Raw genomic sequence first — 56,442 nt, 5'->3', positions numbered from 1 at the left:
TAATCTCCCTCCTCCATTCTCCACCCCGGTGGCCGGACCGGCCGCTGGGTTTCGCCCAAGGAAGTATCGATGCTGCGATTCCCCGTTCTGCTGGCCGGCGCCCTGCTGTCCGTCAATGCCTTCGCCCTGTCCCTCTCCGACCTCAGCCAGAGCGACGCCACCGGCGGCCTGAAGGATGCGCTGACTCAGGGTGCACAAGTGGCCGTGAAACAGCTCAGCCAGCCCGGCGGTTTCAGCAATGACCCGGCCGTGCGCATCGAACTGCCCGGCAAACTGGGCAAGGCCGCCAAGACCATGAAGCAGTTCGGCATGGGTGCCCAGGTCGACCAACTCGAAGCGAGCATGAACAAGGCGGCCGAGGCGGCCATGCCACAAGCGCAGGTACTGCTGGTGGATGCAGTGAAAAAGATGAGCGTGACCGATGCCAAGGGCATCCTCCAGGGCGGCGACCACTCCGCCACGGATTACCTGAACCGCAGCAGTCGCGAGCAACTGCGCGCCAAGTTCCTGCCGATCATCAAGCAGGCCACCGACCAGGTTGGCGTAGCCAAGCAGTACAACGCCTTCGCCAGCCAGGCCGCTGCCTTCGGCGTGGTCGATGCGAAGAATGCCAACATCGAGAACTACGTGACCGAGGAAGCACTGGACGGCCTGTTCAAGCTCATCGCCGAGCAGGAGAAGACCATTCGCCGGAACCCCACTGCCGCGGCCACTGGCCTGGCGAAGAAGGTGTTCGGAGTGCTTTGATCGGCTATGTGCCGAGAGCGGCGTAGCGTTCGCGAGCTCGTTCCTACCAGTAAAAGAAAAAGCCCGGCAGATGCCGGGCTTTTTCATGGACTCACGTCACCGCAGCTAGGCCTCTTTCTTCACCCTGAACCAAGCTGCATAGAGCGCAGGCAGGAACAGCAGGGTCAGCGCGGTGGCGACGATCAGGCCGCCCATGATCGCCACCGCCATCGGCCCGAAGAATACGCTGCGCGACAGCGGGATCATCGCCAGCACGGCGGCCAGGGCGGTGAGCACGATGGGGCGGAAGCGTCGCACCGTGGCCTCGATGATGGCGTGCCAGGTGTCCAGGCCCTGGGCGCGGTCCTGTTCGATCTGGTCCACGAGGATCACCGAGTTACGCATGATCATCCCCGCCAGCGCGATGGTGCCGAGCATGGCGACGAAGCCGAACGGCTTCTGGAACACCAGCAGGAACAGGGTCACGCCGATCAGCCCCAGCGGCGCGGTGAGGAACACCATGATCATCCGCGAGAAGCTGCGCAGCTGGATCATCAGCAGGCTGAGCACCACCACGATGAACAGCGGCACACCAGCATTCACCGAGTTCTGGCCCTTGGCAGAATCCTCCACGGTGCCGCCGACGTCCAGCAGGTAGCCGTCGGGCAGTTCGGCGCGAATCGGGTCAAGTGTCGGTGAAATCTGCTTCACCAGGGTCGCTGGTAGCGAGTCATCGTAGATATCGGCACGCACGGTCACCGTGGGCAGGCGGTTGCGCCGCCAGATGATGCCTTCTTCGAAGCCGTATTCCAGCGTCGCCACTTGCGACAGTGCCACGCTGCGGCCGCTGCTGGTCTGCATCGACAGGCTGGGCAACTGCGACAAGTCATGCCGGCCGCGCTCGTCGCCGCGCAGGAGGATTTCGATCAGCTCGTTGTCCTCGCGGTAGTAGCTGACGGTGGAGCCGGTCAGCGAGCTCTGCAGGAACTGCGAGATGTCCGAGGTACTCACGCCCAGGGCACGGGCGCGCTCCTGGTCGATGTCGAGGAAGATCGCCTTGCTCGGCTCCTCCCAGTCCAGGTGCACGTTCACCACGTGGGGGTTTTCGCGCATCTTTTCCGCGACCTTGCGCGCCAGCTCGCGGACCTCCGGGATGTGCTCGCCAGAGACGCGGAACTGCACCGGGTAGCCCACCGGCGGACCGTTCTCCAGGCGGCTGATACGGGTGCGCAGGGTCGGGAAGTCTTCGTTCATGTGCTTGATCAGCCACTGACGAATTTCCTCGCGCGATTCGAGACTCTTCGCCAGCACCACGAATTGCGCGAAGCTCGCTGCGGGCAGTTGTTGGTCCAGCGGCAGGTAGAAGCGCGGCGATCCGGTGCCGACATAGGCCACGTAGTTGTCGATGCCCGGATGCTCGGCGAGCATTTTCTCCAGGCGATTGACCTGCTCGGTGGTGGCGGTGAGCGAGTCGCCCTCAGCCAGCTTCAGGTCCACCAGCAATTCCAGGCGCGCCGACGGCGGGAAGAACTGCTGCGGCACCAGGCGGAACAGCATGATCGAGCCGATGAAGGCGGCTACGGTCAGCAGGATCACCGTCTTGCGGTAACGCACGCACCACTCCACCACGCGCCGGAAGCGCTGGTAGAAGGCGGTGGAATATGGGTCATGGCCTTTGTCGCTGCCGCCGTGCTTTTCCGCATGACGCTTGGCGAGATCCGGCAGCAGCTTTTCACCCAGGTAGGGCACGAAGACCACGGCGGCGATCCACGACACCAGCAGTGCGATGGTCACCACCTGGAACAGCGAGCGGGTGTATTCGCCGGTGCCGGACTGCGCGGTGGCGATCGGCAGGAAGCCGGCGGCCGTGACCAACGTGCCCGTGAGCATCGGGAAGGCCGTACTGGTCCAGGCGTAACTCGCTGCCTTGAGCCGGTCGTAGCCCTGCTCCATCTTCACCGCCATCATTTCCACGGCGATGATCGCGTCGTCCACCAGCAGCCCCAGCGCCAGCACCAGTGCGCCGAGGGAAATCTTGTGCAGGCCGATGCCGAAGTAGTACATGCAGGCGAAGGTCATCGCCAGCACCAGCGGGATCGACAGCGCTACCACCAGGCCGGTGCGCAGGCCGAGAGAGAAGAAGCTCACCAGCAGTACGATGATCAGCGCCTCGGCCAGCACGCGGACGAACTCGCCAACGCCCTCACGCACCGCCGCCGGCTGGTCGGACACCTTGCGCAGCTCCATGCCCGCCGGCAGCGTCTGCTGCAGGCGCTCGAACTCGGCGTCGAGCTTCTTGCCCAGCACGAGGATGTCGCCGCCGTCCTTCATGGCCACGGCGATGCCGATGGCGTCCTCGCCCATGAAGCGCATACGCGGCGCGGGCGGATCGTTGAAGCCACGGTGCACGTCGGCTACATCGCCGATGCGGAAGGTGCGGTCGCCGACGCGGATCGGGAAGGAGCGGATGTCCTCCACCGAATCGAAGCGCCCGGACACGCGCAGTTGCACGCGGTCTGTCGCGGTCTCGAAGAAGCCGGTGGCGGTCACCGCGTTCTGCTCTTCCAGCGCCTTCTGTACCGCCGCCAACGGCAGGCCGAGGGTGGCGAGCTTGGTGTTGGACAGATCAATCCAGATCTTCTCGTCCTGCAGGCCGACCAGTTCGACCTTGCCCACGTCCTTGATCCGCTGCAGTTGCAGCTGCAGGCGGTCGGCGTAGTCCTTGAGCACCGCGTAGTCGAAGCCCTTGCCCGACAACGCGTAGATGTTGCCGAAGGTGGTGCCGAACTCGTCGTTGAAGAACGGCCCCTGGATGCCCTGCGGCAAGGTGTAGCGGATGTCGTTGACCTTCTTGCGGATCTGGTACCAGAGCTCGGGAATATCGCGGGAATGGAAGTCCTCGCGGGCGACGAAGGTCACCTGGGATTCACCGGGGCGGGAGAAGGAAACGATGCGGTCGAAATCACCGGTCTCCATCAGCTTCTTCTCGATGCGCTCGGTGACCTGGCGCGAGACTTCCTCGGCGGTCGCGCCCGGCCAATTGGTCTTCACCACCATGGCCTTGAAGGTGAACGGCGGGTCCTCGCTCTGCCCCAGCTTCGTGTAGGACAGCGTACCGACGATGCCCAGCAGGAGCATGAGGTACAGGACGATGGAGCGGTTCTGCAGCGCCCAGGCGGAAAGGTTGAATTGCATCGGGCGTTACTCCTTCGCCACCAGCTTGACCGACCGGTTCTCCCGGTCGACAGGCCGTACCTCCTGCCCTTCACGCAGCACCTGCACACCGGCCGCCACCACCCAGTCACCATCCTTCAGACCTTCAAGCACCGGCACGCGGTCTTCAGCATAGGGGCCAACGCGCACCAGACGACGGTGCAGGGTGGACGTCTTCGGATCGACCACCCAGACAAATGGCTGGCCGGCTTCCGAGGTCAGTGCGGCGAGCGGTACCGCCAGCGGCACGGCACCTTCGGCATGGATATAGACGCGGGCGCTCTGGCCCAGCTCCGCCGGCACCTTGGCGTCGTCGAAGGCGACGCGCGCGGCAAAGGTGCGCGACTGCGGATCGGCCGCCGGCGACAGTTCGCGAATCTTGCCGCTGAAGCGTTTGTCACGCTGCGACCAGAGTTCGACGCTCACCGCCTCGCCGACGCGGAAGCGCTCGAAGGCGTGCTCGGGGAAGCTGATCAGCACTTCGCGGTCGCCGTCGGCGGCCAGGGTGAAGACGGTCTGCCCGGCAGCAACCACCTGTCCGACTTCCACTCGGCGGGTGGCGATCACGCCATCCTGCGGCGAGCGCAGCACCGCGTAGCCAGCCTGGTTGCTGGCCACGTCGTATTCGGCGCGAATCTGTTTCACCCGCGCCTCGCCGGCACGGTAGGTGTTCTCGATGTTGTCGAACTGCGACTGGCTGACCAGCTGTCGCTCCAGCAAGGTCTTGTAGCGAGTGTATTCGGAGCGCACCGTCTGCAGGTTGGCTTCGGCAGCAGCCACCTGGGCGCGCGTGGCTTCGAGTTGCAGGCGCACGTCCTCAGGATCGAGCTCCGCGAGCGGCTGGTCCTTCTTCACCCGTTCGCCGGTTTCCACCAGACGCTTGCTGACTTTTCCGCCGATGCGGAAGGCCAGTTCTGGCTCATGTCGGGCGTGCACTTCACCGGGATAAGCCTCGGTGATGTCCCGCGCCGGAAGCGGCTGCACCACGATGGCCGGGCGCACAGCGGGCTTGGGTGGCTCGCCGTTACCGCAAGCAGAAAGGGAAAGGATGAAGGCAGCAGGCAGCGCGACAGACAGAGCATGGCGGAACATGATGTGTGACCTTTCGCAAAACGCGGTTGGAATTCTTATACTCCCCGGTATAGTAAAAATACAGAACCCATCAGTCCAGTATTAGAAATGTAAAGACATGTCACCATCGAACTCATCGAACGGACCGGGTCGCCCCAAGGACCCGGCCAAGCGCAAGGCCATTCTTGAGGCCGCCAAGGAGCTGTTCGTCCGCTACGGCTACGACGGCAGCAGCATGGAGGCCATCGCCGCCGAGGCCGGGGTGTCCAAGCTCACGGTGTACAGCCACTTCACGGACAAGGAGACGCTGTTCGTCGAGGCGGTGCAGGCCAAGTGCGCGGAAAACCTGCCCGAGCTGTTCGCCGAGCCGCCGGCCGATGCGCCGCTGGAAAGCCTGCTGCTGACCCTGGCGCGTGGCTTCAACCAACTGATCAACAGCCCGGAGGCCATCGCCCTAAGCCGGCTGATGATTGCCCAGGGCGGGCAGAACCCTCACTTGTCCCAGCTGTTCTTCGATGCCGGCCCGCAGCGGGTGCTGGATCAGATGGAGCGCCTGCTGGAACAGGCGCGCCAGCAGGGCAAGCTGGCGATGGACAGCCCACGCCGGGCTGCCGAGCATTTCCTGATGCTGGTGCAGGGTTGCGTGCACTTCCGCTTGATGATCGGTTGCGTGGAGCCGCCGACCGAAGCGGAAACCGAAGCGCACGCTCAGGAAGTCGTGGCGCTGTTCCTCAAGGCTTTCAGGCCCTGACTCACGCCGGAGTGCCTAGGGAAGCAGTAGGAGCGAGCTTGCTCGCGAACAGGACTTCCTGGCCACTCCAGCGCTGGGCGGGTTCGCGAGCAAGCTCGCTCCTACAAGAGCAAAGCTGCGGCGACATGTTCTGTAGGAGCGGACTCTGTCCGCGATGGGTTCGAATCACGCTGGAAGTCATCGCGGACGAAGTCCGCTCCTACGCCAATCCTCGGAACCTCGAGCAGGCCGTCAGCCCTTCAGGCTCTTGAGCGGATAAATGTCATACCGGCTGGACTTGCCTTCCAGGCTGTATCTGGGCTTTGTGCCCTCGATGATCGGCGCCTTGCGCGGGCGCTTGACCACCACGCGGTGGCTGGCCAGCTTCAGTGCGGCCTCTAGCAGCGCCGGGGCGTCCAGGTCGTCGCCCACCAGCGGACGGAACAAGCGCATTTCCTTCTTCACCAATGCGCTCTTGTCGCGGTGCGGGAACATCGGGTCGAGGTAGATAACCTGCGGCGCTTCCCCCTCCCAGGCGGCCATGCGCTCGATGGCATTGCCCTGCAGCAGGCGCATGCGCGCAACAATGGCGCCCACCTCGAAATCCCCCGCCGCACGGGCCAGGCCGTCCTCCAGCAGCGCGGCGATGATCGGCTGGCGCTCGGTCAGATCCATCTGGCAGCCCAGGGTCGCCAGCACGAAGGCGTCCTTGCCCAGGCCGGCAGTGGCGTCCAGCACATGCGGGCGTACGCCCTGCTGGACGCCCACAGCCTTGGCGATCATCTGCCCGGTGCCGCCGCCGAACTGGCGGCGATGTGCGGTGGCACCCTCGAGGAAGTCCACGCGAACCGGACCGGGAGAGTCGGGGCCCAGTTGCAACAGTTGCAGACCTTCATCGCCCAGTTGCAGGGAAAAGTCCGCATCGCCCTCGCCCAGCGGCAGACCGAGCCGCTGCGCCCACTGCTCGGCAGCAGCCTGCCAGGCAGGAGCCAGTGCCTGGACGACGATGCGCGGCGGGGTGAGGACTTCAGTCATGGTGGGGCGATCCTGGAAAAAACCGCGATTCTACCGCAGCACGCCCTCGGCGGGCTCAACGGCAGACCTGCCAACCGCCCAGGTCGAGGTGGAAATGGTCGCGATGCGCGCGGTTATAGTCCGGCCCGAGCACGCCGTCGAAGTTGTGGCAGGCGCCGTCGCGCACCGCACGCAGGAAGCGCGCCGCATCGCCCTCCCCGCTCCAGTCCTTCGCCACCACGATGCGCCGGCCGTCAGCGAGGCGGAAGGCCGCGATGTCCAGCGCATTGGCGGTAGCGTGCTGGCTGCGCCGGGCATCGGCGCGCCCATAGATATTGCGGCAGGCGAAGCTGCCCAGGTGCTCCACGCCTGTCACCGGGTGGCCGTAGATTTCCCGCGCGGCGGGTTGCAGGGAATGGCGCTCGAACAGCGCAAAACTCACCGCCAACGGGCAACTGGCGAGGAAACTGCTGCTCAGCTTCACCTCGGCGGCCTGCACCTGCCATACGTGCTGCAGCGGACAGCCGGCCACCGGTTCGCTGTCCGCCATGGGCTGCGCCTTGAGCCCGGAGGTTTGCAGCGCCAGCCGGCAAAGCTGCACATCGTCACGCAGGCGCCAGAGCTTGTAGCGAGTCAGCAGGTTCGGCTCATCGCGCACGTCCAGCGGTGCCCAGGGGTTCCAGCGACCGGGCAGGGTCACCCATTGCTGCTGAACCGCCAGCACGAAGCCGGCGCACGCGAGGACCGACCCGAGCAGCCACCAGCGCAAGCGTCAGCCTCGGAACAACCCGTTGATACGATCGAACGGCATGGCACCATGCATGGGGGTCAGGTCGCCCTTGGCCAATGCCTCGGAAGCGCTGAAGAACGCCCCGTACGCCGCCCGCGCCAACGTCGAGCCGACACTGACGCGTTTCACGCCCAGCTCCGCCAGTTCTCCCAGGCTCAATTGCACGGCGGGTGAACCCACCAGCACATTGACCGGTCGCGGCGCCACGGCGCTGACCACCGCGGCAATTTCCTCGCGGGTCTTCAGGCCCGGCGCATAGAGCACATCGGCGCCAGCTTCGGCGAAGGCCACCAGGCGGCGGATGGTGTCGTCCAGGTCGACGCGACCGTGCAGGAAGTTCTCCGCCCGCGCCGCCAGGGTGAAAGTGAACGGCAGCGCACGGGCGGCCTGCACCGCGGCAGCAACGCGCTCGACCGCCAGCTCCAGCGGGTAGATCGGCGTATCCGGGCGACCGGTGGCGTCTTCGATGGAGCCGCCGACCAAGCCGCAGGCGGCGGCCAGGCGAATAGTCTCGACGCAGTCTTCTGGAGTATCGCCGTAGCCGTTCTCCAGATCGGCGGCGACCGGCAGCGGCGTGGCTTCAACTATCTCGCGCGCATTAGCCAAGGCCTCGTCGCGGCTTACCGCGCCTTCGGCGTCACGTCGGCCGAGGGCAAAGGCCAGTCCGGCGCTGGTGGTGGCCAGCGCTTCGAAGCCCAGGTGGGCAAGCATCTTCGCCGAGCCGGCATCCCAGGGGTTGGGCAGGACGAACACGCCGTCGCGCTGGTGCAGCGCGCGGAAGGCTTCGCCGCGTTGCTGTTGAGTGCTTTTGTGCTGGGAAGACATGGCTATCTCCTTGCCGAGCGGGGAAGGAGCAGGTTAGCCCCGTCACCCGCCGGGCGCCATGCACAGTTGCGAGCTCAGAGCAGGCCTAGCTGCTCCACCTCGGGCTTATGCTCGAACAGCGGCGGCAGCCCCGGCAGGCGTTCGCGCAACAGGGCGTGGAAGCGCTGCGCCTGTTCGGCGGCGCGGTGGTTGTCCGGGGTGTGGAGAAAGACATAGGGCGTCAGGCCCTGCTCGATCCATTCCGCGACCTTGCCGATCCAGGGCGTGAGGTGCACGAGATTGGCGTCCAGATCCGGCCCGCCGATGAAGCGTACCTGCGGGCTGGTGCTGAAGGCCGCCGGACGAACCGGCACCTTGGGTTTCTTCGACTGGGCATGCAGCACCGCCGGATCGTCGGACTGCACGGCGAACAGCGCTCGCGAATCCAGGCAGATGCGCTCGACGCCGCGCTCCAGCAGCAGGCGGTTCAATGCCCGCTCCTCCTCGCCCTTGGCGAAGAAGGCCGGGTGGCGAACTTCCACCGCAATACGTCGCTCGGCAAATGCGTCCAGCCAGGCAGCCAGCTCGTCCAGGCGATCGGGGCCGAAGCTGGCGGACACTTGCAACCACAGCGGCGCAACGCGCGCACCAAGCGGCGCCAGCAGGTCGAGGAAGTCCCGGGTGTTCTCCAACTGGCCGCGCAGGTCGCCTTCATGACTGATGTCGCGGGGCAGCTTGGCGCAGAAGCGGAATGTCTCCGGCATGGTCTTCGCCCAACGCGCGACGGTGTCGGCACTGGGACGGGCATAGAAGGTCGTATTGCCTTCCACTGCGTTGAACACCTGGGAGTAGAAACCCAGGGTATCGGCGGGGCGCAGGTCAGCAGGATAGAAAGTGCCGCGCCAGGCCGGCTCGTTCCACGAAGGGCAGCCGAGGAAATACGGCAACTGCATCAGGCGTAGAGGTCGAGACCGAGGACTTCCTGGCCTTCGTACTGGCCGGCCATGCTGGCGGTGCTGGTGTAACTGGCGAGCGCCTGGGCCGCGCGGGAGGTCAGCGGGCGCTGGTAGTCGAGGTTGTCGCGCAGTGTCGCCGGCACGTTGTAGCTGCTGGCGCTGGAGGACTCCACACGGCGGGTGCTGGCCTGGGAGTCGAACCCCTGGCTGGCCGAGGTCGGTGCGGGCTGCTCGCGGCGGGTCTCGACGTCACGCTGCACTTCCCGATACGGAGTGACCGCAGTGCCCGTTTGGGAACCGCGCTCCGGTGTCTGGGAAATGGAAGTGAAGCCGTCGATACGCATGAAGAAAGCTCGTGGGGAATGCACTCACTCTAGCGAGCGGGCGCGACTGCGGTCAATTGGCACAGGTCAGGCTTTCTTCGGCGTCGCCACGTTGTCGCGCAGGTAGACCGGCTGGGCACGTTCTGCGTCAACCGATTCACCGCGGGCCCAGGCGAATTCGGCCAGGGTCAGCAGGTCTTCGGCGTGCGGCAGCAGGCTGGCGTCATGGGCGGCGACTTTCACCGCCAGGCGCTCCTCGAACCCCCAGCCGGTGCCGGAGCCGAACCAATCGCCCTGAGCATCACGCGGCAGCTCGACACGCTCGGGCGGCAACACTGCTTCAGCGCCAGCCAGGCGCATCTCGCCCTGATCCAGGCGGTAGCAACCCCAGTACACCTCATCCATGCGCGCGTCGATGGCCGCGGCCACCTGGCTCGCGCCGTGCTCGCGATAAGCACGCTGGGCCAGCACCGCCAGATCGGAGATCGGCAGCACCGGCTTCTGCAGCGCAAAGGCCAGGCCCTGCACCACGCCGATGGCGATACGCACACCGGTGAAGGCGCCGGGGCCGCGACCGAAGGCGATGGCGTCGATGGCGGATAGCGCGATGCCGGCCTCGCCGAGGATGTCCTGCACCATGGGCAGCAGGCGCTGGGCGTGCAGGCGCGGGATCACCTCGTGGCGTACGAACCGACGGCCGTCATGCAGCAGGGCGACGGAACAGGCTTCGGTCGAGGTATCCAGGGCCAGCAGCGTGGGCATGGTGTTTTCCATAGGACGTTAAGGACAGGACAAAAAACGGGCGGGCATTATAAACGCCAAAGGCCCGCGTGTGCGGGCCTTTGGCTGTTGCGGCGATGGATCAGCTCAGAGCGCCGAGCACCTTGGAGGTGATCTGCTCGACCGAACCGACACCCTCGACGCGGGTGTACTTCGGCGTGCCTTCGGCAGCGGCCAGCTTCTGGTAGAAGTCGACCAGCGGCTTGGTCTGCGAGTGGTAGACCGACAGGCGGTGACGCACGGTGGCTTCCTTGTCGTCTTCGCGCTGGATCAGGTCTTCGCCGGTCTCGTCGTCCTTGCCTTCCACCTTCGGCGGATTGTGCTCGATGTGGTAGACGCGGCCCGAGGCGGCGTGAACGCGGCGACCGGCGATGCGGCCGACGATTTCCTCGTCGTCCACGGCGATCTCGACCACGTGGTCGATGGAAACGCCCGCTTCCTTCATGGCCTCGGCCTGGGGAATGGTGCGCGGGAAGCCGTCGAACAGGAAGCCCTTGGCGCAGTCGGGCTGAGCGATACGCTCTTTCACCAGGTTGATGATCAGGTCATCGGAGACCAGGCCGCCGGCGTCCATCACGCTCTTGGCCTGCAGGCCGAGTTCGGTGCCAGCCTTGACCGCTGCACGCAGCATGTCGCCGGTGGAAATCTGCGGAATGCCAAACTTCTCAGTGATGAAGCGAGCCTGGGTACCTTTGCCGGCACCGGGCGCCCCGAGCAGAATCACACGCATCGATATGCTCCTTAATACTTGTTAAGCGAAATCACGGATCCGCCTCGTGGGGCCAATCTCATCGTGCTGGAATGGCGCAGACATGCGCCGAAAGGTTGCTCACGATACACAGCGGTCCCCTGCCAGACAAGCCGGCCATGGGGACTGCGCACGCCGATCCCGGGCGTTTCATGGTGCCCGGAACAGCCACCAAATTAATCTCATTTGCCGGCTCGGCAATTCACCTTTGGTGGGGGGGTGATGGGCCCTCAACCGGTATTGCGCAGCCCCGCCGCGATTCCCGCCACCGTCACCAGCATCGCCTGCTCCAGACCGCCGCAGGCATCGCCCGTGCAGCGCCGCGAGCGCGCCAGGAGCTCGGCCTGAAGCAGATGCAGCGGATCAAGGTAGGTATTGCGTACGCCGATGGATTCGCGGGTCTCGGCCGCGTGAGCGAGCAGTTGGGACTGGCCGGTCAGACCCAGCACTACGCGCACCGACTGCGACAATAGGTCGCGTAAATGCGCACCTAATGGTCGCAGTTCCGATTGCACCAGTCGCTCGTCGTAGAGTTGGGCGATTTCCCGGTCGGCCTTGGCCAGCACCATCTCCAGCATGTCGATGCGCGTGGTGAAGAACGGCCAATCCTTGCGCATGCGTGACAGCAGCGAGCCTTCGCCGCGTTCGATGGCCTTGAACAGGGCGTCCTCCCAGCCCAGCCAGGCCGGCAGCATCAGCCGCGTCTGGGTCCAGGCGAAGATCCAGGGGATCGCCCGCAGGCTTTCCACCCCTCCCTCTCGGCGTTTGGCCGGGCGACTGCCCAGTGGCAGGCGGCCCAGCTCCTGCTCGGGCGTGGCCTCGCGGAAATAGTCGACGAACTGCGGGTTCTCCCGCACCACCGCGCGATAGGCGAGCACACCGTCGGCGGCCAGGCGGTCCATCTCCTCGCGCCAGGCCGGCTCGGGCACCGGCGGTGGCTGCAGGGTCGCCTCCAGCACGGCGGCCAGGTAAAGGTTGAGATTCTGCTCGGCGATGTCCGGCAGGCCGAACTTGAAGCGGATCATCTCGCCCTGCTCGGTGGTGCGGAAACGCCCGGCCACCGAGCCCGGCGGCTGCGAGAGGATCGCCGCATGGGCCGGGCCGCCACCACGGCCGACGGTGCCGCCACGACCATGGAACAGCAGCAGCTCGACGCCACGATTGCGGCAGATGTCCACCAGCTGCTCTTGGGCTCGGTACTGCGCCCAGGCGGCGGCCAGGGTGCCGGCATCCTTGGCCGAGTCGGAGTAGCCGATCATCACTTCCTGCGGCCCGGCCAGGCGGGTGCGGTAGCTGTCCAGGCTGAGCAGTCGGTCGATGCACGGGCCGGCGTTGTCCAGGTCGTCCAGCGTCTCGAACAGCGGGACGACGCGCATCGGCCGCTCCAGCCCGCACTCCTTGAGCAGCAATTGCACGGCGAGCACATCGGACGGGTGCCCGGCCATGGAGATGACATAGGAACCCAGCGATGCCGCAGGTGCCTGCGCCACCACGCGACAGGTGGCAAGGACTTCGGCGGTCTCGGGCGAGGCCTGGTAGTTTGCCGGCAGCAGCGGGCGGCGGCTGGCCAGCTCTTCCAGGAGGAACTCCTGGCGCACGCTTTCATCCCAGTCGGCGTAGTTGCCCAGGCCCAGGTACTCGGTGATCTCGCTCATCGCCTTGGCATGGCGCGTGGAGTCCTGGCGCACGTCCAGCCGCGCCAGGAACAGCCCGAATGTGGCAGCGCGACGCAGGGTATCGAGCAGGTCGCCATCGGCGATCACGCCCATGCCGCACTCCTGCAGCGAGCGGAAGCAGAGTTGCAGGGGTTCGAGCAGCTCGCGGTTGTCCTGCAGCACGTCCGCACCCGGCTCTTCGCCGGTATGGATGGCGCGCTCGGCCCAGGCGCGGGTGGCGCGCAGGCGCTCGCGCAATTGCTTGAGCAGCGCGCGATAGGGCTCCGCATGGTCGCCCACTTCGGCGCGCAGCTCATCACTGGCCTGTTGCATGGAGAGCTCGGCGGCCAGGCTGTCGACATCGCGCAGGTAGAGATCTGCCGCCATCCAGCGCGCCAGCAGCAGGACTTCGCGGGTGATGGCGGCGGTGACATTGGGGTTGCCGTCACGGTCGCCGCCCATCCAGGAGGCGAAGCGGATCGGCGCCGCCTCCAGCGGCAGGCGCTCGCCGAGGGTTTCCTGCAAGGTGCGGTCGACGTGGCGGAGGAAGTCCGGCAGCGCGTGCCAGAGGGAATGCTCGATCACCGCGAAGCCCCATTTCGCCTCGTCCACCGGGGTCGGCCGGGTGCGGCGGATCTCGTCGGTGTGCCAGGCCTCGGCGATCAGGCGCTGGAGTTTTTCCTGCACCGCCTGGCGCTCCTCGGGCAACAGGTCGGAGTGGTCTCCAGCGGCCAGTTGAGCAGCGATGGCGTCGTATTTCTGGATCAGCGTGCGGCGCGCCACTTCCGTCGGGTGAGCGGTAAGCACCAGCTCGATCTCCAGCTCTGCCACCTGCCGCGCCAGGCCCTCGGCGCTCAGGCCGGACTTGCGCAGACGGCCCAGCAGCTCGGCCAGCACGCGATTCTCGAAGGGTTCCGGCTCCTTGGGCGTACGGCGGCGGATGCGGTGGTACTGCTCGGCGATATTGGCCAGATTGAGAAACTGGTTGAAGGCGCGCGCCACCGGCAGCAGTTCGTCCTCGCCCAGGCCGTCGAGGGTCGCGGTGAGCTGCTTGGCGCCCTCGGCGGAGCCGCGCCGGGCAGCCTTGGCGCCAGTTCGGATCAGCTCGATCTTGTCGAGGAAGCCCTGCCCATACTGGGCGCGGATGGTCTGCCCGAGCAGCTCGCCGAGCAGGTGAACGTCCTCGCGCAGGCGCGCGTCGATATCCGGCATCACAGTCTCCTGGATAGAGAGCCCTAGTCTGAGAGTCCCTCATTGAAAAGGCGTCGCTTGGCTTCACAGTGCCGCCGGCCGGGCCGGCAGGCAAGCGCTCGACGAACGCCCGCAATCCTGCTCGGACAACGTCTAGGCTGAAAGTTATCCCCATCGACGGGAAAACCTGCGGCGACCTCACGAGGGTCGACCGCCACGTAACGACCCTAGAGGTGAACATGAAAATCCGCGAGCTGGTACGCCATTGGGAAAAGAACGCCAGGGGGCGCATGACCAACCACCAGTACAGCATTCCGCTGGACGTCGAGACCGCCGCGCGTCTGGCGGCCCTGCATGACATGTACCCCAAGCGCAGCGCCGAGGATCTGCTGGGGGAGCTGGTCAGTGCGGCCCTGGAGGAGCTGGAGGCGAGCTTCCCCTATGTGCAGGGGAACAAGGTGGTCGCCCATGATGAACAGGGTGACCCGATCTACGAGGACACCGGCCCGACGCCGCGCTTCCTGGCGCTGTCGCGCAAGTACCTGCACGAGCTGACGGAGGCCGAGCATTCCTGAATGAAAACGCCCCGGCTCAGCCGGGGCGTTTTCATTGCCTGTAGGAGCGAGCTTGCTCGCGAACAGACTCACCAGCCGCTCCAGCGTTAGGCGGGTTCGCGAGCAAGCTCGCTCCTACGAAGAGCAGACGTCGCGGAACTCGATCTTCAATGCCGCCCATGGACACCGGGAACGTGCAGGTGCCCCGCCTCGGCGCAGGCCTCCGGAATCACCGAAGGCTCCGCCGGCTGCTCCAGCTCGCGCAGGATGCCGCAATCCTCGCTGCTGCCCTCCCCCTGGCACTGCGCACGCAGGTCGCGCAGTTGCTGGCTGAGGGATTGCAGCTCGGCGATGCGTACCTCGACATGGTGCAGGTGCTCGTCGATCAACCGGTTGGCGGTGCCGCAGTCGGATTCGGGGCGGTCGCGCAGGCCGAGGAGGATGCGGATTTCTTCCTGGGTCATGTCCAGCGAACGGCAATGGCGAATGAAGGACAGCTGCTCGACATGGCTGGCGTCGTACTGCCGGTAGTTGCCCTCGCTGCGCGATGGCGCCGGCAGCAGGCCTTCGCGCTCGTAGTAGCGGATGGTTTCCACCGGACAGCCGGTCAGTTTCGCCAGTTCACCGATCTTCATGTGCGACTCCTCGCCAACAGACGCTTGACTCTGTAGTTGCTACAGGGTGTGCAATCAGCAGCAACTCGTCAAACAGGAACGGACGACATGACTGCCAATCGCCAGGGCCCGATCATCCACGGCCCCGCCCCAATTCAGGAGCAGCACCGCGAACACGAAGCCGCCGGCTGCTGCGGCTGCGACAAAGGCACGCTGTTGCGCGCCCCGGCTGCCGAACCTGCACCGCACTCGCACGACCATGGCCATGCCCACGATCACGATCACGATCACGATCACGATCACGGCGAGGATCACGGCGCGCGAGCCGAAAACGCTGCCACTGCTGCAGCCGGATCGGCCAGCGGCGAACTGCGCTGGACCAGCCTGCGCATCGAAGCCATGGACTGCCCCACCGAGGAACGCCTGCTGCGCGATGCGCTGGGCCGCGTGTCCGCCGTGGAAGACCTGGACTTCAACCTGATGCAGCGCCTGCTGCGCGTACAACATCGTTTCGACAGCATCGAGCCGCTGCAGAAGCTGGTCGCCTCCCTTGGCATGCAGGCCGAGCCGCTGGACGAAAACGCCCCCGCTTCCACACAGCCCGCCCAGCAGAAGCCTTGGTGGCCGCTGGCGCTGGCCGGTGTCGCCGCAGCAGGCGCGGAGTTCTTCGAATGGTTCGCCATCGGCCCGCATTGGCTGGTGGCGGCGCTGGCCATCGCCGCGATCCTTGGCGCCGGCCCGCCGACCTACCGCAAGGGCTGGATCGCCCTGAAGAACCGCAACCTCAACATCAACGCTCTGATGAGCATCGCCGTCACCGGCGCCATGCTGATCGGCCAGTGGCCGGAAGCAGCGATGGTGGCAGTGCTGTTCGCCATCGCCGAACTGATCGAGGCCAAGTCGCTGGACCGAGCACGCAACGCCATTCGCGGCCTGCTGCAACTGGCCCCGGAACAGGCCACGGTGCAGGTCGACGGACAGTGGCAGGAAGTCTCCGCCAAGTCCGTCGCCCTCGGCGCACGGGTGCGGGTACGTCCCGGCGAGCGCATTGCGCTGGACGGCGAGGTGCTCGATGGTCGCTCCAGCGTCAACCAGGCGCCCATTACTGGCGAGAGCCTGCCGGTAGAGAAGCAGGCCGGCGATACCCTGTTCGCCGGCACCATCAACGGCGAAAGCGCGCTGGAATACCGCGTCACCCGTGTGGCCGACGACAGCACCCTGGCGCGCATCATCCACGCCGTGGAAGAGGCCCAGGGCTCGCGCGCACCGACCCAGCGCTTCGTCGACCAGTTCTCGCGCATCTACACACCGGCGGTGTTCCTCATCGCCATCGCCACTGCACTGCTGCCGCCGCTGTTCTTCGGTGGCGCCTGGCTGGACTGGGTCTACCGCGCCTTGGTGCTGCTGGTGATCGCCTGCCCGTGTGCGCTGGTGATTTCCACTCCGGTGACCATCGTCAGCGGCCTCTCGGCAGCGGCGCGAATGGGCATCCTGATAAAGGGCGGCGTGTTCCTGGAAATGGGCCGCGCGCTGGAATGGATCGCCCTGGACAAGACCGGCACCCTCACCGAAGGCCGCCCCCGCCAGACCGATTTCACCGCCCTGCGGGAAACCGCCGCCGGCGATGTGCGCGCCCTGGCTGCCAGCCTCGCCGCGCGCTCGGATCACCCGGTATCCCAGGCCGTGGCCCAGGCCGCCGAGGCGGACAACATCGCGCTCTACAGCGTCGGTGAGCTGACCGCCCTGCCCGGCCGCGGCGTGAAAGGCGAGATCAACGGCCGCGTCTACCACCTGGGCAACCATCGCCTGGTGGAGGAGTTGGAACTGTGCTCGAAGGAGCTGGAGGCCCGTCTCGACGCCCTCGAGCAACAGGGCAAGACAGTCATCGTGCTGCTCGATGTCGAGGGCCCGCTGGCGCTGTTCGCGGTGGCCGACGGGGTCAAGCAGACCAGCCGCGAAGCCGTCGCCCAACTCCATGAACTGGGCGTGAAGACGCTGATGCTGACCGGCGACAACCCGCACACCGCCAACGCCATAGGCGCCCAGGTGGGCATCGACGAGGCGTTGGGCAACCTGCTGCCCGAAGACAAGCTGCGCGAAGTGAAGCAGCGCCAGGAAGGCGGCAAGCGCGTCGGCATGGTCGGCGACGGCATCAACGATGCCCCGGCCCTGGCCCGGGCCGATATCGGCTTCGCCATGGGCGCGGCGGGTACCGACACGGCCATCGAAACCGCCGGCGTCGCGCTGATGGATGACGACCTGCGCAAGCTGCCGTCGTTCATTCGACTCTCGCGCCAGACCCACCGCGTGTTGATCCAGAACATCACCCTGGCGCTGGGCATCAAGGCGGTGTTCCTGGCTCTCACTTTGGCCGGCGAAGGCACCCTGTGGATGGCGGTCTTCGCCGACATGGGCGCCAGCCTGCTGGTGGTGTTCAACGGCCTGCGGTTGCTGCGTCATCGCGGCTGATTCCCGCTGATCGTCGCCAATGCCCGCCAATACGGCGGGCATTTTTTTTGAACCCCCTGACGAAACCCTTAGTCCCCTAATCAGATGCCCAGGAAAGCGCCAATGCGCACGACAGGCATCTGCCGGCACTCGAAACGCCGAGGGAACCCCTTACCAAACGTCAGAGGATTCACCCAATGGAACTGAAATCTCAGAGCGCTCGAACCGTCCCGACCGTCTCCACCCGCGCATCGCTGCGCCTCGGTCTGCTCGCCCTTGGCAGCGCCGTGCTGCTGGCTGGCTGCGCTGGCAACCCGCCCAGCGAACAGATGGCCGTCACCGAATCGGCGGTGAACGCCGCCGTGAGCTCCGGCGGCCCGGAATACGCCCCGGTGGAGACCAAGAACGCCCAGGACAAACTCGCTCAGGCGCGCATCGCCCTGAACGACAAGGAATACGACCAGGCCAAGCGCCTGGCCCAGCAGGCCGAATGGGACGCCCGCGTGGCCGAACGCAAGTCGCAGGCCGTGAAGGCGCAGAACAACGTCAAGGACGCCCAGCAGGGCGTGATGGAGTTGCGTCAGGAAGGCCTGCAGCAGGCCCAGTGATCCCGCCCCTACGTCCGGTCATATAAGGAATTTCGACATGAACAAGCTCATCGTACTGCCCGCCATCTCCACCCTTGCGCTGGCCCTGGCCGCATGTTCCACCCCGCCCAACGCCAACCTGGAGAAGGCCCGTGGCGACTTCCAGGCCCTGCAGGCCGAACCGCAGGCCACCCAGCAGGCCGCGCTGGAAACCAAGGATGCCGGCGACTGGCTGGCCAAGACCGACAAGGCCTACCGCGACGGCGCCGACCAGAAGGAGGTCGACCAACTGGCCTACCTGACCCAGCAACGCATCGAGCTGGCCAACCAGACGGTGGCCCTGCGCAACGCTGAGGACCAGATGAAGAACACCTCGGCCCAGCGCGCCCAGGCCCGGCTGGATGCTCGCACCGCGCAGCTCAACAAGCTCAAGGGCGAGCTGAACGCCAAACAGACCTCGCGCGGGACCATGGTGTCGTTCGGTGACGTGCTGTTCGATCTCGACCGCGCCGAGCTGAAGCCCGGCGCCATGAGCAATGTGCAGAATCTCGCTGGCTACCTGCAGCAGAATCCGGAACGCAAGGTCATCGTCGAGGGCTACACCGACAGCAGCGGCTCCTCCTCCTACAACCAGGGGCTGTCCGAGCGTCGCGCCGACGCCATCCGCCTGGCGCTGCTGAGCCAGGGCGTGACCCCGGACCGCGTCGTCGCTCGTGGCTACGGCAAGGAGTACCCGGTGTCGAGCAATACCACCGCCGCCGGGCGCGCGATGAACCGCCGCGTCGAGGTCACCATTTCCAATGACGCCAACCCGGTGCAGCCCCGCTCGTCGGTGAGCTCGACTTACTGACCGGCCTGTGACAGCTCGCTCCTGCGGGGCTGATTTTCGTAGGAGCGAGCTTGCTCGCGAACATGGTACGAACAAACCTCCCTCACCCTGCCCTGAAGGGACAGGGCTGGGGCGAGGGGATGACACGACTAGGAGGCGGCGCGGGTTCGCGAGCAAGCTCGCTCCTACAAGGAGCCGTGGGACCGCTCAGCCCAGCAGGCGTCGATAGAGCTCGGCCATCTCCGCCGAGAAAGGCACCAGCACCAACTCCCGCAGTGAACTTCCCTCGCGACGCGGACGACGCAGTTCGTCCACGGCAACCTGCGCTGCCGCTTCGGCGGGATAGCCGTAGATGCCGGTGCTGATGGCGGGAAAGGCGACGCTGGCGAGGCCCCTGTCCTCGGCCAGTTGCAGGCTGTTGCGGTAGCACTGGGCGAGCAGCTCAGGCTCGCCGTGCTCACCGCCGCGCCAGACCGGCCCGACGGTGTGGATGACAAAGCGCGCCGGCAGGCGGAAGCCGGGGGTGATCTTCGCCTGGCCGGTCTTGCAGCCACCCAGCGGGCGGCAGGCGTGGACCAGGTCCGGGCCGGCGGCACGGTGGATGGCGCCGTCCACGCCACCACCGCCCAACAGTGAACTGTTGGCGGCGTTGACGATGGCATCGACGTCGAGACGGGTGATATCGCCCTGCCAGACGCGGATCTCGGGATGGCTCATGTTGCTTGCTCCCTTGGCCTGCGACGACGGGCTCGCCGTCACTTGACCTCTTGCGGGGTCTGCTCACCCATGCAGCGCACGGCGCGCTTGCGGCCGTCGACCAGCACGCCGGTCAGGCCCTTCTGGCTCATGTCGAACATCACCAGCACGCCATCGATGCACTGCGCCTGCTGGTCGGCCGGGTCCAGGGACAGCTTGGTGTCCTGGCCGGGGATGCTTTTCAGCATGGTGAACTGGCTCAGTTCCAGCGCGTCCTCGGGCTTGGCGAAGTGCAGGTAGCCGTAGTACCAGAGCGTACCGACCGAGACAAAGATGGTGGCAATGACGGTGAGGATATAGGAGATCGGGTTGCGGTCGTTCATGGGGTGCCTTGTTGTTTCGGGTCCGCCTGCGATTCCTGTGGCTTCGCCGGAGAGGGATAGTTCGGGACTTCAGCCAGGCGACGCAAACCGGTGAAGTGCTGCGGATCGTCAAGGAAACGCAGCATCACTTCGCGCCACACGGGTTCGCCGAAGGTTTCCACGTGGTTGCCGCGCGTCAGCTGGAAGACTTTCGGCGGCTGCTTGGCCTTGTAGAGGCTCAGGCCGTTGTCCAGGGGCACAATGGTATCGTCGATGCTGTGGAAGAGCAGCACGGGTGCGCCAGAAAGTCGCGGCATGGAACGGATGGCGCTGTCGCCGTCGGGCACCAGCCAGGACAGCGGCACCTGCAACGGCCAGGTCAGCCAACTGGTGGAAAGGGTGTATTGCGCCACGTCGCGGTAGCTGGCTGGAACGCCGTCGAGCACCACCGCATGCAACATTTTCTGCCGCTCCGGATGCAGGCCCAAGTAGTGCACGGCCATGGCACCGCCCAGGCTTTGCCCGAGCAGGATCACCGGTTTGCCTTGCGCTTCCGGTGCCTTGTCCAGCCAGGCGAAAGCAGCATCGATGTCCTGGTAGATGGCGGGCAGGCTCGGTTCACCCTCGGACTTGCCGTAGCCACGGTAATCCACCATCAGCACCTGATAGCCCTGCTCCGGCAGCCAGTACGCCCCGCCCAGGTGCCAGGCCATGTTGCCGCCGTTGCCATGCAGGTGCAGCACGGTGCCCTTCACCGGCACGCCCGCTTTTGCCGGCAGCCACCAACCGGCGAGCTTCACGCCGTCGGCGGTGGTCAGGGTGACGTCGCGGTAGTCGAGCTTGGCCCGCGCGGGCGTGATGGCGACGTCGTCGCTGGGGTAGAACAGCAGGGAGCTGCAGCCGCCGAGTGTGAAAAGCAGCGTGAAGGCGGCGGCCTTGATACAGCGATTCAGCATGAGGTCGTCCTTGCAGGTAACCACCCGGTAGGAGCGAGCTTGCTCGCGAGCCTGCCCAGCGACGGAGTCTTTGGCGAGATGTTCGCGAGCAAGCTCGCTCCTACAAAAAACCGGGCCGGCAGTCAGAGGATATTGGCGTAATCCGCCTCGATGCGGTCGAGGCTGAGATGATTGAGGAAGTTGGAGAAGCACATCCACGCCGACAGCGCATTGAGGTCACGGAATTGCGGTGGCAGGTACTTGGGCGGCACCACCAGGCCCTCGTCCACCAATTGGCGCAGGGTACGCATGTCTTCCAGGGTGGCCTTGCCGCAGAACAGCAGCGGAATCTGCTCCAGCTTGCCCTTGCGCACCGCGAGCTGGATGTAGTTGTAGATCAGGATGAAACCCTTGAGGTACGAGAGGTCCTTGGTGAAGGGCAAACCATTGGGCGTCGAGCCACGGAACACCCGGCTGGCGTTCTGGTAGCTGCTCTCCACGCTGTAGTTCTGCTCGCGGTAGAAGTGGAACACCTCGAGGAAATCCGCGCCCTCTTCCGCCATGTGGATGGCGCGGGTGCGGTTGGTCAGCTTGCGCAGGCGCGTCGGGTAGGAGGCAAAGGCAATCACTTCCATCAGGATCGCCAAGCCTTCCTGGGTCACCGTGGAGGACGGCGGCCCCTTGGCGAGGAAGGTGCAGATCGGCTGGTTGAGGCCGTTGAGCGTGGTGCCGACGTGCACCAGGCCCTCATGGACCTCCAGCGCGCGCACGTCGCGCTCGTTGAACATCGCGTCCGCGCGCACCTTGATGTAGTCGGCGCCGGCCGCGGCGTCGGCGACGATGCCGTCGGACTCGAAGACGCGGATGGTGTCTTCCTTGCCGTCGAATACCTTGTTCAGGCGCTCCTGCAGCATCTTCACCGCGTCACTGGCGGTGAGCGTCTTGGGTTCGTCCTTGAGGTCGCCACGGTCGGCGATGTTGTTCAGGTAGTCCGAAAGCATCAGGCCCAGGTCGGCCAGGGTCGGGTCGCCGGCGTGGAAGGCGTCGGAGGCCGAGCCATAGAGTTCCTGGGAAATCAGCCCGAAGTCCTGGGTACCACGCGCTTCGAGCATGCGGATGACCATGCGGTACTCCTTGCACATGCGCCGCATGATCTGCCCCACCGGGTTGAACTGCCCAAGATGACGGGTGATGTCGCGCTCGATGTTCTGGAATTCCTGCTTCTTCGCGCTGCTGTCGAAGGACAGCGGTCGGCCGTCGTAGTAGGCGCGGTCGACCTTGGGCGCGTGCTTGCCGCGGCCCTTGAGGAAATCGTCGCGGATGCCGTCGTCCCATTTGATGGCGTCGAGCACGCGGATCGGCGTCTGCGCCTCGACGATGCGGTCGGACAGGCCGCGGATGATCTGCTGGTATTCGCTGGGCGTAGACTTCTTGCGCCGTGGGGTCATGGCTTTTCTCCCGGAGTCACGCGCGAAAAGCGCAGCGCTTCGACGAACACATCGGAATTGGCAGGATCGTTCAGGTACTTGATCACATCAGCCAGCGGGCTCGTCACCAGGGCGCCGGCGCCTTGTTCGGTGTCGACCTTCTCGCCCTTGAGCGCGCCTTCCTTCATGTCCTGCAGGATGTGCTCGACATCCAGGTTATAGATCACCAGTTCGTCCTTGTCGGTGATCTCGAAGCCGGCCAGGGCGAAGTTGCCGCCCATGCTTTTCGGCAGCCCGGCGGAGAGGTACCAGCGCTTGCCGTGGTGAGCGACGGTGAAGCCGAAGTCCTCGACGCTGTCGGTGTTGTCCTTGCTGTCGACATAGCTGAGGGCGCGGTAAAGATTGGAGCCGGAGCGGGTGACTTCGAGGAACTGCTCTTCACCGTACTCGTCCACACGCGACCACTGGCCCAGCAGGTGAGCCGGCGCGGGCTCATTGGCCGGAATCGGGTCCTTGAACGTCACCAGACAGCCACTGAGCAGGCAGATGCTCAACAGCAGCAGTGCACGCCAGACTTTCATCACGCCCTCCTTAGGTCCGGATGCCTTTGCATGTGATGCGCACAGGCGTCCGCAGTTCCGACACGAAAACCCCGCCGGATGGCGGGGTTGGAATGCAGCAGCTGGAGCTACAGGCCCATCACCAGGTCGAGATAGCGGCTAAGGATGGCACGCATTTCCTCGATCTGCAGGTGGTCGGCGCCGTCCAGCAGGCCCTGATACTCCATCTGCAGGATGATGGCCGTCAACACCCGGGCATCCTGCTCGGGCTGTCTGGAGCCGAGCACTTCGAAGAAATGCACCACGCCCAGGGAGAGAATGCGCCGGTGGCGCTGCGCCAATTCGCTGAGGCTGGGGTTGAGCAGCGCTTCCTGGCGGAAGGCCTGTTCGGCCAGCAGGTGCTCGCGGCGCTCGGTGAGCTGGACCTGCACGTACTTGATTGCCAGCTCGACGATATTCGCCGTCAGCTCGCGGCGCGCCTGCGGGTCGTCCTGGGCGAGGCCGGCGGCCATGGCCTGGAGATCGCCCTCGACGCTGCTCCAGAAGGTCGACAGGGCTTCGGCGCTGCGTTCGACGAAGAGCGCAAAGGTGTCGGTGATGAGGTCCTGGATGTCCTTGAAGTAATAGGTGGTGGCCGACAACGGCACACCAGCCTCGGCGGCCACGGCACGGTGGCGCACGGCGCGGACGCCATCGCGCACGATGATCCGCAGGGCGGCGTCGAGGATCGCCTGGCGACGCTGCTCGCTGCCCTGGCGGCTGGCCTTGCGGCCCTGGTATTTGACACTTTCTGCGATGGCGCTGGCGACTTGCGCTGCGCTGTCTCGCGGGGACACTTGGGTCACTGGCATTACCTCCGGCGGCGCGGCCTGATGGCGCATTGTTCGAGCTTTTCGGTGGGAAAACAATTGCCGCCGTGCTGCTGCGACACCGGCGCATGAAACGAACCGCGAGGCAGAGCAGGCGGCTGGGAATCAGGCCTGGGAGTGAGACGTGCCACAGGCACGCCGAGCCACGGTGCGCGGGTGCACTTCGTCGGATGGTATACCGCCCAAATCCCACGTCCCTGTAGGAGCGAGCTTGCTCGCGAACGGGCTCACCGGAAGCACCTGAGTGGATCAGTTCGCGAGCAAGCTCGCTCCTACAAAAGCTGTCCGCGGCCCAAACGAGAAAGGCCGCCCGAAGGCGGCCTTTTTCCCAGTTCCGACGCTTACGCCTGCGGGCGCATGTGCGGGAACAGGATGACGTCGCGGATCGACGGCGAGTTGGTCAGCAGCATCACCAGGCGGTCGATACCGATGCCTTCACCGGCGGTGGGCGGCATGCCGTACTCCAGCGCGTTGACGAAGTCGGCGTCGAAGTGCATCGCCTCGTCGTCGCCGGCGTCCTTCTCCTTCACCTGCAGCATGAAGCGCTCGGCCTGGTCTTCGGCGTCGTTCAGCTCGGAGTAGGCGTTGGCGATCTCGCGGCCACCGATGAACAGCTCGAAGCGGTCGGTGACGCTCGGGTCGTTGTCGTTGCGGCGGGCCAGCGGGGACACTTCGAACGGGTACTGGGTGATGAAGTGCGGCTGCTCCAGCTTGTGCTCGACCAGCTCTTCGAAAATCATCACCTGCAGCTTGCCCAGCCCTTCGTGGCCGAGGACCTTGGCGCCGGCTTTCTTGGCGATGGCGCGGGCCTTCTCGATGTCGGTCAGGTCAGCCGCGGTGAGTTCCGGGTTGTATTTCAGGATGGCGTCGAACACGGACAGACGGGCAAACGGCTCGCCGAAGTGGAAGACCTTGTCACCGTAGGGCACGTCGGTGCTGCCGAGCACGGCCTGGGCCAGCTCGCGGAACAGCTCCTCGGTCAGGTCCATGTTGTCTTCGTAGTCGGCGTAGGCCTGGTAGAACTCGAGCATGGTGAACTCGGGGTTGTGCCGGGTCGAAACGCCTTCGTTACGGAAGTTGCGGTTGATCTCGAAGACCTTCTCGAAGCCACCGACCACCAGGCGCTTGAGGTACAGCTCCGGAGCGATACGCAGGAACATGGCCATGTCCAGTGCGTTGTGGTGGGTTTCGAAAGGCTTGGCCGCCGCGCCGCCGGGGATGGTCTGCAGCATCGGGGTTTCCACTTCGAGGAAGCCGCGATCGGACAGGAAACGACGGATGTGGGCGATAACCTGGGAACGCACGCGGAAGGTGTGGCGGGTTTCCTCGTTGACGATCAGGTCGACGTAGCGCTGGCGATAGCGCTGCTCGGTGTCGGTCAGGCCGTGGTGCTTGTCCGGCAGCGGGCGCAGCGACTTGGTCAGCAGGCGCACGTTGGTCATTTCGACGTACAGGTCGCCTTTGCCGGAACGAGCCAGGGTGCCTTCGGCGCCGATGATGTCGCCCAGGTCCCAGGTCTTGATCTCGGCCAGGGTTTCTTCCGGCAGGGTCTTGCGGTTCACGTAGACCTGCAGGCGGCCGCTGCTGTCCTGCAGGACGATGAACGAGCCGCGGTTGAGCATGATGCGACCAGCGACCTTGACCGGGATGGCGGCTGCTTCCAGCTCTTCCTTGGTCGCGGTCTCGTACTGTTTCTGCAGGTCAGCGAAGTAGTTCTCGCGGCGGAAGTCATTGGGGAAGGCAATGGCCTTGGCTTCACGCACGGCGGCAAGCTTTTCCTTGCGCTGGGCGATCAGCTTGTTTTCTTCCTGTTGCAGTTCGGTCTGGTCGAGTTGTTGGTCGCTCATGGTCGTCTATCTGCCTGGCGTCTAAATCAAATTGGGGGATACGTATAGGAGCGAGCTTGCTCGCGAAGCTCGTGGACGGGTTCGCGAGCAAGCTCGCTCCTACAATGGGGCTCTGCGTCAGAGCCCTTGCTTGAGGCTGGCCTCGAGGTACTCGTTCAGGTCGCCGTCGAGCACCTTGTCGCAATCGCTGCGTTCCACGCCGGTACGCAGGTCCTTGATGCGCGACTGGTCGAGCACGTAGGAACGGATCTGGTGGCCCCAGCCGATATCGGACTTGGTGTCTTCCAGCGCCTGCGAGGCGGCGGTGCGTTTCTGCATCTCCTGCTCGTACAACCGGGCCCGCAGCATCTTCATGGCGGTGTCCTTGTTGGCGTGCTGGGAGCGTTCGTTCTGGCACGCCACCACGGTGTTGGTCGGCACGTGGGTGATACGCACCGCGGAGTCGGTGGTGTTCACGTGCTGACCGCCCGCGCCGGAGGAGCGGTAGGTGTCGATGCGCAGGTCGGCCGGGTTGATCTCGATCTCGATGTTGTCATCGATTTCCGGCGAGACGAACACCGCGGTGAACGAGGTGTGGCGACGGTTGCCGGAGTCGAACGGGCTCTTGCGCACCAGGCGGTGCACGCCGATCTCGGTGCGCAGCCAGCCGAAGGCATATTCGCCCTTGATGTGCACGGTAGCGCCCTTGATGCCGGCGACTTCGCCCTCGGACAGCTCGACGATCTCGGCATCGAAGCCGTTCTTGTCCGCCCAGCGCAGGTACATGCGCAGCAGCATGTTCGCCCAGTCCTGGGCTTCGGTGCCGCCGGAGCCGGCCTGGATATCCAGGTAGGCGTTGTTGGGGTCCATCTCGCCGCTGAACATGCGGCGGAACTCGAGCTTCTCGAGAATTTCGCGCAGGCGCTGGACTTCGGCTTCGACGTCGCCGACGGCGCCCTCGTCATTCTCCTCGACCGCCATGTCGAGCAGGTCGCGGGAGTCGGCCAGACCGCCGGTGAGCTCGTCGAGGGTCTCGACGATCTGCGCCAGCATGGCGCGCTCGCGGCCCAGGTTCTGGGCGTATTCGGGCTTGTTCCAGACCGCCGGGTCTTCCAGTTCGCGGTTTACTTCGATCAGACGATCATGTTTCAGATCGTAGTCAAAGATACCCCCGAATCGAATGGGTACGGTCGGAGAGGTCCTTGATGCTGTTGAGGATCGGTTGGATTTCCATGGCGGGCATCTCTCACGGGTAAGGGCGTAGAAAAGCCGGCAAGTATACGTGAATTTTCGTCGCCTTTTCAGGCTTTACGACAAAGCACGCCCACCGTTTCCGCGCCCTCCCCGCCCGTTCAGCCGGCGATGGCCACCTGGTTGCGCCCGCCGTGCTTGGCGTTGTAGAGCGCCTGGTCGGCCAGTTCGATGAGCTGGCGGCAGGCCTGCCCGGCCTGGGGGATCAGGGTTGCCACGCCGATACTGATGGTCAGCGACGACCCCGGAGTCGGCAGTTCGTGGCGGATGTTCAGGTCCTGCACCAGGCGCCGCAGCTTCTCCGCCAGCAGGCGTGCGCCGCCGGGCGAGGTGTTGGGCAGGACCATGACGAACTCCTCGCCGCCGTAGCGCGCCGGCAGGTCCGAGGGGCGGCTGGCGCTGGCGCGGATCGCGCCGGCCACCTGGCGCAGCGCCTCGTCGCCCTGTACGTGGCCGAAGGTGTCGTTGTAGGCCTTGAAGTGGTCCACGTCGATCAACAGGATCGACAGCTGGGTCTGCTCACGCAGGCCGCGGCGCCACTCCATTTCCAGGTATTCGTCGAAGTGCCGGCGGTTGGACAGCCCGGTGAGACCGTCGGAGTTCATCAGCCGCTGCAGCACCAGGTTGGTTTCCAGCAGCTGCTGCTGGCTCTCGCGCAGGGCGCGGTAGGCCTCGTCGCGCTGCTGCAGGGCGAGGTAGGAGCGCGAGTGGTAGCGCACCCGGGCGATCAACTCGATGGCGTCGGGCAGCTTGACCAGGTAGTCGTTGGCGCCGGCGCCGAAGGCCGCACTTTTCACCGCCGGGTCTTCCTTGGTCGACAGGACGATGATCGGCAGATCGCGGGTGGCCGGGTTGGCGCGGTACTCGCGCACCAGCGTGAGGCCGTCGGCGCCGGGCATCACCAGGTCCTGGAGGATCACCGTGGGCTTGATCTGGATCGCCAGGGCGATGGCCTGGTGCGGATCGGAGCAGAAGTGAAAGTCTATGCTGGGGTCGTCCGCCAGCGCTCGGCGCACGGCCTCGCCGATCATCGGCTGGTCGTCGACCAGCAGCACCATCACAGCGGAATCGCCTGGGGTGTTCACGGGGTAGTCACTCGTCAAAGGGTTCATCTGATGGGGCTCCGTAGCCTGCACTCAGGCGCAGACTTCAGCGAGTCTTCGGGCAATGTCGCCCAGCGCGCGAATTTCCACCGCGGCGCCGATCGCCGCCGCAGCCTTGGGCATACCGTACACGGCGCTGCTGGCCTGATCCTGGGCCAGCGTCAAAAAGCCGCGTTCGCGCATGCGTTTCAATCCCTCGGCGCCGTCCCGGCCCATGCCGGTAAGCAGCACGCCGACGGCATCGCCAGACCAGTTCTCCACCACGCTGTCGAAAAACACATCGATCGATGGCCGATAGATGTGGCCGCTGGGCTCGGCGGTGTAAGCCAGCTCACCGCCCTTGACCAGGCGGATATGGTGGTTGGTGCCGGCCAGCAGCACGCAGCCGGGCTGCGGGGGCTCGCCGTTGCGCGCCAGGCGCACAGGAATCCTGGACTGGGTGGAAAGCCACTCGGCCATGCCGGCGGCGAACACCTCGTCGACATGCTGGACCACCACGATGGCTGCCGGGAAATCCGCCGGCAGCCGCGCGAACAGGTCCGCCAGTGCGGCCGGGCCGCCAGCCGAGGAGCCGATGGCGACCAGTTTGCGCACGCCACTGCCCTTGCGCGTGGGCACCACGCCACCCGCCGGGCGGCTGTCGCGCGGCGCGGTCAGCCAGGCCAGGTTCTGCAACTTGCGCAGCAGCGGGCGTGCGGCCTCGGCGGGGTCGCCAACGCCCATGGTCGGGGTATTCACCGCGTCCACCGCACCGTTGCCCATGGCGTCGAACACACGGCTCATGTTCTGTTCCAGGTCGACAGTGACGACGATGATCGCGCAGGGGCTCTGGGCCATGATCCGGCGGGTGGCCTCGACGCCATCCATCACCGGCATCAGCAGGTCCATGAGGATCACATCGGGCTTGTGCGCGACGCACATCTCCAGCGCTTCGGCGCCATTGGCGGCGACCCAGACGACGCGGTGCGCCGGCTCGAACGCGAGCGCGCGGCGCATCGCCTCCACCGCCAGGGGCATGTCGTTGACTATCCCTATCTTCATCCCTGCGCACTCCCGATCAGGTCGACCACCGCATCCAGCAGGGCCTCGTCGTGGAAGCTGGCCTTGGCCAGATAATAGTCGGCGCCAGCATCCAGGCCGCGCCGACGGTCTTCTTCGCGATCTTTGTAGGACACCACCATTACCGGCAGCGATTGCAGGCGGGTGTCGCGGCGGATCAGGGTCACCAGCTCGATACCGTCCATGCGCGGCATGTCGATATCGGTGATGACCAGGTCGAAATGTTCAGATCGCAGCGCGTTCCAGCCGTCCATGCCATCCACCGCCACAGCGACGTCATAGCCACGCCCCAGCAGCAGCTTGCGCTCCAGCTCACGCACGGTGAGCGAGTCGTCCACCACCAGTACGCGCTTGCGCGCCGGGCCGGTGAGGCGGCCGGTGGGGTCGATGCGTTCCAGCCGGCCGGTAGCGAGGAGTTTCTCCACCGAGCGCAGCATGTCCTCGACGTCGAGGATCAGCACTGGCGTACCGTCATCCAGCAGCGCGCCGGCGGAGACGTCCTGCATCTTGCCCAGCCGGGCATCCAGCGGCACCACCACCAAGGTTCGCTCGCCGATGAATTTCTCCACGGCCACGCCGTAGGCGCTTTCACGGTCGCGAATCACCACCACCGGGATTTCGTCTGCCGTGGCTTCGCCGTCGGGGCGCTGCAACAACTGGCTGGCGGATACCAGGCCGACGTGGCGGCCCTCGTGCCAGAACTGCTGGCGACCTTCGAGCTGGACGATCTCGTCCGGTGCCAGGCGGCGCATGCGTTCGATATGTGCCAGCGGGAAGGCGTACGCCTCGCCGCCGATGGTGACGACCAGGCTGCGCACGACGGACAGCGTCAGTGGCACTTCCAGATGGAAGCGCGCGCCCTGCCCGCGCACCTGCTCCATGCGGATGCCGCCGCGCAGCTGGCGCACCATGTGCTGCACGGCATCCAGGCCGACGCCGCGACCGGACACTTCGGTGACCTGCTCGCGCATGCTGAAGCCGGGCAGGAACAGGAAGCTCAGCAGCTCTTCCTCGGTGAGGCGCGCCACGGTTTCCTCGGTGGACAGCTGGCGGCGGACGATGGCCGTGCGCAGACGGTCGAGATCGACGCCGCCGCCGTCATCCTGCAGCTCCAGCACCAGCATGCCGGCATGGTGGCGGGCCAGCAGTTGGATAGTCCCCTCCTCCGGCTTGCCGTTGCGCGCGCGCACGTCGGCGGATTCGATACCGTGGTCGACGGCGTTGCGCAGCAAGTGAGTGAGCGGCGCTTCGAGCTTCTCCAGCACGTCGCGATCGACCTGGGTGGTCGCGCCCTGTACGTCCAGGCGCACGGTCTTGCCCAGCGACCGGCCAAGGTCACGGACCATCCGCGCCTGTCCGGACAGCACATCGGAGAAGGGCCGCATACGGCAGGACAGCGCGGTGTCGTAGAGCGACTGGGCGCGCTGGCCAGCCTTGAAGCTGAAGTCATCCAGCTCGGCGATCTGCTCGCTGAGCAGTTGCTGGCACTCGCCGACCAGACGGCGGGCGTCGGCCAGATAGGCCTGCGCCTCGGCGTCGAGGTTGGCCGTGCTGGCGGCGTCGCGGGCGCCATCCAGCACCCGGCTGGCGCTGGCCTGGACGCGCTTGAGGCGCTGTAGCGAGTCGAGCAGCGGCTTCAGCCGTTGGGACTCCACCAGCGACTTGCTGGAGTAGTCGAGCAGCTGGTTCAGGCGCTCGGCAGTGACCCGCAGCACGCGCTCGCCGACTTCATCGCTGTCGCTGGAGCGACGACGCGGTGCGCGCTCGGCGGTGGCGGCTGGAGCGGGCGTGGGCGCGGGTGGTTCGACAACCGGCGCAGGGTGCTCGACAGGTTCTGGAACGGGCGCCGACACGGGGGCGGCAGGCGGCGCCGGAGCCTTTCCGGAAACCAGCGCCTGCAGGCGTTCGACCATGGCCGGCACGCCCTGCTGTGCCTGTTCGGCGCGCTCGGGCTGGGCGTCGGCGATGTGCAGGAGGATATCGGTGCCGGCCAGCAGCGCGTCGATATGCCCGGAGCTCAACAGCAGACGCCCCTCCTGGGCGCCGACCAGGCAATCCTCCATGACATGAGCGACCTGCACGCCGGCATCCAGCCCGACGATCCGCGCCGCGCCCTTGAGCGAGTGAGCCGCGCGCATGCAGGCTTCGAGGTGGTCCGCCTGGGTCGGGTTGCGCTCCAGCGCCATCAGGCCCTGCACCAATACCTGGGTCTGAGCCTCCGCCTCCAGGCGGAACAGCTCCAGCATCGACGCGTCCTTCATCTGATCCGGGGTCATGCAAGGCTCCGGGTGGCGGCGTCGAGCAGGGCTTCCTGGTCGAGCAGGCGGATGCTGCGATTGCGCCACTGCATCACGCCGCGGGTGAAGCGGTCGTTGACGGCGTGGCTCTGCGACGAGGCTTCGACGATGGCGTGCTCGTTCAATTCATGGATGCCCTCCACCTCGTCCACCGGCGAGATGATCGGCCCTCCCACTGCCGCCAGGATCAGCATGCGCGGCACGATACGGGCGTCGTCGCGGGCGGCCGCGCGGCTGTCGAGGCCGAGCAGTTCGCCCAGGGAAATGCACGCCACCAGGGTGCCGCGCACGTTGGCAACGCCCAGCAGCGCTGGCGAGCGCTGGTGCGGCAGCGAATGCACCTGGCAGGAAGGCGCCACTTCGGCCAGGGCGCGGGTAGGCAAGCCCAGCCACTCCTCGCCGAGACGGAAGATCAGGTGCGGGCGGCCTTCTTCGATAGTCGCCTCGGCGGCTTCGACAGGCGCCAGCGCCGAGCCTTCACTGCCCAGCGCATAGCGGTCCAGCAGGCTGATGGCGGCAGCGGCATGCACTGGGCAATTGCGGCAATGGATGTGCTCGGCCAGCTTCGGGCAACTGCGGTCGCCGCGTACGCCGATGCGATTCCAGCAGTCATCCACCGTCGGCAAATCACCGTCCAGGGAGCCATAGCTGCGTTCAACCATTGCGCTTCACTCCTCGCGCCGCGCGCTCTTGCAAACGACGGGCGCCAGTTGCATCGCCCTGAGCCGCGAGCAGCGCGGCCAGGTGCTGCAGGCTTTCCTGGTGGTCGGGTTGCAGATACAGGGCCTTGCGGTAGAACGCCTGGGCCTCGCTGCCCTGGCCCTGGGCATCGGCCAGCAGGCCGAGCCAGTAGAAGGCTTCGGCGTCCGGGCCTTTCTCGGCCAGCAGCGCCTCGCAGCGCCGGCGCGCTTCGGCAGCCTGTCCGGAGTTGGCCAGCCGAGCGATTTCCGCCAGCGCATCTTCGGCAGGGACAGCCACCGGCAATGCGGGCTTGCTCACCTGGCGCGGGCGGACCGGCGCCGGCTTGGCAGGAGCCGCACGGGGTATCGGCGCTGGCGCGGTCCAGTTCAACGGTGCCGCGCGAGGAGCCGGCTCAGCCCCTTGCAACGGGAAGGCAAAGGACTGCGGCACACCCAGCGGGCGCAGACCGACGCGCGACATCAGACTGGCTTCGGCCGGGCCGATGAACAGCACGCCGTCCGGCCGTGCCAAGCGGCAAAGCACGTCTACCACCTGCTCCTGGGTCGGGCGATCGAAATAGATCAGCAGGTTGCGGCAGAACACGTAGTCATAAGGCGCTTCGCCGGCCAGCAGTCCCGGCGCCAGCAGGTTGCCGACGCGGAAGCGGACCTTGCGACGCACCGCTTCGGCAAGCTGGTAATCGTTGCCATCGACAGTGAAATGGCGGTCGCGGAATTCGAGGCTGGAACCCCGGAAAGAATTGCGCCCGTAGCGCCCCTCTTCCGCCCGCTCCAGCACTGCGCGGCTGACGTCCAGCGCATCGACCTGGAAGGCGGACGGCGCGAGGCCCGCATCCAGCAGCGCCATGACGATGGAGTACGGCTCCTCGCCCGTGGAGCACGGCAGGCTGAGCACGCGCAGCGGCCGGGTGCCTCCCAGTTCCAGCACGCGCCGGGAGGCGAGGTCCGCCAGCGCGCCGAAGGATTCGGGGTAACGGAAGAACCAGGTCTCCGGGACAATCACCGCTTCGATCAGCGCCTGCACTTCCTCGGCGGAGCCTTGCAGTTGCATCCAGTAATGCTCGGTATTGCCACCGCTGACCTTGTTGATGCGCTGGCGCACAGCGCGCTCGATCACGGCGTCGCCGACTGACTCGGCGTCCAGGCCGATGCGTTCCTTGAGCAGTTGGGCGAAGCGCGGGTCGGTCATGCCGGCGCTCCCCCTGAGTCACGCAGAAGGCGCGCGCGGGCTTCGTCGCTGAGCAGCTGGTCGACGCTCACGCGCTGCAACAGGCCCTGCTCGTCCTCCAGCACGGGGCCGAGGTAGCGGGCGCTGCCGTTGTCCAGTTCGTAGTCACGGAAGGCCGCCGGATCACGGCGCAAGGTATGGGTGGCCTGCTCGAGAATCAGACCGAGGCGCTGCTCCGGGCCTTCGCCTTCGGCGCGGTAACGCACCAGCACCAGGCGCGTGCTGGTGCGACGCGGTGCGCTGTGGCCGAAGGCGAGCTGGTTCAGGTCCAGTACCGGCAGCAGTTCGCCGCGATGCGGAAACAACCCGGCGACCCAGCCCGGCGCCTCCGGCATCTGCTTGAGCGCCGGCACCGGCAGCACTTCGATGACGTCGTGGACGTCCAGCGCATAGCGGTCCGCGCCCAGGCGGAACTGCAGGTAAAGCCTGCCCGCCGCGGCGGCGTCAGACCTTGAAGCGGGAGACGCCATTGCGCAGTCCGTTGGCCACAAGGTTCAGCTCGTCGATGGCGAAGCTGGCCTGGCGCAGGGATTCCACGGTCTGCCCGGTGGCCTCGCCGAGCTGCACCAGCGCCTGGTTGATCTGCTCGGCGCCGGTGGCCTGTGCCTGCATGCCTTCGTTGACCATCTGCACGCGCGGCGCCAGGGCCTGCACCTGCTGGATGATCTGCGAAAGCTGCTCGCCGACCTGGCCGACTTCGGAAATGCCGCGACGCACCTCCTCGGAGAACTTGTCCATGCCCATCACGCCGGCGGACACGGCGGACTGGATCTCGCGCACCATCTGCTCGATATCGTAGGTGGCTACAGCGGTCTGGTCGGCCAGGCGGCGTACTTCGGTGGCGACCACGGCGAAGCCACGGCCGTACTCGCCAGCCTTCTCTGCCTCGATGGCGGCGTTGAGCGAGAGCAGGTTGGTCTGGTCGGCCACTTTCACGATGGTGGTGACCACCTGGTTGATGTTGCCGGCGCGCTCGTTGAGGATCGCCAGCTTGGCGTTGACCAGTTCGGCGGCGCCCATCACGTGGTGCATGGTCTCTTCCATGCGCGCCAGGCCCAACTGGCCGGAGCCGGCCAGAGTGGAAGTCTGTTCGGCGGCCGAGGACACCTCGGTCATGGTGCGCACCAGGTCGCGGGAGGTGGCGGCGATTTCCCGCGAGGTGGCGCCAATCTCGGTGGTGGTGGCGGCGGTTTCGGTGGCGGTGGCCTGTTGCTGCTTGGAGGTGGCGGCAATCTCGGTCACCGAGGTGGTCACCTGGATGGCCGAGCGTTGTGCCTGCGACACCAGGCTCTTGAGCTCCTCGGCCATGCCGTTGAAGCCGGTTTCGATCACCGCGAACTCATCGTTGCGCTCCATCGCCAGGCGCGTGGTGAAGTCGCCGCTACCCATGACCTGCAAGCCTTTCACCACCTGGCGCACCGGCTCGGTGATGGCGCGCATCAGCAGCAGTCCGCACACCGCCGCAGCAACGATAGCCAGCAGTAGCGAGAGCAGCATGATCGCCTTGGCGGTGGAAACCTCGGAGACGATGTTGTCCGCGGCGGCATCGGCGATCTCCTTGTTCAGCGAGATCAGCTGGTTGAGCGTCTTGCGGCCGTCTTCCCACATCGGTTCCAGGCGCTCCAGCAGCAGCTTGCGCGCCGCCTCGCGGTCGGTGCTGTACAGCTGCAGCACCTGGGCCAGGAGGTTGTCGTACTCGGACACCTGCTGCTTGAAGTGGGCGAGCATCTCCTTGTCACGCGGGTCGTTGACGGTGCGTTCATACAGGGTGATGCGTTCCACCAGCGTGTCGTGGTTGGCGCGGAACTCCTGGCGGCGCGCATCGTCCAGCGCCTTGCCGTCGCTCAGGCCGACCAGCACCTGGGTCAGGAGGATACTGTCGGTCCACGCCGAGCGCACAGTGGTCAGGGCGTAAGTACCGGGCATAGCGTCTTCGCTGACCCGTTTGGTACTGGCCTCGACGCGTAGCAGGCGGGTATAGGAAATCACCACCATCAGCAGCATGATCGCGATGACGACGGCAAAGCTGGCCAGGATGCGTTGGCGTAGAGTCCAGTTCTTCACAGCGTTCCCCAGAAGATGTGTGGCGTGCCGACGGATGATGCATTCGGGCAAGTAAACGCGCGAATGTAAATTCCTACTAAATCCTCAGCAAGATAGGACATATAGTATCCGGAGACGCTGGAACCTTATCTCTTTATTCCGAATTTTTAGTACGCCGGTTCTGTCACTCTGACGCTTCATTTTCCTCGGCCAATTCAAGACTAATGCTCAGCCTTGCCCTGGCCGCTCACCTTGGCCTTTTCCTCTCCGCCTTTGGCGCCGCCACCCTGCTGCCGCTGCAATCGGAAGCCGTGCTGGTCGGCCTGCTGCTGGGCGGGCAATACCCGGTGTGGTCGCTGCTGCTGGCCGCCAGCCTGGGCAACGTGCTCGGCTCACTGGGGAACTGGCTGCTGGGGCGCGGGCTGGAGCGCTGGCACGGCCGCCGCTGGTTTCCGGTGAGCGACACTGCCCTGGAAAAGGCCCAGCGCCAGTACCGGCGCTTCGGCAGTTGGTCGCTGCTGCTGAGCTGGGCGCCCGTGATCGGCGACCCGTTGACGCTGATCGCCGGCGTCATGCGCGAGCCGCTGTGGCGGTTCCTGCTGCTGGTCACGCTGGCCAAGGTCGGGCGCTACGCGGTGCTGGCCTGGCTCACGCTCGTCTGAATGATCCCCTCTCCAAAGCGGACAGGTTTTTCGTCTGCTAGTCCTGTTTTGCCACTGCTGCGAAAAAATGGCGCCCAGTAATATCACTGCGCCATCACCGCACATGGCAGGGCTTCCGGGCCCCATACAATGGATGAAGAAAAGGGAAATTCACGATGTTCAGAAGCATGAGTATTGGCCGCCGCGCGTCCCTGGGTTTTGCAGCCATGGGCCTGCTCCTGGTGTTTCTCGGGCTGTTCTCGCTGTACAAGCTGTCGACCCTGCGCACCGCGTCCGAAGAAATCGACAGCAACTGGCTGCTGAGCATCAACTACATGAACCAGCTGTCAGGCGACATTGCCCGCATCCGCCTGGAATCGATGCGCCTGCTGGTCAACCACGACGGCGCTGCGCAGCAACGCAGCCTGGGTCTCATCGCCGAAGCGCGGCAGGACAAGGACAAGGTGCTGGCCGACTACCGCCGGTTGATCCTCAGCGCCGAGGAACAGCAACGCACTGACGAACTGCGTCAGGCGCTGGACGGCTACCTCGGCTTCGTCGACCAACTGGTGGAAAAGGTCCGGCAGAACGACTACGAAGGTGCGCTGCACATCCTCAACGGCAGCATCGCCCAGCAGGGTGTGGAGCTGAACAAGCGCCTCACCGCGCTGATCGACCTCAACCGCAATGGCGCTTCCGCCGCAGCCAACCGCGCCGTGGAGCAGTACCAGAGCGGTCGACTGGTGGTCAGCGCAGTCCTGTTGCTGAGCGTAGGCCTGACCCTGCTGCTGGCCTGGCAGCTCACCCGCAGCATCGTCGTGCCGCTCAACCAGGCGGTGCGCGTGGCGCAGATCATCGCCAGCGGCGACCTCAGCCAGCGCTTCACCGTTGAAGGCCGCGACGAGCCGGCGCAACTGCTCAACGCTCTGGCGGACATGCAGAACAGCCTGCGCGAGACCATTCGCGGCATCGGCAATTCGGCCAGCCAACTCGCCTCGGCCGCCGAGGAAATGCACAGCGTCATGGAAGACAGCAGCCGCGCACTGCAGCAACAGAGCGACCAGATCGAAATGGCCGCAACGGCCGTCAACCAGATGACCAGCGCCGTGGAAGAAGTGGCCAGCAACGCCGCCTCCACTTCCGCCGCCTCCCGCGAGGCCATCGACGCCGCGCGCAACGGCAGCGAGCAGGTGGACGAAACCTCCAACGCCATCGGTACCCTGGCCGGCGAAGTGGGCCAGGCCTCGCAGCAGGCCGAAGCCCTGGCCAACCAGGCACAGGACATCGGCAAGGTGCTGGAGGTGATCCGCAGCGTCGCCGAGCAGACCAACCTGCTGGCGCTCAACGCTGCCATCGAAGCCGCCCGCGCCGGCGAGGCCGGGCGCGGCTTCGCGGTGGTCGCCGACGAGGTGCGTTCGCTGGCCCAGCGCACCCAGAGCTCCACCCGCGAGATCGAGGAATTGGTCTCGGCCATCCAGAACGGCAGCGACCGCACCGTCACCGCCCTGCTCAGCAGCACCGCCCACGCCGAGCGCACCGTCAGCCGCACCGGCGAGGCCGGCGCTTCGCTGCAGGTGATCCTGGAGCGCATGTCATTGATCAACGAGCGCAACCTGGTGATCGCCAGCGCCACGGAGGAACAGGCCCAGGTCGCCCGCGAGGTGGACCGCAACCTGCTGACCATTCGCGACCTGGCCAACCAGACCTCGGCGGGCGCCGCCCAGACCAACGCAGCGAGCCAGGAGCTGGCACGCCTGGCCGTGGGCCTGAACGGCATGGTGGCGCGCTTCGTGGTCTGATGGCCGGTATTCCTACTCCCGTTTCGCCAACTGAGTAGCGAAACGGGACGTTGAGTTAGGGAATTTTTCCGGCATTTTCCTATCCAATGGCCATCATGGAACGCCACAGGGTGGATAGATGAAACTGTTGAAATTGTCGGCCGTGCTGGCCGCCGCCGCGTTGCTCAGCGCCTGCGGGGGCAACGAGGCCAAGGTCTGCGGTTCGGACGATGTGAAGAACCAGTTGGTGAAGGTCTTCCTGTCCGGCGCGCTTTCCGCCCAGTCCGACGCGTTGAGCAAAGCCGAACTGAAAGACGTGGCGATCATCGACAAGGACCCGGACAGCGGCGTGCTCGAGTGCGTCGGCACCCTGTCGGTGCCGGTGGTCGGCCAGGTCGCCTCGGGCACCCTGAAGTACCAGATCGCCCCGGCAGCCAAGTCCGAACATGACTACCTGCTGCTGCTCGCCGATGGCCCGCTGGCGAACGCCTTCGCCAAGCGCATCGAGGGGATGATTCCTCAGCAGTGAGGATTATCCGCAGGCAATAAAGAACCGGCCCATGTGGCCGGTTTTTTATTCGCCACCGTACGTGTAGGAGCGAGCTTGCTCGCGAACAGCCCTACTCCCGAGCAGTCATTCGCGAGCAAGCTCGCTCCTGCACCGAACGGCCCCATCTCCCTGTGGGAGAGGGCTGCGGTGAGGGCCGACCCGAACGCTGATCTTCCACACAGGAGCGGACCCCGTCCGCGATGGCTCGAATACGTAGTCACTCGCATGTCCCTCGCGCCCCCATCCGCCTAGGATGGCGGCTTCCCGAAACAGGACGCCGACATGCCCCACATCGCCATCGACTACACCGCCAATCTCACCGACGACCTGCTGCCACTGGAACTACCGCGCAAGGTGCACGAGGCGGCACAAGGCCTGAGAGTATTTCCTCTGAACGGCCTGCGCACCTTCGCCCGCGCCATCGAGGAATACCAGGTGGGTGCCAACACGGCGAATGAAGCCTTCATCAACATCCATATCCGCATCGCCCCCGGGCGCCCGGAGGAGCTGCGCCAGCGCATCGTCGACACCTTGTTCGCCACCGCCGAACAGACCCTGGCTGCCCTCATCGAAAAACGCCCGGTGGGCTTGCAGCTGGAAATCACCGAGCTCGACCGCAGCCTGACGCGTATGGCCGGCAGCCTGCCCACCGCCTGAACCGGCACAGGAAAGAAAAAGGGCCTCCGAAGAGGCCCTTTATTCATTCGCTCAACCGCCCATCAGGCACGGCTGGCAACGCTGCCCTGCTCTTTGGGAGCCAGATTCTTGGGGGCAAGGTTCAGCGCGTAGTACAGCACCGTCAGCAGCACCAGGAAGGCCGGGCCGATGTACAGCGCGATGCGGGTGTCCTCGAAGAAGGCCATCAGCACCACCACCAGCACCAGGAAGGCCATGGCGAGGTAGGAGCTGAGCGGGTACAGCCACATCTTGAACTGCAGCTTTCCGGCTTCGGCGGCAGAGAGGCCGCGGCGGAATTTCAGCTGAGCCAGCAGGATCATCGCCCAGGTCCAGATCGCTCCGAAGGTGGCGATGGAGGTTACCCAGGTGAACACCTTCTCGGGCACGAGATAGTTCAGCAGAACGCCCAGCAGCAGCGCGAAGATCGACAGCAGCAGCGCATTGCGCGGCACGCCGCCCCTGGAGGTCTTGGCGAACACCGCCGGAGCCTGGCCGTGCTGGGCGAGGCTGTAAAGCATGCGGCCGGTGCTGAAGATACCGCCGTTGCAGGACGACAGCGCGGCGGTGATCACCACGAAGTTGATGATGCCGGCGGCGGTCTTGATGCCCATGCGCTCGAACGTCATGACGAAGGGGCTGCCCTGGGTGCCGATCTCGCTCCACGGGTAGATCGACATGATCACGAACAGCGCGCCCACGTAGAACAGCAGGATGCGCCAGAACACCGAGTTGATCGCGCCGGGGATGGTCTTCTGCGGGTTCTTCGCTTCACCGGCGGTGAGGCCGATCATCTCCACGCCCAGGTAGGCGAACATCACCATCTGCAGCGACATCAGCACGCCGGTGATGCCGTGGGGCATGAAGCCGCCGTTGCTCCAGAGATTGGAGATACCGGTGGCGATGCCGCCGTTGCCGAATCCGAAGAAGATCATGCCGGCGCCGACCAGGATCATGGCGACGATGGTGACGATCTTGATCAGGGCAAACCAGAACTCGAACTCGCCGAAGGCTCGCACGGCGATGAGGTTGATGGTGCCCATGCTCGCCAGTGCGGCCAGCGCCCAGATCCAGCGCGGTACATCGGGGAACCAGATGCCCATGTAGATGGCCACCGCGGTGATTTCCGCGACGCAGGTCACCAGCCAGAGGAACCAGTAGTTCCAGCCGGTCAGGTAGCCGGCCAGCGGGCCGAGGTAGTCCTGCGCGTAGCGGGCGAAGGAGCCGGCCACGGGATTGTGCACGGCCATCTCGCCGAGGGCGCGCATGATCACGAGGATGGCGAGACCGCCGATGATGTAGGACAGCATGATGGCCGGGCCGGCCATCTGGATGGCCTTGGCGGAGCCGAGGAACAGACCGACGCCGATGCAGGCGCCCAGGGCCATGAGACGGATGTGCCGCTCGTTGAGATCCCTTTGGAGATCGTGGGACGACATGGTGATGCAACCTCATTTTGTTCTTGGGAGTAATCAGCTGTGGACTCTGAGTGCGGTCGGGATGCAGGACCACCGGAAAAGCTTCGCCACCGCGCCGATCGGCACGGAGGGAGAAGTGTCTGGCAGTTCCAGGACGGCACACCGGAAGAGGCTGTCCACTCTTGTGAAGCGGACGTGGGCATTGCGGGAGGACCACGGCTGAGGTCGCGGGCGAGTGTTACACAAGTGTGTGGGAAACGTCTGCACCACCAAGGTGCAATGTGACCAAAGGAATAGCGGCGTATCGCCACATCCGCGCACCTGCACAAGCCCGGTGTAGAGCGCCTCAGCCCGCCACCGGGTGCAGCTCCAGCAACAGCGAGCAGGGCTGGCCGGTGTCCGGATGGCGCGGTTCGCGCAGCTGCCGAAGACGCCAGCCGCTGGCAGCCAGCAGCGCCAGCCAGGACTCCAGGGTGCGGAAGAACCAGGGCATCGGCGAGCTGAACTCCCCACCAAAACCGGCAAAGGTTTCCAGGCGCCAGCCGTCCGTATAGGGCTCGTCGCCGCAGGCGCTCCAGGGGTGCACGGTCTGGATCAGCAGCCGTCCGCCGGGATCGAGCCGATCACGTAGCGCGCCGAGCAAGGGCGCGATGTAGTCGTCGAGCAGGGCGAAGTTGCAGACCAGAACGTCGAACTGGCCAAGGCGGTTTCCCGACTCGATCAGCGCGGCGTAATCCATGACCTCGAAGCGCCCGCCACCCAAGGCTTTCGCCGAGTCGATCAAGGGTGAAGAGGCGTCCACACCGACGCACTCGCTGCCCCGTTCCGCCAACGCGCGACACAACCAGCCTTCGCCGCAGCCGATATCGAGCACCCGCCGCGCCGGGCCATCGGCGATGGCGCTGAGGATTGCCGCGTCCGTGACCAGCCGCCGGCTCTCGATACGCTGCTCGCGCACGGCGCGGGTCCAGGCATCGGCGTTGGCCTGCCAGCTGTGGCGAATTCGGGCGTCGTGGTCGGTCATGCTGGGCTCCGTGCGTGAGGTGAAGAGCTCGCGGATGAATCCGCTCCTGAAAGCTCAAGAGCCTCTCACCCTAACCCTGGGAGAGGGCTGGGGTGAGGGGGAAGCGGTGGCACACACCATCCCATTACAAGGAATTGCCACCCGATTCCAGATCACTGCCCCTTCAATACCTTGGGCACCGCCAATCCCTTGGGCGGCGGCGTCTGCGGCAACGCTTCGCGGCAGCCGGCATCGCGGAACGGCCCGCCGATCTTCTGCCAGCCACTGCCCGGTGAAGTCTGCTGGCAGGTATAGGCGCCATCGAGCGTGCTCTGCCAGCGGTAGAACGGCATCGGCGCCGCCTGGGCGCTCAAGGACGCCAGTAACAGGGCGGACAGCGGCAGGGCGAGTGGCAGGCTACAAGGTAGAAAAGGCGAACGCATGAGCAAGGGTTCCTGTCGAAGTCAGTACATTGCACCTGCTGGCCGTCGGCAAATCAATCCGCACGGTCATCAACGGTGCCGGGCGGCGCGCAGTTTTTTCGCCGCCGACTACGCTGGAAGTTAGGAAAGCCGCGGGGGACAGCGGCTTTCGCGGCGCCAGGAAGGCGCCGGCCATCACGTGGGCGGAGTCCGCTACCTGGGCTGTCGTACAAGCATGGGCGGGGCGTGAAGATGGGCAACTCGAAGCATTCCGGTACGCAAGTGACAGCTCAACCGGGAAGTCTGGGGCCCGGCCTTTCCCCACAGAAAGTGCATCACCACCGCTTCCTCATCCTCTTCCTTTTTCTCCTGCCATTGCTGGCCGCCATGGGCGCGGCGCTGCTCTATGAAGCGCGCACCTCCAAGCTGCAGGCGCGTGAATTGGCACGCTATGCCACCGGGCTGACCTGGAGCCTGGAACAGGGCGGCACCGGCAATGTGGTGTACCCCCAGGGCGGCCCCTTCGATCGACGCCTGGGCTACCAGCAATTGCCAAGCTTCCTGGGACGCCTGCACGAACGCAACTTCGTCACCCTGAGTCAGGCGCGCTTCTCCGATCCGCTGATGCAGTACACCAGCCATGGCATGTTTCCGCCCTACCCGGAGAAGGCCCAGGCCGGCGTCGACATCGCCGACTGCCGCGGCCTGCCGATCTACAACTTCCGCTACCCGCAGCGGCTCTACGCCAACTTCGAAAGCATCTCGCCGGCCATCGTCAACAGCCTGCTGTTCATAGAGAACCGCGACCTGCTCGACCCCAACCGCCCCTACCTGAACCCGGCCATCGACTGGAGCCGCTTCACCCAGGCCTCGGTGGCGCAGGTGGGCAAGCTGGTCGGCCTGGGCAACCACGCGCCCGGCGGCAGCACCCTCGCCACGCAGATCGAGAAGTACCGCCATTCCGAAGATGGCCGCACCAACTCCATCACCGATAAGCTGCGGCAGATGGCGTCGGCCAGCGTACGTACCTACCAGAACGGCGCGCAGAACATGGCTGCGCGGCGCAACGTCGCCCTCACCTACCTCAACTCGGTGCCGCTCTCGGCGCAGCCGGGCTACGGCGAGGTCAGCGGCCTGCCGGACGGCCTGTGGATCTGGTACGGCGCCGACTACCAGCAGGTCAACAAACTGCTCAATACCCCGCCCGGTTCCGGTGCAGAACTGGCCGCCCAAGGCAAGGCGCTGCGCCAGGTGGTCTCGCTGATGATCGCCCACCGCCGGCCGTCCTGGTACCTGGCGCGTGGCCGTGACCAACTGGCGGTACTGACCGACAGCTACCTGCGCCTGCTGGCGCAGAACAATGTGGTCGCCCCCGAACTGCGCGACGCCGCGCTCAAGCAGAAACTGGTATTCCGCGACCCGCGCAGCGAACCCAGCTTCACTCCGCTGGAGAACAACAAAGGCATCGGCCTGGCGCGCACGCGCCTGGCCGGTATGCTCGACGTGCCGCTGTACGACCTCGACCGCTTCGACATGAGCTTCACCACCACCCTTCAGCATGAGTTGCAGGAGCAGGTCACCGGTTACCTGCGGCAGTTGTCCGACCCCGCATTCGCCGAGCAGATCGGGCTGTTCGGCGAGCACCTGTTGTCCAAGGACAAGACCAGGGACGTGCGCTACAGCTTCACCCTGTTCGAGCGCACCCCCAGCGGCAACCGCGTGCGCGTGCAGACCGACAGCACCGAGCAGCCCTTCGACATCAACGAGGGCAGCAAGCTGGAGCTGGGTTCCACCGCCAAGCTGCGCGTGCTCTCCACCTACCTGGAAACCATCGCCGACCTGCACCAGCAGTACGCGCCGCTGTCCGTCGCCGAACTGAAGAAGGTGCCGGTGGAGCCGCTGGACTTCCTCAGCCGCTGGTCCATCGACTACCTGATCACCGCCAAGGATCGCAACCTGCCGGACATGCTCGCTGCCGCCCTGCAGCGCAAGTATTCCGCCAGCCCCTACGAAAGCTTCTTCACCGGCGGCGGCATCCACACCTTCAGCAACTTCCGCAAGGAAGACAACGGCCGCATCCCGACCCTGCAGGACGCCCTGCGTGAGTCGATCAACCTGCCCTTCGTGCGGCTGCTGCGCGACCTGGTGCGTCATGACATCTACGCCAACGAGGGCAGCAAGGTCGCCGTGCTGGCCGACGACAAGGACCCGCGCCGGCAGGACTATCTCGACCGCTTCGTCGACAAGGAAAGCCAGGTCTACCTGCTGCGCTTCTGGCAGAAGTACAAGGGCAAGGACAACGACGAACGCCTGACCACCTTCCTCGACGGCCTGCGCGCCTGGCCGGTGCGCCTGGCGGCGATCCACCGCTACCTGCAACCGCAGGCTGATGTCCCGACCTTCGCCGCCTTCCTGCAGGACCGCCTGAAACAAGGCCACTACGCCGGCGACAAGCTCACCGACAAGCGCATCGAGGACCTCTACACCCGCTACGGGCCGGGCGCCTTCAACCTCAATGACCAGGGTTACGTCGCCCGCGTGCACCCGCTGGAACTGTGGCTGCTGGGCTACCTGCAACGGCAACCGGCAGCCACATTCGCCGACGCCGTCGCTGCCAGCAGCGCCGAGCGCAAGGAAGTCTATGGCTGGTTGTTCAAGTCGCGGCACAAGTACGCCCGCGACAAGCGCATTCGCATCATGCTGGAGGTAGAAGCCTTCCTAGACCTGCATGAGCAGTGGAAGCGCCTGGGCTACCCGTTCGACCACCTGGTGCCGTCGCTGGCCACCGCGCTGGGCAGTTCCGGCGACCGCCCGGCCGCCCTGGCGGAACTGATGGGCATCATCCTCAACGACGGCGTACGCATGCCGACCCTGCGCATCGACAGCCTGCACTTCGCTGCTGCCACGCCGTATGAAGTCAGCCTTGGCCCGGAATCGGGCAATGGCCGCCAGGTGATGCGTTCGGAAGTTGCCCAGGCGTTGCGCACCGCGCTATCGCAGGTGGTGGACGCGGGCACCGCGCGGCGTTTGTCCGGCACCTTCAAGCTGGCCGACGGCAACGCGCTGGTGATGGGCGGCAAGACCGGCACCGGCGACAACCGGATCGAGAGCGTCACCCGCAGCGGCTGGGTGAAGAGTTCGAAGGCGATGAACCGCACGGCGACCTTCGTCTTCTACATCGGCCCGCGCCACTTCGGCACGCTCACCGCCTATGTGGCCGGCAGCGAGTCGGATGGCTTCAAGTTCACCTCGGCGTTGCCGGTGCAGGTACTCAAGGGCATGGCGCCGCTGTTGACCAGCTACCTGGAGCCGGGGATCAGCACCGGGTGCCAGGAACGGCTGGATAATCTGCGAGTAAGTTGGCGCTGAAAAGCTGAACCTGTAGGAGCGAGCTTGCTCGCGAACCTCGCCGGGCACCAATGGCATCAGGCGGTTCGCGAGCAAGCTCGCTCCTACGAAGAGCAGAACAGTCCCGCTATTTGCCCTGCACGCTCTTCACGTACAACGCCTCGACCTGCTCCCGCGCCCAGGGCGTACGGCGCAGAAAGGTCAGGCTGGACTTGATGCTCGGGTCGTTCTTGAAGCAGCGTACGTCGATGCGCTTGGCCAACCCGTCCCAGCCGTACTGCGCCACCAGCTGGGTGAGGATGGCTTCCAGGGTCACGCCGTGCAGCGGGTTCTTCGGTTTGTCGTTCATGTCGGTGTCGTCGTGCGGAGAATGCGCGGCACCTTAGCATCAGGCCCGCAGCCCGGCCACGCCGGCGATGATCAGGGCGACCGACGCCAGCTTGGTCAAGGTCAGCGCCTCGCCCAGCAGCAGGAATCCGAAAAACACCGTGCCCAGGGTGCCGATAGCGGTCCAGATCGGGTAGGCGATGCTCACCGGCAACTGGCGCATCGACAGGGTCAGGAAGAAGATCCCGCCGATGACAGCGAGCACCGTCACCACGGTCGGCAGCGGCCGGGTAAAACCCTCGGCGTACTTCATCGACACCGCGAACATCACCTCGAACACCGCCGCCACCATCAGCATTGCCCAGGCCATCACGCACGCGCCCACTCGCTCTCGGCGAGATCGGCCAGGGCTTTTTCAGCCTGTTGATAAGACACGCGGAAGGCTTCGGGATTGCCCTCCTCGCCCTCGGCGGCGATCACCTGGACGTCCTCGATGCCGAGGAAACCCAGCGCCACGCGCAGCCAGGCGTCGGCATGGTTCATCCACTCCAGCTCACCGCCCGGCCCCATTCCGGCGCCACCGCGGCTGGTGATGATCAGCGCCTTGCGGCCCTTGAGCAACGGCTCGTACTCCGCCTCGCCGTCCTTGAGGTGCAGGTCGAAGGTGCGGCCGATACGGACGATCTGATCGACCCAGGCCTTCAGGCCGCTGGGCACGCTGAAGTTGTACATGGGGGTGGAGATCACCAGCAGGTCGTGGGCGAGCAACTCATCCACCAGCGTTTCGCTCAGCGCCAACTCGGCCTGCAACTCGGCCGGGCGATGCTCACGCTGCGGGTGGAAGGCGGCGGCAATGAAACCTTCGCTGACATGCGGCAGGTCGGCGCGACCTACCTCGCGGCGGGTGATCTCCGACTTCGGCAGTGCAGCGAGGAAGCCCTCGGCCAGGCGGCGGGAGTGAGAGCGATCGGCCCGGGGGCTGGCGTGAATGGCGAGAATCCTGTTCATCTGTCTTTCCTTGCTTAAGGTGTACACTGCGGAGGTCATGAATGGCCTCCAGTTGCCGCCTAAGCTATTTCCAGCCTGCCAACCGGACAACTGAGGGGTTTTACTTCCGGATGAGTACAACTCATCCATGGAGCACTACATGTTCGCCAACCTGCCGCTTCCCGCTCTGCGCACCTTCGAATCCGCCGCGCGCCAGCTGAGCTTCAAGGCTGCCGCCCAGGAACTGGCCGTGACGCCCACCGCGGTCTCGCACCAGGTGCGCGCGCTGGAGGACTGGCTGGGCCTGCCGCTGTTCGAGCGCCTGCCGCGCCAGGTGCGCCTGACAGAAGCTGGCGAGCGCCTGTTCCGCAGCCTGCACGGTGCGCTGCTGGAGGTGTCGCAATCGGTGGACAGCCTGCGCCCGCAACGCAGCGCCAGCAGCCTGACGATTTCCACCACGCCGGCCTTCGCCGCGCTGTGGCTGGTGCCGCGCCTGGGTCGTTTCTACGCGCGCCACCCGCACATCCGCCTGCGCCTGGACAGCCAGTGCGAGCTGCTCGACCTGCAGCAGGACGCCAGCGTAGACCTCGCCATCCGTTACGGCTTCGGCGACTACCCGCGCATGCACAGCCAGTTCCTGCTGGCGGAACGCTTCGCCGTCTATGGCGCACCGGCGCTGGTGGCCACTGCCGACGTAGAGGTGCCGGAGATGATCAGCGTGCGCTGGCACAACTCCGAGCTCTATGAGCGTGGCTGGAAGGCGTGGTGCCGGGTGGCCGGCGAGGAATGCCTGCTGACCCAGGCGATACAGCGCGAGTACGACGAGGAGTTCTACGCCCTGCAGGCGGCCATCGCCGGGCAAGGACTCGTACTGGCCAGCTCGCTGCTGGTCTCCGAGAGCGTGGAGAAAGGCCTGTTGGCGCCCTACCGGCCGGAGATCAACGTCCCCGGCGCGAGCTACACCGCGCTCTGCGTACCGGGTCGCGAGCGCCATCCGCCGGTGCGCGCGTTCCTCGACTGGCTGGCCGAGGAAGCAGCGCAAGCGGCGGACCCACTGATCGACAGCGCCGCCTGAGCCTGTCGCTGCACCCGCGCACGCGCTCCTTTGCCGTGCGCGAGCAGGGATGCGTGAGTAGAATCAGCCACCGCCGCAACAACAATTCTTCTTTGCCCGGACACGCAGCACGTGATCCCTGGGCACGGCCTGAGCCCCACTTCACCTCAGGATTCCCATGACTACCGCGCAAGAAACCCGCTCCGGCAGTTGGCTGAACGTCATCGCCCTGGCCATCGCCGCTTTCATCTTCAACACCACCGAGTTCGTCCCGGTGGGCCTGCTCAGCGACATCGGCGCGAGCTTCGACATGCGTCCGGAACAGACCGGGCTGATGCTCACGCTCTACGCCTGGGTCGTGTCGCTGGCCTCGCTGCCGCTGATGCAACTGACCCGCAACATGGAGCGCCGCCGCCTGCTGGTGGTGATCTTCTGCCTGTTCATCGTCAGCCATGTGCTCTCGGGCTTCGCCTGGAACTTCACGGTGCTGATGATCAGCCGCTTCGGCATCGCCTTCGCCCACGCCGTGTTCTGGTCGATCACCGCATCGCTGGCCGTGCGGGTAGCACCACCGGGCCAGCAGGCGAAGGCGCTCGGCCTGCTGGCCACCGGGACCATCCTGGCGATGGTGCTGGGCATTCCGCTCGGGCGCATGCTCGGCGAGGCGCTGGGCTGGCGCACGACCTTCCTCACCATCGCCGGCGTTTCGGTGGTCGTGGTGCTCTGGCTGGCCCGTGCCCTGCCGCTGCTGCCGAGCCAGAATTCCGGCTCGCTGCGCAGCCTGCCGCTGCTGTTGCGGCGCCCGGCGCTGGTGTCGATGTACGTACTCACCGTGCTGGTGATCACCGCGCAATTCACTGCCTATAGCTACATCGAACCCTTCGCGCGGGAGATCGCCGCGCTGGACAGCCACAAGACCACGCTGCTCCTGCTGCTGTTCGGCGGCGCCGGGATGTTCGGCTCGATCCTCTTCAGCCGCTACAGCGAGCGCTTCCCACGCGCTTTCCCATGCATCGCGATTGCCGTGCTGGGGGGCTCGCTCCTGCTGCTGATGCCACTGGCCCACTCGCCGACGGCGCTGCTGGGCCTGAGCCTGTTCTGGGGCGCGGCGATCCTCTGCTTCGGCCTGGCGCTGCAGGCCAAGGTACTGCAACTGGCCCATGACGCCACCGATGTGGCCATGGCGATGTTCTCCGGCCTGTACAACGTCGGCATCGGCGGCGGCGCGCTGCTGGGCAGTCGCGTGGCGGTGGGCATGGGGCTGGAGTGGATCGGCTATGTCGGCGGTGCGCTCGCCGTGGTCGGCCTGCTGCTGTGCCTGTTTGCCTGCTGGCGCTATGCGGCGACGCTGAGCGGCCACACCTCGCGTTGATCGCCCAACGCCGGATTCGCCAACCAGCGTAGGAGCGGACTTTGTCCGCGATAGGTTCGTATCGCGCCGGAGGGCATCGCGGACAGGTCAGCACGGAGCCATGATCTGTAGGAGCGAGCTTGCTCGCGAACCCGCCCGATACCCACAAGCATCAAAGGGTTCGCGAGCAAGCTCGCTCCTACAAAAAGCCAATTCCTGCGTCACAAAAAGGCCGCGCCCCCTTCCGGGAGCGCGGCCTTTTCGTTCAGCTGAGGATCAGCAGCTGGTCACGGGAGTGCCTGCCGGCTGAGTAGCCTCGGCGTATTCCGCCTCGGCTTCCTCGAAGCGCTGGATCATGGCCTTCGACGGTGCCGAGCCGATCAGGCTGAACACCACGATGGAAACGCTGGAGAGGATGAAGCCCGGGATGATCTCGTACAGGCCGAGCCAGCCGAACTGCTTCCACACGATCACGGTGACCGCACCGACGATGATGCCGGCCAGCGCGCCATTGCGGGTCATGCCTTTCCACAGTACGGAGAACAGCACCAGCGGACCGAAGGCGGCGCCGAAGCCGGCCCAGGCGTAGGAGACCAGGCCCAGTACGCGGTTTTCCGGGTTGGCGGCCAGGGCGATGGACACCAGCGCCACCAGCAGCACCATTGCGCGACCGACCCACACCAGCTCGAGCTGGCTGGCGTTCTTGCGCAGAAAGGCCTTGTAGAAGTCTTCGGTGAGCGCCGAGGAGCACACCAGCAGCTGGCAGCTCAGGGTGCTCATTACCGCGGCGAGGATGGCGGACAGCAGCACGCCGGCGATCCACGGGTTGAACAGGATCTTCGCCAGTTCGATGAAGATGCGCTCGTGGTTCTCGCCCACGGCACCGGCCTGCTCCGGATGCGCCTGGAAGTAGGCGATGCCGAAGAAGCCCACGGCGACGGCGCCGCCCAGGCAGAGAATCATCCACGCCATGGAGATGCGGCGGGCAGCCGGGATCGACTTCACCGAATCGGCGGCCATGAAGCGCGCCAGGATGTGCGGCTGACCGAAGTAGCCCAGGCCCCAGGCCATCAGCGACAGCACGCCGACAAAGGAAGCGCCCTTGAACATGTCGAAGTTGGCCGCATCCTTCAATTCGATCGCGGCAAAGGCCGGATCGATACCGCCAGTGGCGAGCAGCACGAAGATCGGGGTAAGGATCAGCGCGAAGATCATCAGCGACGCTTGCACGGTGTCAGTCCAGCTCACCGCCAGGAAACCACCGACGAAGGTGTAGGCGATGGTCGCGGCAGCACCGGCCCACAGCGCAGTCTCGTAGGACATGCCGAAGGTGCTTTCGAACAAACGGGCGCCGGCAACGATGCCGGAGGCGCAGTAGATGGTGAAGAACACCAGGATCACCAGCGCGGAGATGACGCGCAGGATGCGGCTGTTGTCCTCGAAGCGGGTGCTGAAGTAGTCCGGCAGGGTCAGCGCGTTGCCATTGTGCTCGGTGTGCACACGCAGGCGGCCGGCGACGAACAGCCAGTTCAGGTAGGCGCCGCAGATCAGGCCGATGGCGATCCAGCTTTCCGAGATGCCCGACAGGTAGATGGCGCCCGGCAGGCCCATGAGCAGCCAGCCGCTCATGTCCGAGGCGCCGGCCGACAGTGCGGTGACGAAGCTGCCGAGGCTGCGGCCACCGAGGATGTAGTCGGAGAAGTTGTTGGTCGAACGATAGGCGGCCAAGCCGATCAGAACCATGGCCGCGATGTAGATCACGAAGGTGATCAGTGTTGGCGTGTTGACGCTCATGGGGACTCCCCTACAGCTTGTTTTTATCCAGGTTCGCGGGGTATCGCGGACCCTTGACTGGCAGCCGGCGTGGTTGACGCCGACCGGTTAGCGCTTGCTCACAGGCAAACCGGGTTGCGCGTGATACCAAACAGGCACCGAACCGCTACGCATCCCGACGCAGGCACACCCTCGTCCTTGCTGGCGTCTTCCTGCAGCCACCGTCTCACCACGGCGACCTCCGTCCCGCCTTCACCGGTAAGCGAAGTGCGGGCCGTTTCCCGGGCTGGGCCCGGTGATCCTTCAAGCGCCGAGATCGGCGCCAACACCCCGGCAATGCGTGACGCGCCGTCCCATGGACGGGCAGCACTGCTGGCCGAAGCGATTCGAAACTGTGTTCAGGCGCGCATGGAGATGCGGCAGGGGGTGGCCGGCGCGCGAGGGCGCGGATTGTACAGAAAGTGGGCGATGCGGTTGCACCGGCCCGACCGGTGACGGCGCAAGGCCACGGGCGGGCGCTGCAGGCCGGGCCGTGGAGAGGTGTATGCGGCCAGGTGCGGGCGCGCTACAGGCAAAGACAAAACCGGTGATGGGCATGCTGCCCCTCCCGCGTATCGAGCTGGCTGTTGTTCTTGGTCTGACCGGGTTGCACCTTGGAACACCAGCAACGCGGTGGGCGGACTCTATGGGTTGCACCCTGCGAATTTCTTGCTGAAAGCTCTGGAGTTCTTGCAAAAGACTCCGGCACCTGCAGGTCGAAAATTGACCGTACGATCAGCAATCAGGAGTGGCGCAGGCTAGCGGATTCAAGAGCGGCGCAGGCTGCCCGGGGTCAATCCCAGGTAGCGGCGCATGGCCGTGGTCAACGCGCTCTGGCTGGAGAAACCGCATTCCCCGGCGACGCCGACCAACGGCAGGTCGGTTTCGCGCAGCAGACGCGTGGCGCAATCGAGGCGCTGACGCAGCAAATACTGGTGCGGGGTCAGGCCGACGCGATCCTTGAACTGCGCATGGAAGTGACTGGGGCTCAGGCACGACACCTGCGCCAGCTCGGCCACGGTAATGCGCCGGGACAGATGAGCGGCGATATAGCCATCCAGCCGCTCCAGATCCAGCGGCCCGTTGCGCGGCGCGCGATCCTCACCGAACAGCCGCAGGTGCAGCGCCCGCAGCAGCACGCCGCCCAGGGCGCGGGCCAGCAGCGGGTCATCGCCGTAGCGGGCGATCTCGGCGCCGGCGTAGCTGAGCAGGTTCTGGAAGTCCGCATCCAGGGTCGGGTAGCGCGGCGCCTCGAACAGCCGCGCCAGCAGTTCGCGGTCCTGCTCGCCAGTGCCGGCCTCGTCGAGATCGACGATCAGCATGCGGTTGTCGCCCAACCCGGCGAACTCGTGCCCGACATCCCCCGGCACCAGGCACGCGCGCATGCGGCAGACCTCGCCGCCCGCGCCGCCAATCTCGAATTCCGCGCGGCCACTGAGGGACATCACCAACTGGTGATGATCGTGGGCGTGCTGATCGGTCTGGTCGGACAGTGTGGCGAGGCGGGTATCGAACATGGCACTGGGTGATCAAATTTTGAGCATGGTACGGGATTCGGCCCAACCTGCCCAGCGCACAGGTGCAACCAGGCGCAACTCCAGCGACGTGAAAGCACCAAAGCATCTAAGCCAGAAAATATTGCTAACCGATGGATATGTTATGTTATAACAAATAACACATTCCAATTCCCCCTTCCCGCCGCCTGGCATATCCCTGACCACCTGGGAGGGGCTCGCTTTGCCAGAAGAAAAACCAGGAGTTCGTCATGCCCCCATCCCTTCCCCGCCCGCGTTGGCGTTTCGCACCGCTGGGCCTCGCCCTCTGCGCGGGTGCGCCCTCGCTGGCCGATGCCGCCCCCACCGAACTGGAGCCCCAGGTAATTACCGCCAACCCGCTGGGCGACGCATCCCCTGCCGCGCCCAGCAGCGTGTTGTCGGGCGACGAGCTGACCCTGCGGCAGAAAGGCAGCCTGGGTGAAACCCTCAACGGGACGCCAGGCGTGTCCTCCACCTGGTTCGGCCCCGGCGCCAGCCGCCCGGTGATCCGCGGCATGGACGGCGACCGCATTCGAATCCTGCGCAATGGCGTGGGCGCGCTGGACGCCTCCTCGCTGTCCTACGACCACGCCGTGCCGGAAGACCCCAATGTGGTCGAGCGCATCGAAGTGGTTCGTGGCCCGGCCGCCCTGCTCTATGGCGGCAACGCCATCGGCGGCGTGGTCAACAGCTTCGACAACCGCATCCCCAGCGAACCGGTGGATGGCATCCACGGCCAGGGCGAGCTGCGCTACGGCGGCTCGGACACCACCCGCAGCGCCGCTGGCGCGCTGGAAGCCGGTGACGGCGCCTTCGCCCTGCATCTGGACGCCGGCTCCCGCGAGTTCAACGACCTGCGCATCCCCGGCTACGCCCACTCGGCACGCCAGCGTCAGACCGATGGCGACGACTCCAAGCACCGTGTGAACAACAGTGACGGCCGCCAGGACAGCGGCGCCATCGGCGGCAGCTACCACTGGGACCACGGCTATGCCGGCCTGTCCTATAGCGGCTACGACAGCAACTACGGCTCGCCTGCCGAAGACGACGTGCGGCTGAAGATGCAGCAGGACCGCTACGCCTTCGCCTCGGAAATCCGCGACCTCGAAGGCCCCTTCAGCTCAGTGAAGCTGGACGCCGCCTACACCGAATACCAGCACAAGGAAATCGAGGACGGCGAGACCGGCACCACCTTCAAGAACGACGGCTACGAGGCGCGCATCGAAGCGCGGCATAAACCCATCGGCCCGCTGGACGGCGTGGTCGGCGCGCAGATCGCCAACAGCCGCTTCTCCGCGCTGGGCGAAGAAGCCTTCGTGCCGCACACTGAGACTGACAGCGCGGCACTGTTCTTCCTGGAGAACTGGCAGGCCACCGAACGCCTGGCGCTGAACCTGGGCGGCCGCGCCGAGCACACACGCATCGACCCGAACGCCAAGGACAATGAGCGCTTCGCCGAGAATGACGGTTCGCGCAGCTTCACTGCAGGCAGCCTCTCCACGGGCGCGGTGTACAAGCTGACGCCGATCTGGTCGCTGGCGGGCACTCTGGCCTACACCGAGCGGGCACCGACCTTCTACGAGCTGTATGCCAACGGCGCCCACGCCGCTACCGGCACCTATGAAGTGGGCGATGCCGACGCAAGCAAGGAAAAAGCCGTCTCCACCGACCTCGCCCTGCGCTTCGACAGCGGCCGCCACAAAGGCAGCGTCGGCGTGTTCTACAGCCGCTTCTCCAACTACATCGGCCTGCTGGCCAGCGGGCGCTATCGCGACGAGGAAGGCGAGGTGGTGGCAGCCGGAGACGACGAGGCCCTGCCCGAGTACCTCTACAGCGGTGTGAAAGCGGACTTCTACGGCGTCGAGGCACAGGACCGCATCCACCTGCTGGACAGCCCCTACGGCCGCTTCGACCTGGAACTGTCCGGCGACTACACCCGCGCCAAGAACAAGGACACCGGCGAAGCGCTACCGCGCATCGCCCCGCTGCGCCTGAACAGCGCGCTGCTGTGGGAACTGCAGCAGTGGCAGGCGCGGGTCGACGTGGAGTACGCCGCCGACCAGAACCGCGTGCCGGAGAACGAACTGCGCACCGACGGCTATACCACCCTCGGCGCCAGCTTCGGCTACCGCTTCGACCTGGGCGACAGCCGCTGGTTGGCCTTCGTCAAGGGCGAGAACCTGACCGACCAGACCGTGCGCTACGCCAGCTCGATCCTGCGCGACAGCGTGCCGGCTGGCGGGCGTGGCATCCAGGCGGGGGTAAAAGTGGCGTTCTAAAGGCTACGGCCGACGCCCGGCGAAATCCCGGGCGAACTGCGCGGCGATCCGCCCGGACCGCGACCCGCGATGGGTCGCCCAGCGGATCGCCGCCTGCTCCCACTCCTCCTGCGCTCCGCCGCCCAGGCCGTGGTATTCCAGCCAGCGCGCAACCGCCTCCAGGTACTGCTCCTGGCTGAAGGCATAGAAAGATATCCACAGGCCGAAGCGCTCGGAAAGCGAGATCTTCTCCTCCACCGCTTCGCCCGGGTGCAGCTCGCCGCTCTCGCTGCGCTGGAAGGACAGGTTGTCCTCGGCGCGCTCGGCCAGCAGGTGGCGGCGATTGGACGTGGCGTAGATCAGCACGTTGCCCGACTGGCCGGCGACCGAGCCATCAAGCACGGTCTTCAGACCCTTGTAAGCGGTCTCGCCATCCTCGAAGGACAGGTCGTCGCAGAACAGCACGAAGCGCTCCGGGCGATGGCGCAGCAAGTCGATGATTTGCGGCAGATCGGCCAGGTGCTCCTTGTCCACCTCGATCAGGCGCAGCCCCTCAGCGTGGAAAGCGTGCAGGCAGGCCTTCACCAACGAACTCTTGCCGGTGCCACGGGCGCCGGTCAGCAGCACGTTGTTGGCCGGTCGGCCGGACACGAACTGGCGGGTGTTCTGCTCGATCAGCGCCTTCTGCCGGTCGACATTGCGCAGGTCATCGAAGGCAATCAGTGCCGGTTCGACCACCGGTGTCAGGCGCGGCTGGCCCTGGCGGTACTCCCAGAGGTGGGCGATGGCGCTGTCTTCCAGCGCCAGCTCGGCGCGGGTCGGCAGGGATTCTTCGAGCAACCGGGCGATACGCGCCAGTTGCTCGGTGATGGAGGCCAGTGCGTTTATGGAAAGCTCGGTCATGGCGGGATCATCGAAGCAGATGGGGACTGTTCAGCAGCCTAACGATGGAGGAAAGTGGTCGTCTAACGACAAACAGGCATCCAGATGCGCAAAAAGGACATTCCGACCCAGCCGCTGGAAAACCATGGCAATGAACGGGCCGCCAGCCCGGTAGCAGCCATCGCTCTGGACTTCCCCGATGGCCATCAGGTGCCAGCGCACAGCCATCATCGCGCGCAACTGCTCTACGCCGTGCGCGGCGTGCTGGTGGTCGGCAGCGCCAGCGGCCAGTGGGTGGTGCCGGACAACCGGGGGCTGTGGATACCCGGCGGCGTGGAACACTGGACGCGCATGGTCGGCGACGTTCAGGTGCGCACCCTTTATGTCGAACCGGGCAGCGCCCCGCATCTGCCGCCGGACTGCTGCGTGCTGGCGGTCTCGCCACTGCTGCGGGAACTGATCCTGGCGGCGCTGTCGATCAGTGGCGAGGTCACCCCGGATTCCCGCGACGGCCGCGTCCTTGGCCTGATGCTCGATGAACTGCGCGAAGACCCCATGCTGCCGCTGCACCTGCCGCTGCCCGCCCATCCGCGCCTGCGCGCACTGTGCCAGGCCATCCAGGCGCAACCCGGCGACAGTGCCGGCCTTGCCGACTGGGCGGCGCGGCTGAATGTCGACAGCAAGACGGTGCAACGCTGGTTCTGCACCGAAACCGGGCTGACCTTCGGCCAATGGCGCCAACAGGCACGCCTGCTGGCCGCGCTGGAACGCCTGGCCCTGGGCGAGAGCGTGCTGAGCGTGGCACTGGAAGTGGGCTACAGCACGCCCAGCGCCTTCAGCGCCATGTTCAGCCGCCAGTTCGGCCGGCCGCCCAGCGATTTCCTGCGCCCGCGCCGCTAATCCCCTCGTAAGCTCCGATCGTAAACAATCGGCCGCAACATCCTCGGACACATCCGCTGAAACGATGGGATTGAAACCCTGCTCCGGTTTCCCCATCTAGACTGTCATGTT

50 protein-coding genes are annotated in these 56,442 nt (G+C 65.7%); 15 read left to right on the top strand and 35 right to left on the bottom strand.

Features of this window, described 5'->3' with window-relative positions; all coding sequences use genetic code 11:
* Nucleotides 1-69: 69 nt before the first annotated feature.
* Nucleotides 70-747, top strand: coding sequence for a DUF4197 domain-containing protein (locus tag ACNFH5_RS16175; protein ID WP_416747593.1), 678 nt, complete (start codon nt 70-72; stop codon nt 745-747).
* Nucleotides 748-852: 105 nt separating this feature from the next.
* Here ACNFH5_RS16175 and ACNFH5_RS16170 read toward each other — a convergent pair whose 3' ends face one another.
* A complete protein-coding gene (locus tag ACNFH5_RS16170; protein WP_416747591.1) occupies nt 853-3,921 on the bottom strand; it encodes an efflux RND transporter permease subunit in 3,069 nt (1,022 codons plus the stop codon).
* Between the two features lie 6 nt (nt 3,922-3,927).
* Nucleotides 3,928-5,031, bottom strand: a complete 1,104-nt coding sequence (locus tag ACNFH5_RS16165; protein WP_416747589.1) for an efflux RND transporter periplasmic adaptor subunit — start codon at nt 5,029-5,031, stop codon at nt 3,928-3,930.
* Nucleotides 5,032-5,128: 97 nt separating this feature from the next.
* Between ACNFH5_RS16165 and ACNFH5_RS16160 the strand changes: the two genes are divergently transcribed.
* Entirely contained in the window at nt 5,129-5,761 is a 633-nt protein-coding gene (locus ACNFH5_RS16160) for a TetR/AcrR family transcriptional regulator (protein ID WP_416747587.1), read from the top strand.
* A gap of 231 nt (nt 5,762-5,992) precedes the next feature.
* On the opposite strand, the gene ACNFH5_RS16155 is transcribed toward ACNFH5_RS16160, so the two are convergent.
* From ACNFH5_RS16155 to ppc, 8 genes are all read right to left on the bottom strand, one after another.
* On the bottom strand, nt 5,993-6,775 hold the full coding sequence (locus tag ACNFH5_RS16155) for a class I SAM-dependent methyltransferase (RefSeq protein ID WP_416747585.1): 783 nt from the start codon (nt 6,773-6,775) through the stop codon (nt 5,993-5,995).
* Nucleotides 6,776-6,830: 55 nt separating this feature from the next.
* Nucleotides 6,831-7,523 carry an extensin family protein gene (locus ACNFH5_RS16150; protein WP_416747583.1) on the bottom strand — a complete coding sequence of 231 codons (693 nt, stop codon included), beginning with the start codon at nt 7,521-7,523 and terminating at the stop codon, nt 6,831-6,833.
* A 3-nt stretch (nt 7,524-7,526) separates the two neighbouring features.
* The gene (locus ACNFH5_RS16145) at nt 7,527-8,369 is read right to left on the bottom strand and encodes an isocitrate lyase/PEP mutase family protein (protein WP_416747581.1); all 843 of its coding nucleotides are present in this window, start codon (nt 8,367-8,369) and stop codon (nt 7,527-7,529) included.
* A 74-nt stretch (nt 8,370-8,443) separates the two neighbouring features.
* Nucleotides 8,444-9,304, bottom strand: a complete 861-nt coding sequence (locus tag ACNFH5_RS16140; protein WP_416748078.1) for a DUF72 domain-containing protein — start codon at nt 9,302-9,304, stop codon at nt 8,444-8,446.
* Nucleotides 9,301-9,648: a hypothetical protein gene (locus ACNFH5_RS16135; protein WP_416747579.1), complete on the bottom strand. Its 348-nt coding sequence runs from the start codon at nt 9,646-9,648 to the stop codon at nt 9,301-9,303. Before ACNFH5_RS16135 ends, ACNFH5_RS16140 begins: the two co-directional genes overlap by 4 nt.
* 66 nt (nt 9,649-9,714) lie before the next feature.
* Nucleotides 9,715-10,389, bottom strand: a complete 675-nt coding sequence (tsaB, locus tag ACNFH5_RS16130) for a tRNA (adenosine(37)-N6)-threonylcarbamoyltransferase complex dimerization subunit type 1 TsaB (protein WP_416747577.1) — start codon at nt 10,387-10,389, stop codon at nt 9,715-9,717.
* Nucleotides 10,390-10,489: 100 nt separating this feature from the next.
* The gene (gene adk, locus ACNFH5_RS16125; protein ID WP_416747575.1) at nt 10,490-11,137 is read right to left on the bottom strand and encodes an adenylate kinase; all 648 of its coding nucleotides are present in this window, start codon (nt 11,135-11,137) and stop codon (nt 10,490-10,492) included.
* A gap of 248 nt (nt 11,138-11,385) precedes the next feature.
* The gene (gene ppc / locus ACNFH5_RS16120; RefSeq protein WP_416747573.1) at nt 11,386-14,022 is read right to left on the bottom strand and encodes a phosphoenolpyruvate carboxylase; all 2,637 of its coding nucleotides are present in this window, start codon (nt 14,020-14,022) and stop codon (nt 11,386-11,388) included.
* Between the two features lie 218 nt (nt 14,023-14,240).
* Here ppc and ACNFH5_RS16115 point away from each other — a divergent pair, with 218 nt between their 5' ends.
* Entirely contained in the window at nt 14,241-14,576 is a 336-nt protein-coding gene (locus tag ACNFH5_RS16115; RefSeq protein ID WP_416747571.1) for a pilin assembly protein, read from the top strand.
* A gap of 146 nt (nt 14,577-14,722) precedes the next feature.
* Here ACNFH5_RS16115 and cadR read toward each other — a convergent pair whose 3' ends face one another.
* On the bottom strand, nt 14,723-15,190 hold the full coding sequence (gene cadR / locus ACNFH5_RS16110) for a Cd(II)/Pb(II)-responsive transcriptional regulator (RefSeq protein WP_416747570.1): 468 nt from the start codon (nt 15,188-15,190) through the stop codon (nt 14,723-14,725).
* A gap of 87 nt (nt 15,191-15,277) precedes the next feature.
* Between cadR and ACNFH5_RS16105 the strand changes: the two genes are divergently transcribed.
* The 3 genes from ACNFH5_RS16105 to ACNFH5_RS16095 all read left to right on the top strand — a co-directional run bounded on the left by ACNFH5_RS16105 (nt 15,278) and on the right by ACNFH5_RS16095 (nt 19,054).
* Nucleotides 15,278-17,638, top strand: a complete 2,361-nt coding sequence (locus ACNFH5_RS16105) for a heavy metal translocating P-type ATPase (protein WP_416747568.1) — start codon at nt 15,278-15,280, stop codon at nt 17,636-17,638.
* 176 nt (nt 17,639-17,814) lie between these two features.
* Nucleotides 17,815-18,225 (top strand): DUF4398 domain-containing protein, encoded by a 411-nt coding sequence (locus ACNFH5_RS16100; RefSeq protein ID WP_416747566.1) that lies wholly within the window; start codon nt 17,815-17,817, stop codon nt 18,223-18,225.
* Between the two features lie 37 nt (nt 18,226-18,262).
* Entirely contained in the window at nt 18,263-19,054 is a 792-nt protein-coding gene (locus ACNFH5_RS16095) for an OmpA family protein (protein ID WP_416747564.1), read from the top strand.
* 186 nt (nt 19,055-19,240) lie between these two features.
* Here the strand turns inward: ACNFH5_RS16095 and ACNFH5_RS16090 are convergent, their stop codons facing one another.
* The 15 genes from ACNFH5_RS16090 to ACNFH5_RS16020 all read right to left on the bottom strand — a co-directional run bounded on the left by ACNFH5_RS16090 (nt 19,241) and on the right by ACNFH5_RS16020 (nt 35,411).
* Nucleotides 19,241-19,750 (bottom strand): O-acetyl-ADP-ribose deacetylase, encoded by a 510-nt coding sequence (locus ACNFH5_RS16090; RefSeq protein ID WP_416747562.1) that lies wholly within the window; start codon nt 19,748-19,750, stop codon nt 19,241-19,243.
* A gap of 38 nt (nt 19,751-19,788) precedes the next feature.
* On the bottom strand, nt 19,789-20,112 hold the full coding sequence (locus tag ACNFH5_RS16085; protein WP_416747560.1) for a hypothetical protein: 324 nt from the start codon (nt 20,110-20,112) through the stop codon (nt 19,789-19,791).
* Nucleotides 20,109-21,047: an alpha/beta hydrolase gene (locus tag ACNFH5_RS16080; protein WP_416747558.1), complete on the bottom strand. Its 939-nt coding sequence runs from the start codon at nt 21,045-21,047 to the stop codon at nt 20,109-20,111. Before ACNFH5_RS16080 ends, ACNFH5_RS16085 begins: the two co-directional genes overlap by 4 nt.
* 122 nt (nt 21,048-21,169) lie before the next feature.
* Nucleotides 21,170-22,474, bottom strand: a complete 1,305-nt coding sequence (locus ACNFH5_RS16075) for a flavohemoglobin expression-modulating QEGLA motif protein (protein WP_416747556.1) — start codon at nt 22,472-22,474, stop codon at nt 21,170-21,172.
* Entirely contained in the window at nt 22,471-23,034 is a 564-nt protein-coding gene (locus ACNFH5_RS16070; RefSeq protein ID WP_416747554.1) for a hypothetical protein, read from the bottom strand. The genes ACNFH5_RS16075 and ACNFH5_RS16070 overlap by 4 nt, the downstream gene beginning before the upstream one ends.
* A gap of 107 nt (nt 23,035-23,141) precedes the next feature.
* Nucleotides 23,142-23,858, bottom strand: coding sequence for a TetR/AcrR family transcriptional regulator (locus ACNFH5_RS16065; RefSeq protein WP_017521121.1), 717 nt, complete (start codon nt 23,856-23,858; stop codon nt 23,142-23,144).
* Nucleotides 23,859-24,223: 365 nt separating this feature from the next.
* Nucleotides 24,224-25,729 carry a lysine--tRNA ligase gene (gene lysS / locus ACNFH5_RS16060; protein WP_416747552.1) on the bottom strand — a complete coding sequence of 502 codons (1,506 nt, stop codon included), beginning with the start codon at nt 25,727-25,729 and terminating at the stop codon, nt 24,224-24,226.
* Nucleotides 25,730-25,846: 117 nt separating this feature from the next.
* Nucleotides 25,847-26,942, bottom strand: a protein-coding gene (gene prfB, locus ACNFH5_RS16055; RefSeq protein ID WP_100227314.1) for a peptide chain release factor 2 whose coding sequence is annotated in 2 segments (ribosomal slippage) — nt 25,847-26,869 and nt 26,871-26,942 — 1,095 coding nt in all. Because the reading frame shifts where the segments join, the coding sequence is not laid out codon by codon here.
* 118 nt (nt 26,943-27,060) lie between these two features.
* Nucleotides 27,061-28,071 carry a diguanylate cyclase domain-containing protein gene (locus ACNFH5_RS16050; RefSeq protein WP_416747549.1) on the bottom strand — a complete coding sequence of 337 codons (1,011 nt, stop codon included), beginning with the start codon at nt 28,069-28,071 and terminating at the stop codon, nt 27,061-27,063.
* Between the two features lie 24 nt (nt 28,072-28,095).
* A complete protein-coding gene (locus ACNFH5_RS16045; RefSeq protein WP_416747547.1) occupies nt 28,096-29,103 on the bottom strand; it encodes a chemotaxis response regulator protein-glutamate methylesterase in 1,008 nt (335 codons plus the stop codon).
* Nucleotides 29,100-31,397, bottom strand: a complete 2,298-nt coding sequence (locus tag ACNFH5_RS16040; protein ID WP_416747545.1) for a hybrid sensor histidine kinase/response regulator — start codon at nt 31,395-31,397, stop codon at nt 29,100-29,102. The genes ACNFH5_RS16045 and ACNFH5_RS16040 overlap by 4 nt, the downstream gene beginning before the upstream one ends.
* Nucleotides 31,394-32,080, bottom strand: coding sequence for a chemotaxis protein CheW (locus ACNFH5_RS16035; RefSeq protein ID WP_416747543.1), 687 nt, complete (start codon nt 32,078-32,080; stop codon nt 31,394-31,396). Before ACNFH5_RS16035 ends, ACNFH5_RS16040 begins: the two co-directional genes overlap by 4 nt.
* Nucleotides 32,073-33,308, bottom strand: a complete 1,236-nt coding sequence (locus ACNFH5_RS16030) for a CheR family methyltransferase (protein ID WP_416747541.1) — start codon at nt 33,306-33,308, stop codon at nt 32,073-32,075. Before ACNFH5_RS16030 ends, ACNFH5_RS16035 begins: the two co-directional genes overlap by 8 nt.
* Nucleotides 33,305-33,817: a chemotaxis protein CheW gene (locus ACNFH5_RS16025; RefSeq protein WP_416747539.1), complete on the bottom strand. Its 513-nt coding sequence runs from the start codon at nt 33,815-33,817 to the stop codon at nt 33,305-33,307. Before ACNFH5_RS16025 ends, ACNFH5_RS16030 begins: the two co-directional genes overlap by 4 nt.
* A complete protein-coding gene (locus ACNFH5_RS16020) occupies nt 33,792-35,411 on the bottom strand; it encodes a methyl-accepting chemotaxis protein (protein WP_416747537.1) in 1,620 nt (539 codons plus the stop codon). The genes ACNFH5_RS16025 and ACNFH5_RS16020 overlap by 26 nt, the downstream gene beginning before the upstream one ends.
* 203 nt (nt 35,412-35,614) lie before the next feature.
* Here ACNFH5_RS16020 and ACNFH5_RS16015 point away from each other — a divergent pair, with 203 nt between their 5' ends.
* From ACNFH5_RS16015 to ACNFH5_RS16000, 4 genes are all read left to right on the top strand, one after another.
* The gene (locus tag ACNFH5_RS16015; RefSeq protein ID WP_416747535.1) at nt 35,615-36,052 is read left to right on the top strand and encodes a YqaA family protein; all 438 of its coding nucleotides are present in this window, start codon (nt 35,615-35,617) and stop codon (nt 36,050-36,052) included.
* Between the two features lie 155 nt (nt 36,053-36,207).
* Nucleotides 36,208-37,830, top strand: a complete 1,623-nt coding sequence (locus ACNFH5_RS16010; protein ID WP_416747533.1) for a methyl-accepting chemotaxis protein — start codon at nt 36,208-36,210, stop codon at nt 37,828-37,830.
* Between the two features lie 118 nt (nt 37,831-37,948).
* A complete protein-coding gene (locus tag ACNFH5_RS16005) occupies nt 37,949-38,338 on the top strand; it encodes a hypothetical protein (protein ID WP_416747531.1) in 390 nt (129 codons plus the stop codon).
* A 303-nt stretch (nt 38,339-38,641) separates the two neighbouring features.
* On the top strand, nt 38,642-39,016 hold the full coding sequence (locus tag ACNFH5_RS16000) for a 5-carboxymethyl-2-hydroxymuconate Delta-isomerase (protein ID WP_416747529.1): 375 nt from the start codon (nt 38,642-38,644) through the stop codon (nt 39,014-39,016).
* Between the two features lie 62 nt (nt 39,017-39,078).
* Here ACNFH5_RS16000 and ACNFH5_RS15995 read toward each other — a convergent pair whose 3' ends face one another.
* From ACNFH5_RS15995 to ACNFH5_RS15985, 3 genes are all read right to left on the bottom strand, one after another.
* Complete coding sequence (locus tag ACNFH5_RS15995; RefSeq protein ID WP_416747527.1) at nt 39,079-40,473, bottom strand: amino acid permease; 1,395 nt, start codon at nt 40,471-40,473, stop codon at nt 39,079-39,081.
* Nucleotides 40,474-40,798: 325 nt separating this feature from the next.
* Nucleotides 40,799-41,476, bottom strand: coding sequence for a class I SAM-dependent methyltransferase (locus ACNFH5_RS15990; protein WP_416747525.1), 678 nt, complete (start codon nt 41,474-41,476; stop codon nt 40,799-40,801).
* A 152-nt stretch (nt 41,477-41,628) separates the two neighbouring features.
* Complete coding sequence (locus ACNFH5_RS15985) at nt 41,629-41,871, bottom strand: hypothetical protein (protein WP_416748076.1); 243 nt, start codon at nt 41,869-41,871, stop codon at nt 41,629-41,631.
* Nucleotides 41,872-42,129: 258 nt separating this feature from the next.
* On the opposite strand from ACNFH5_RS15985, the gene ACNFH5_RS15980 reads away from it, so the two are divergent.
* Nucleotides 42,130-45,246: a transglycosylase domain-containing protein gene (locus ACNFH5_RS15980; RefSeq protein ID WP_416747523.1), complete on the top strand. Its 3,117-nt coding sequence runs from the start codon at nt 42,130-42,132 to the stop codon at nt 45,244-45,246.
* A gap of 106 nt (nt 45,247-45,352) precedes the next feature.
* On the opposite strand, the gene ACNFH5_RS15975 is transcribed toward ACNFH5_RS15980, so the two are convergent.
* Genes ACNFH5_RS15975 through ACNFH5_RS15965 form a run of 3 tightly spaced genes read right to left on the bottom strand, consistent with a single transcriptional unit; the run spans nt 45,353 to nt 46,560 of the window.
* Complete coding sequence (locus ACNFH5_RS15975) at nt 45,353-45,574, bottom strand: VF530 family DNA-binding protein (RefSeq protein WP_184587296.1); 222 nt, start codon at nt 45,572-45,574, stop codon at nt 45,353-45,355.
* A gap of 39 nt (nt 45,575-45,613) precedes the next feature.
* Nucleotides 45,614-45,922 carry a DMT family transporter gene (locus ACNFH5_RS15970; protein WP_416747520.1) on the bottom strand — a complete coding sequence of 103 codons (309 nt, stop codon included), beginning with the start codon at nt 45,920-45,922 and terminating at the stop codon, nt 45,614-45,616.
* Nucleotides 45,922-46,560 (bottom strand): FMN-dependent NADH-azoreductase, encoded by a 639-nt coding sequence (locus tag ACNFH5_RS15965; protein WP_416747518.1) that lies wholly within the window; start codon nt 46,558-46,560, stop codon nt 45,922-45,924. The genes ACNFH5_RS15970 and ACNFH5_RS15965 overlap by 1 nt, the downstream gene beginning before the upstream one ends.
* A 139-nt stretch (nt 46,561-46,699) precedes the next feature.
* On the opposite strand from ACNFH5_RS15965, the gene ACNFH5_RS15960 reads away from it, so the two are divergent.
* Both ACNFH5_RS15960 and ACNFH5_RS15955 read left to right on the top strand, forming a co-directional pair.
* Nucleotides 46,700-47,614 carry a LysR substrate-binding domain-containing protein gene (locus ACNFH5_RS15960; RefSeq protein ID WP_416747516.1) on the top strand — a complete coding sequence of 305 codons (915 nt, stop codon included), beginning with the start codon at nt 46,700-46,702 and terminating at the stop codon, nt 47,612-47,614.
* A gap of 157 nt (nt 47,615-47,771) precedes the next feature.
* Nucleotides 47,772-48,965 carry a sugar transporter gene (locus tag ACNFH5_RS15955; RefSeq protein WP_416747514.1) on the top strand — a complete coding sequence of 398 codons (1,194 nt, stop codon included), beginning with the start codon at nt 47,772-47,774 and terminating at the stop codon, nt 48,963-48,965.
* 255 nt (nt 48,966-49,220) lie between these two features.
* Here ACNFH5_RS15955 and putP read toward each other — a convergent pair whose 3' ends face one another.
* Together putP and ACNFH5_RS15945 are read right to left on the bottom strand one after the other, a co-directional pair.
* Complete coding sequence (gene putP, locus ACNFH5_RS15950; protein WP_416747512.1) at nt 49,221-50,738, bottom strand: sodium/proline symporter PutP; 1,518 nt, start codon at nt 50,736-50,738, stop codon at nt 49,221-49,223.
* A 785-nt stretch (nt 50,739-51,523) separates the two neighbouring features.
* Nucleotides 51,524-52,273, bottom strand: coding sequence for a helix-turn-helix domain-containing protein (locus ACNFH5_RS15945; protein ID WP_416747510.1), 750 nt, complete (start codon nt 52,271-52,273; stop codon nt 51,524-51,526).
* A 248-nt stretch (nt 52,274-52,521) separates the two neighbouring features.
* Here ACNFH5_RS15945 and ACNFH5_RS15940 point away from each other — a divergent pair, with 248 nt between their 5' ends.
* Entirely contained in the window at nt 52,522-54,570 is a 2,049-nt protein-coding gene (locus tag ACNFH5_RS15940; protein ID WP_416747508.1) for a TonB-dependent receptor, read from the top strand.
* A 3-nt stretch (nt 54,571-54,573) separates the two neighbouring features.
* Here ACNFH5_RS15940 and ACNFH5_RS15935 read toward each other — a convergent pair whose 3' ends face one another.
* On the bottom strand, nt 54,574-55,452 hold the full coding sequence (locus ACNFH5_RS15935; protein ID WP_416747506.1) for an ATP-binding protein: 879 nt from the start codon (nt 55,450-55,452) through the stop codon (nt 54,574-54,576).
* 84 nt (nt 55,453-55,536) lie between these two features.
* On the opposite strand from ACNFH5_RS15935, the gene ACNFH5_RS15930 reads away from it, so the two are divergent.
* Nucleotides 55,537-56,331 (top strand): AraC family transcriptional regulator, encoded by a 795-nt coding sequence (locus ACNFH5_RS15930; RefSeq protein ID WP_416747504.1) that lies wholly within the window; start codon nt 55,537-55,539, stop codon nt 56,329-56,331.
* The last annotated feature ends 111 nt before the right edge of the window (nt 56,332-56,442 follow it).

The sequence above is a fragment of the Pseudomonas sp. NY15435 genome (assembly GCF_048068295.1).
Taxonomy (GTDB): domain Bacteria; phylum Pseudomonadota; class Gammaproteobacteria; order Pseudomonadales; family Pseudomonadaceae; genus Pseudomonas.
The sequence above is the reverse complement of the archived record's forward strand: the minus strand, read 5'-3'. Positions and strand labels throughout refer to the sequence as shown.

Bases quoted from the DNA above. Each gene is read 5' to 3' on its own strand.
- ACNFH5_RS16105 (WP_416747568.1), top strand. From the start codon at position 15,278: ATGACTGCCAATCGCCAGGGCCCGATCATCCACGGCCCCGCCCCAATT.
- ACNFH5_RS15940 (WP_416747508.1), top strand. From the start codon at position 52,522: ATGCCCCCATCCCTTCCCCGCCCGCGTTGGCGTTTCGCACCGCTGGGC.
- ACNFH5_RS15990 (WP_416747525.1), bottom strand. From the start codon at position 41,476: ATGACCGACCACGACGCCCGAATTCGCCACAGCTGGCAGGCCAACGCC.
- ACNFH5_RS16080 (WP_416747558.1), bottom strand. From the start codon at position 21,047: ATGCTGAATCGCTGTATCAAGGCCGCCGCCTTCACGCTGCTTTTCACA.
- ACNFH5_RS16030 (WP_416747541.1), bottom strand. From the start codon at position 33,308: ATGACCGACCCGCGCTTCGCCCAACTGCTCAAGGAACGCATCGGCCTG.
- ACNFH5_RS16085 (WP_416747560.1), bottom strand. From the start codon at position 20,112: ATGAACGACCGCAACCCGATCTCCTATATCCTCACCGTCATTGCCACC.
- ppc (WP_416747573.1), bottom strand. From the start codon at position 14,022: ATGCCGGATATCGACGCGCGCCTGCGCGAGGACGTTCACCTGCTCGGC.
- ACNFH5_RS16035 (WP_416747543.1), bottom strand. From the start codon at position 32,080: ATGGTTGAACGCAGCTATGGCTCCCTGGACGGTGATTTGCCGACGGTG.
- adk (WP_416747575.1), bottom strand. From the start codon at position 11,137: ATGCGTGTGATTCTGCTCGGGGCGCCCGGTGCCGGCAAAGGTACCCAG.
- ACNFH5_RS16135 (WP_416747579.1), bottom strand. From the start codon at position 9,648: ATGCGTATCGACGGCTTCACTTCCATTTCCCAGACACCGGAGCGCGGT.
- ACNFH5_RS16155 (WP_416747585.1), bottom strand. From the start codon at position 6,775: ATGACTGAAGTCCTCACCCCGCCGCGCATCGTCGTCCAGGCACTGGCT.
- ACNFH5_RS16095 (WP_416747564.1), top strand. From the start codon at position 18,263: ATGAACAAGCTCATCGTACTGCCCGCCATCTCCACCCTTGCGCTGGCC.
- ACNFH5_RS16075 (WP_416747556.1), bottom strand. From the start codon at position 22,474: ATGACCCCACGGCGCAAGAAGTCTACGCCCAGCGAATACCAGCAGATC.
- ACNFH5_RS16045 (WP_416747547.1), bottom strand. From the start codon at position 29,103: ATGAAGATAGGGATAGTCAACGACATGCCCCTGGCGGTGGAGGCGATG.
- ACNFH5_RS16100 (WP_416747566.1), top strand. From the start codon at position 17,815: ATGGAACTGAAATCTCAGAGCGCTCGAACCGTCCCGACCGTCTCCACC.
- lysS (WP_416747552.1), bottom strand. From the start codon at position 25,729: ATGAGCGACCAACAACTCGACCAGACCGAACTGCAACAGGAAGAAAAC.
- ACNFH5_RS16165 (WP_416747589.1), bottom strand. From the start codon at position 5,031: ATGTTCCGCCATGCTCTGTCTGTCGCGCTGCCTGCTGCCTTCATCCTT.
- ACNFH5_RS15965 (WP_416747518.1), bottom strand. From the start codon at position 46,560: ATGAACAGGATTCTCGCCATTCACGCCAGCCCCCGGGCCGATCGCTCT.
- ACNFH5_RS16040 (WP_416747545.1), bottom strand. From the start codon at position 31,397: ATGACCCCGGATCAGATGAAGGACGCGTCGATGCTGGAGCTGTTCCGC.
- ACNFH5_RS15960 (WP_416747516.1), top strand. From the start codon at position 46,700: ATGTTCGCCAACCTGCCGCTTCCCGCTCTGCGCACCTTCGAATCCGCC.
- putP (WP_416747512.1), bottom strand. From the start codon at position 50,738: ATGAGCGTCAACACGCCAACACTGATCACCTTCGTGATCTACATCGCG.
- ACNFH5_RS16050 (WP_416747549.1), bottom strand. From the start codon at position 28,071: ATGAACCCTTTGACGAGTGACTACCCCGTGAACACCCCAGGCGATTCC.
- ACNFH5_RS16070 (WP_416747554.1), bottom strand. From the start codon at position 23,034: ATGAAAGTCTGGCGTGCACTGCTGCTGTTGAGCATCTGCCTGCTCAGT.
- ACNFH5_RS16145 (WP_416747581.1), bottom strand. From the start codon at position 8,369: ATGTCTTCCCAGCACAAAAGCACTCAACAGCAACGCGGCGAAGCCTTC.
- ACNFH5_RS16025 (WP_416747539.1), bottom strand. From the start codon at position 33,817: ATGGCGTCTCCCGCTTCAAGGTCTGACGCCGCCGCGGCGGGCAGGCTT.
- tsaB (WP_416747577.1), bottom strand. From the start codon at position 10,389: ATGCCCACGCTGCTGGCCCTGGATACCTCGACCGAAGCCTGTTCCGTC.
- ACNFH5_RS16005 (WP_416747531.1), top strand. From the start codon at position 37,949: ATGAAACTGTTGAAATTGTCGGCCGTGCTGGCCGCCGCCGCGTTGCTC.
- ACNFH5_RS16160 (WP_416747587.1), top strand. From the start codon at position 5,129: ATGTCACCATCGAACTCATCGAACGGACCGGGTCGCCCCAAGGACCCG.
- ACNFH5_RS16090 (WP_416747562.1), bottom strand. From the start codon at position 19,750: ATGAGCCATCCCGAGATCCGCGTCTGGCAGGGCGATATCACCCGTCTC.
- ACNFH5_RS15975 (WP_184587296.1), bottom strand. From the start codon at position 45,574: ATGAACGACAAACCGAAGAACCCGCTGCACGGCGTGACCCTGGAAGCC.
- ACNFH5_RS15955 (WP_416747514.1), top strand. From the start codon at position 47,772: ATGACTACCGCGCAAGAAACCCGCTCCGGCAGTTGGCTGAACGTCATC.
- ACNFH5_RS16000 (WP_416747529.1), top strand. From the start codon at position 38,642: ATGCCCCACATCGCCATCGACTACACCGCCAATCTCACCGACGACCTG.
- ACNFH5_RS16115 (WP_416747571.1), top strand. From the start codon at position 14,241: ATGAAAATCCGCGAGCTGGTACGCCATTGGGAAAAGAACGCCAGGGGG.
- ACNFH5_RS15970 (WP_416747520.1), bottom strand. From the start codon at position 45,922: ATGGCCTGGGCAATGCTGATGGTGGCGGCGGTGTTCGAGGTGATGTTC.
- cadR (WP_416747570.1), bottom strand. From the start codon at position 15,190: ATGAAGATCGGTGAACTGGCGAAACTGACCGGCTGTCCGGTGGAAACC.
- ACNFH5_RS16170 (WP_416747591.1), bottom strand. From the start codon at position 3,921: ATGCAATTCAACCTTTCCGCCTGGGCGCTGCAGAACCGCTCCATCGTC.
- ACNFH5_RS16015 (WP_416747535.1), top strand. From the start codon at position 35,615: ATGCTCAGCCTTGCCCTGGCCGCTCACCTTGGCCTTTTCCTCTCCGCC.
- ACNFH5_RS15995 (WP_416747527.1), bottom strand. From the start codon at position 40,473: ATGTCGTCCCACGATCTCCAAAGGGATCTCAACGAGCGGCACATCCGT.
- ACNFH5_RS15945 (WP_416747510.1), bottom strand. From the start codon at position 52,273: ATGTTCGATACCCGCCTCGCCACACTGTCCGACCAGACCGATCAGCAC.
- ACNFH5_RS15935 (WP_416747506.1), bottom strand. From the start codon at position 55,452: ATGACCGAGCTTTCCATAAACGCACTGGCCTCCATCACCGAGCAACTG.
- ACNFH5_RS16175 (WP_416747593.1), top strand. From the start codon at position 70: ATGCTGCGATTCCCCGTTCTGCTGGCCGGCGCCCTGCTGTCCGTCAAT.
- ACNFH5_RS15930 (WP_416747504.1), top strand. From the start codon at position 55,537: ATGCGCAAAAAGGACATTCCGACCCAGCCGCTGGAAAACCATGGCAAT.
- ACNFH5_RS15980 (WP_416747523.1), top strand. From the start codon at position 42,130: ATGGGCAACTCGAAGCATTCCGGTACGCAAGTGACAGCTCAACCGGGA.
- ACNFH5_RS16010 (WP_416747533.1), top strand. From the start codon at position 36,208: ATGTTCAGAAGCATGAGTATTGGCCGCCGCGCGTCCCTGGGTTTTGCA.